61 protein-coding genes (2 of these 61 running past the window's edge) are annotated in these 55,353 nt (G+C 58.2%); 29 read left to right on the top strand and 32 right to left on the bottom strand.

The features are described 5' to 3' along the window. The 6 genes in view from H7848_RS02420 to purC are tightly spaced (at most 36 nt apart) and all read right to left on the bottom strand, a layout consistent with a single transcriptional unit that may run on beyond the window. Positions 1–812 carry the start of a sensor histidine kinase gene (locus H7848_RS02420; protein ID WP_208347663.1) on the bottom strand. Its footprint begins 946 nt before the window's first position, so 812 of the gene's 1,758 nt are visible here — the first part of the coding sequence; it begins with the start codon at positions 810–812; its stop codon lies off the left edge, out of view. A 36-nt stretch (positions 813–848) separates the two neighbouring features. After that, positions 849–1,517 (bottom strand): phosphoribosylformylglycinamidine synthase subunit PurQ, encoded by a 669-nt coding sequence (gene purQ, locus H7848_RS02415; RefSeq protein WP_208347661.1) that lies wholly within the window; start codon positions 1,515–1,517, stop codon positions 849–851. Between the two features lie 11 nt (positions 1,518–1,528). Next, on the bottom strand, positions 1,529–2,566 hold the full coding sequence (locus tag H7848_RS02410) for a zinc-dependent alcohol dehydrogenase family protein (RefSeq protein WP_208347850.1): 1,038 nt from the start codon (positions 2,564–2,566) through the stop codon (positions 1,529–1,531). Continuing rightward, positions 2,566–2,805, bottom strand: a complete 240-nt coding sequence (gene purS, locus H7848_RS02405; protein ID WP_208347659.1) for a phosphoribosylformylglycinamidine synthase subunit PurS — start codon at positions 2,803–2,805, stop codon at positions 2,566–2,568. The genes H7848_RS02410 and purS overlap by 1 nt, the downstream gene beginning before the upstream one ends. Then, complete coding sequence (locus H7848_RS02400; RefSeq protein WP_208347657.1) at positions 2,802–3,230, bottom strand: ribonuclease E inhibitor RraB; 429 nt, start codon at positions 3,228–3,230, stop codon at positions 2,802–2,804. Before H7848_RS02400 ends, purS begins: the two co-directional genes overlap by 4 nt. Continuing rightward, positions 3,230–3,991 carry a phosphoribosylaminoimidazolesuccinocarboxamide synthase gene (gene purC, locus H7848_RS02395; RefSeq protein ID WP_208347656.1) on the bottom strand — a complete coding sequence of 254 codons (762 nt, stop codon included), beginning with the start codon at positions 3,989–3,991 and terminating at the stop codon, positions 3,230–3,232. The genes H7848_RS02400 and purC overlap by 1 nt, the downstream gene beginning before the upstream one ends. Before the next feature lie 160 nt (positions 3,992–4,151). On the opposite strand from purC, the gene H7848_RS02390 reads away from it, so the two are divergent. From H7848_RS02390 to H7848_RS02380, 3 genes are all read left to right on the top strand, one after another. After that, the gene (locus H7848_RS02390; protein WP_208347655.1) at positions 4,152–4,469 is read left to right on the top strand and encodes a DUF1476 domain-containing protein; all 318 of its coding nucleotides are present in this window, start codon (positions 4,152–4,154) and stop codon (positions 4,467–4,469) included. Positions 4,470–4,487: 18 nt separating this feature from the next. Next, the gene (locus H7848_RS02385) at positions 4,488–4,844 is read left to right on the top strand and encodes a cupin domain-containing protein (RefSeq protein ID WP_208347654.1); all 357 of its coding nucleotides are present in this window, start codon (positions 4,488–4,490) and stop codon (positions 4,842–4,844) included. 133 nt (positions 4,845–4,977) lie between these two features. Then, the gene (locus H7848_RS02380; protein WP_208347653.1) at positions 4,978–5,295 is read left to right on the top strand and encodes a hypothetical protein; all 318 of its coding nucleotides are present in this window, start codon (positions 4,978–4,980) and stop codon (positions 5,293–5,295) included. Here H7848_RS02380 and H7848_RS02375 read toward each other — a convergent pair. Then, positions 5,277–5,741 (bottom strand): low molecular weight protein-tyrosine-phosphatase, encoded by a 465-nt coding sequence (locus H7848_RS02375; RefSeq protein ID WP_208347652.1) that lies wholly within the window; start codon positions 5,739–5,741, stop codon positions 5,277–5,279. The genes H7848_RS02380 and H7848_RS02375 overlap by 19 nt on opposite strands. Positions 5,742–5,786: 45 nt before the next feature. Here H7848_RS02375 and H7848_RS02370 point away from each other — a divergent pair, with 45 nt between their 5' ends. The 3 genes from H7848_RS02370 to H7848_RS02360 all read left to right on the top strand — a co-directional run bounded on the left by H7848_RS02370 (position 5,787) and on the right by H7848_RS02360 (position 8,698). Beyond that, the gene (locus tag H7848_RS02370; protein WP_208347651.1) at positions 5,787–6,473 is read left to right on the top strand and encodes an NAD-dependent deacylase; all 687 of its coding nucleotides are present in this window, start codon (positions 5,787–5,789) and stop codon (positions 6,471–6,473) included. Positions 6,474–6,522: 49 nt separating this feature from the next. Further along, positions 6,523–7,098, top strand: coding sequence for a YceI family protein (locus H7848_RS02365; protein ID WP_208347649.1), 576 nt, complete (start codon positions 6,523–6,525; stop codon positions 7,096–7,098). A gap of 559 nt (positions 7,099–7,657) precedes the next feature. Further along, positions 7,658–8,698, top strand: coding sequence for a TRAP transporter substrate-binding protein (locus H7848_RS02360; RefSeq protein ID WP_208347648.1), 1,041 nt, complete (start codon positions 7,658–7,660; stop codon positions 8,696–8,698). 4 nt (positions 8,699–8,702) lie between these two features. Here the strand turns inward: H7848_RS02360 and rsmD are convergent, their stop codons facing one another. Then, entirely contained in the window at positions 8,703–9,293 is a 591-nt protein-coding gene (gene rsmD, locus H7848_RS02355; RefSeq protein ID WP_208347646.1) for a 16S rRNA (guanine(966)-N(2))-methyltransferase RsmD, read from the bottom strand. Then, positions 9,290–10,495, bottom strand: coding sequence for an NAD(P)/FAD-dependent oxidoreductase (locus H7848_RS02350; protein WP_208347644.1), 1,206 nt, complete (start codon positions 10,493–10,495; stop codon positions 9,290–9,292). Before H7848_RS02350 ends, rsmD begins: the two co-directional genes overlap by 4 nt. 84 nt (positions 10,496–10,579) lie before the next feature. Here H7848_RS02350 and H7848_RS02345 point away from each other — a divergent pair, with 84 nt between their 5' ends. Further along, positions 10,580–11,068, top strand: coding sequence for a peroxiredoxin (locus H7848_RS02345; protein WP_208347642.1), 489 nt, complete (start codon positions 10,580–10,582; stop codon positions 11,066–11,068). 298 nt (positions 11,069–11,366) lie between these two features. Further along, a complete protein-coding gene (locus H7848_RS02340; protein ID WP_208347641.1) occupies positions 11,367–12,485 on the top strand; it encodes a Hint domain-containing protein in 1,119 nt (372 codons plus the stop codon). Positions 12,486–12,532: 47 nt separating this feature from the next. Here H7848_RS02340 and H7848_RS02335 read toward each other — a convergent pair whose 3' ends face one another. After that, positions 12,533–13,063 carry an Lrp/AsnC family transcriptional regulator gene (locus tag H7848_RS02335; protein WP_237072534.1) on the bottom strand — a complete coding sequence of 177 codons (531 nt, stop codon included), beginning with the start codon at positions 13,061–13,063 and terminating at the stop codon, positions 12,533–12,535. 73 nt (positions 13,064–13,136) lie between these two features. Between H7848_RS02335 and H7848_RS02330 the strand changes: the two genes are divergently transcribed. Further along, a complete protein-coding gene (locus tag H7848_RS02330; protein ID WP_208347640.1) occupies positions 13,137–14,279 on the top strand; it encodes an MFS transporter in 1,143 nt (380 codons plus the stop codon). On the opposite strand, the gene H7848_RS02325 is transcribed toward H7848_RS02330, so the two are convergent. From H7848_RS02325 to argS, 6 genes are all read right to left on the bottom strand, one after another. After that, positions 14,254–14,454 (bottom strand): hypothetical protein, encoded by a 201-nt coding sequence (locus H7848_RS02325; RefSeq protein ID WP_208347639.1) that lies wholly within the window; start codon positions 14,452–14,454, stop codon positions 14,254–14,256. The genes H7848_RS02330 and H7848_RS02325 overlap by 26 nt on opposite strands. Before the next feature lie 272 nt (positions 14,455–14,726). After that, positions 14,727–15,362, bottom strand: coding sequence for an SMC-Scp complex subunit ScpB (scpB, locus tag H7848_RS02320; RefSeq protein WP_208347638.1), 636 nt, complete (start codon positions 15,360–15,362; stop codon positions 14,727–14,729). After that, positions 15,355–16,134: a segregation and condensation protein A gene (locus H7848_RS02315; RefSeq protein WP_208347637.1), complete on the bottom strand. Its 780-nt coding sequence runs from the start codon at positions 16,132–16,134 to the stop codon at positions 15,355–15,357. Before H7848_RS02315 ends, scpB begins: the two co-directional genes overlap by 8 nt. Continuing rightward, positions 16,127–17,152, bottom strand: a complete 1,026-nt coding sequence (nagZ, locus tag H7848_RS02310; RefSeq protein WP_237072533.1) for a beta-N-acetylhexosaminidase — start codon at positions 17,150–17,152, stop codon at positions 16,127–16,129. Before nagZ ends, H7848_RS02315 begins: the two co-directional genes overlap by 8 nt. Continuing rightward, positions 17,125–18,036 (bottom strand): SPOR domain-containing protein, encoded by a 912-nt coding sequence (locus tag H7848_RS02305; RefSeq protein ID WP_208347636.1) that lies wholly within the window; start codon positions 18,034–18,036, stop codon positions 17,125–17,127. The genes nagZ and H7848_RS02305 overlap by 28 nt, the downstream gene beginning before the upstream one ends. Before the next feature lie 82 nt (positions 18,037–18,118). Beyond that, positions 18,119–19,861, bottom strand: coding sequence for an arginine--tRNA ligase (argS, locus tag H7848_RS02300; protein WP_208347634.1), 1,743 nt, complete (start codon positions 19,859–19,861; stop codon positions 18,119–18,121). Positions 19,862–19,995: 134 nt separating this feature from the next. On the opposite strand from argS, the gene H7848_RS02295 reads away from it, so the two are divergent. Beyond that, positions 19,996–21,198: a hypothetical protein gene (locus tag H7848_RS02295; RefSeq protein WP_208347632.1), complete on the top strand. Its 1,203-nt coding sequence runs from the start codon at positions 19,996–19,998 to the stop codon at positions 21,196–21,198. Positions 21,199–21,230: 32 nt separating this feature from the next. Here the strand turns inward: H7848_RS02295 and H7848_RS02290 are convergent, their stop codons facing one another. Beyond that, positions 21,231–22,400 carry a deoxyguanosinetriphosphate triphosphohydrolase gene (locus tag H7848_RS02290; protein WP_208347631.1) on the bottom strand — a complete coding sequence of 390 codons (1,170 nt, stop codon included), beginning with the start codon at positions 22,398–22,400 and terminating at the stop codon, positions 21,231–21,233. An 80-nt stretch (positions 22,401–22,480) separates the two neighbouring features. On the opposite strand from H7848_RS02290, the gene H7848_RS02285 reads away from it, so the two are divergent. The 3 genes from H7848_RS02285 (at position 22,481) to H7848_RS02275 (ending at position 25,686) form a co-directional block, all read left to right on the top strand. Beyond that, on the top strand, positions 22,481–22,804 hold the full coding sequence (locus tag H7848_RS02285; protein ID WP_208347847.1) for a HesB/IscA family protein: 324 nt from the start codon (positions 22,481–22,483) through the stop codon (positions 22,802–22,804). 226 nt (positions 22,805–23,030) lie between these two features. Further along, complete coding sequence (locus H7848_RS02280) at positions 23,031–24,590, top strand: phosphate ABC transporter substrate-binding/OmpA family protein (protein ID WP_237072532.1); 1,560 nt, start codon at positions 23,031–23,033, stop codon at positions 24,588–24,590. 1 nt (position 24,591) lies between these two features. After that, positions 24,592–25,686, top strand: coding sequence for a DctP family TRAP transporter solute-binding subunit (locus H7848_RS02275; RefSeq protein ID WP_237072531.1), 1,095 nt, complete (start codon positions 24,592–24,594; stop codon positions 25,684–25,686). Positions 25,687–25,754: 68 nt separating this feature from the next. On the opposite strand, the gene H7848_RS02270 is transcribed toward H7848_RS02275, so the two are convergent. The 4 genes from H7848_RS02270 to H7848_RS02255 form a co-directional block, all read right to left on the bottom strand. After that, positions 25,755–27,890 (bottom strand): xanthine dehydrogenase family protein molybdopterin-binding subunit, encoded by a 2,136-nt coding sequence (locus tag H7848_RS02270; RefSeq protein ID WP_208347630.1) that lies wholly within the window; start codon positions 27,888–27,890, stop codon positions 25,755–25,757. Between the two features lie 3 nt (positions 27,891–27,893). Continuing rightward, positions 27,894–28,355, bottom strand: coding sequence for a (2Fe-2S)-binding protein (locus H7848_RS02265; RefSeq protein ID WP_208347629.1), 462 nt, complete (start codon positions 28,353–28,355; stop codon positions 27,894–27,896). Positions 28,356–28,447: 92 nt separating this feature from the next. Beyond that, positions 28,448–28,858 (bottom strand): hypothetical protein, encoded by a 411-nt coding sequence (locus H7848_RS02260; protein ID WP_208347628.1) that lies wholly within the window; start codon positions 28,856–28,858, stop codon positions 28,448–28,450. A 50-nt stretch (positions 28,859–28,908) separates the two neighbouring features. Beyond that, positions 28,909–30,549 (bottom strand): thiamine pyrophosphate-binding protein, encoded by a 1,641-nt coding sequence (locus tag H7848_RS02255; protein ID WP_208347627.1) that lies wholly within the window; start codon positions 30,547–30,549, stop codon positions 28,909–28,911. Positions 30,550–30,634: 85 nt separating this feature from the next. Between H7848_RS02255 and H7848_RS02250 the strand changes: the two genes are divergently transcribed. After that, positions 30,635–31,162 (top strand): NADPH-dependent FMN reductase, encoded by a 528-nt coding sequence (locus H7848_RS02250; RefSeq protein ID WP_208347625.1) that lies wholly within the window; start codon positions 30,635–30,637, stop codon positions 31,160–31,162. Between the two features lie 364 nt (positions 31,163–31,526). Beyond that, a complete protein-coding gene (locus H7848_RS02245; RefSeq protein ID WP_237072530.1) occupies positions 31,527–32,636 on the top strand; it encodes an agmatine deiminase family protein in 1,110 nt (369 codons plus the stop codon). Positions 32,637–32,653: 17 nt separating this feature from the next. Here the strand turns inward: H7848_RS02245 and H7848_RS02240 are convergent, their stop codons facing one another. Further along, positions 32,654–33,688, bottom strand: coding sequence for an NAD(P)/FAD-dependent oxidoreductase (locus tag H7848_RS02240; RefSeq protein ID WP_208347624.1), 1,035 nt, complete (start codon positions 33,686–33,688; stop codon positions 32,654–32,656). Positions 33,689–33,746: 58 nt separating this feature from the next. Between H7848_RS02240 and mnmC2 the strand changes: the two genes are divergently transcribed. Then, positions 33,747–34,415 carry a tRNA (5-methylaminomethyl-2-thiouridine)(34)-methyltransferase MnmC2 gene (gene mnmC2, locus H7848_RS02235; RefSeq protein ID WP_208347622.1) on the top strand — a complete coding sequence of 223 codons (669 nt, stop codon included), beginning with the start codon at positions 33,747–33,749 and terminating at the stop codon, positions 34,413–34,415. Continuing rightward, positions 34,412–35,311, top strand: a complete 900-nt coding sequence (locus tag H7848_RS02230) for a DMT family transporter (RefSeq protein WP_208347620.1) — start codon at positions 34,412–34,414, stop codon at positions 35,309–35,311. The genes mnmC2 and H7848_RS02230 overlap by 4 nt, the downstream gene beginning before the upstream one ends. Here H7848_RS02230 and H7848_RS02225 read toward each other — a convergent pair. Further along, entirely contained in the window at positions 35,247–37,256 is a 2,010-nt protein-coding gene (locus H7848_RS02225) for a lytic transglycosylase domain-containing protein (protein ID WP_208347618.1), read from the bottom strand. The genes H7848_RS02230 and H7848_RS02225 overlap by 65 nt on opposite strands. 152 nt (positions 37,257–37,408) lie before the next feature. Here H7848_RS02225 and dapA point away from each other — a divergent pair, with 152 nt between their 5' ends. Beyond that, the gene (gene dapA, locus H7848_RS02220; protein ID WP_208347616.1) at positions 37,409–38,281 is read left to right on the top strand and encodes a 4-hydroxy-tetrahydrodipicolinate synthase; all 873 of its coding nucleotides are present in this window, start codon (positions 37,409–37,411) and stop codon (positions 38,279–38,281) included. A 296-nt stretch (positions 38,282–38,577) separates the two neighbouring features. On the opposite strand, the gene H7848_RS02215 is transcribed toward dapA, so the two are convergent. Next, entirely contained in the window at positions 38,578–38,736 is a 159-nt protein-coding gene (locus H7848_RS02215) for a hypothetical protein (RefSeq protein ID WP_208347615.1), read from the bottom strand. Between the two features lie 93 nt (positions 38,737–38,829). Between H7848_RS02215 and H7848_RS02210 the strand changes: the two genes are divergently transcribed. Both H7848_RS02210 and smpB read left to right on the top strand, forming a co-directional pair. Then, entirely contained in the window at positions 38,830–39,717 is an 888-nt protein-coding gene (locus H7848_RS02210; RefSeq protein ID WP_208347613.1) for a LysR family transcriptional regulator, read from the top strand. 43 nt (positions 39,718–39,760) lie between these two features. Beyond that, positions 39,761–40,237 carry an SsrA-binding protein SmpB gene (smpB, locus tag H7848_RS02205; protein ID WP_208347611.1) on the top strand — a complete coding sequence of 159 codons (477 nt, stop codon included), beginning with the start codon at positions 39,761–39,763 and terminating at the stop codon, positions 40,235–40,237. Positions 40,238–40,315: 78 nt separating this feature from the next. On the opposite strand, the gene H7848_RS02200 is transcribed toward smpB, so the two are convergent. Beyond that, positions 40,316–41,077: a pyridoxine 5'-phosphate synthase gene (locus tag H7848_RS02200; RefSeq protein ID WP_208347609.1), complete on the bottom strand. Its 762-nt coding sequence runs from the start codon at positions 41,075–41,077 to the stop codon at positions 40,316–40,318. 171 nt (positions 41,078–41,248) lie between these two features. Between H7848_RS02200 and H7848_RS02195 the strand changes: the two genes are divergently transcribed. From H7848_RS02195 to H7848_RS02170, 6 genes are all read left to right on the top strand, one after another. Continuing rightward, the gene (locus H7848_RS02195) at positions 41,249–42,289 is read left to right on the top strand and encodes a methyltransferase domain-containing protein (protein ID WP_208347608.1); all 1,041 of its coding nucleotides are present in this window, start codon (positions 41,249–41,251) and stop codon (positions 42,287–42,289) included. Positions 42,290–42,350: 61 nt separating this feature from the next. Beyond that, positions 42,351–43,439, top strand: coding sequence for an ABC transporter ATP-binding protein (locus H7848_RS02190; protein ID WP_208347607.1), 1,089 nt, complete (start codon positions 42,351–42,353; stop codon positions 43,437–43,439). A 213-nt stretch (positions 43,440–43,652) separates the two neighbouring features. Continuing rightward, positions 43,653–43,889, top strand: coding sequence for a twin-arginine translocase TatA/TatE family subunit (tatA, locus tag H7848_RS02185; protein WP_419555486.1), 237 nt, complete (start codon positions 43,653–43,655; stop codon positions 43,887–43,889). Between the two features lie 15 nt (positions 43,890–43,904). Next, entirely contained in the window at positions 43,905–44,360 is a 456-nt protein-coding gene (gene tatB / locus H7848_RS02180) for a Sec-independent protein translocase protein TatB (protein WP_208347606.1), read from the top strand. Beyond that, entirely contained in the window at positions 44,357–45,220 is an 864-nt protein-coding gene (gene tatC / locus H7848_RS02175; RefSeq protein ID WP_208347605.1) for a twin-arginine translocase subunit TatC, read from the top strand. Before tatB ends, tatC begins: the two co-directional genes overlap by 4 nt. Next, positions 45,217–46,056 carry an ATP-binding protein gene (locus H7848_RS02170; RefSeq protein WP_208347604.1) on the top strand — a complete coding sequence of 280 codons (840 nt, stop codon included), beginning with the start codon at positions 45,217–45,219 and terminating at the stop codon, positions 46,054–46,056. The genes tatC and H7848_RS02170 overlap by 4 nt, the downstream gene beginning before the upstream one ends. A 37-nt stretch (positions 46,057–46,093) precedes the next feature. On the opposite strand, the gene H7848_RS02165 is transcribed toward H7848_RS02170, so the two are convergent. The 5 genes from H7848_RS02165 to H7848_RS02145 are packed head-to-tail and all read right to left on the bottom strand — an operon-like array spanning position 46,094 to position 51,129. Further along, positions 46,094–46,669 carry a hypothetical protein gene (locus H7848_RS02165; protein WP_208347603.1) on the bottom strand — a complete coding sequence of 192 codons (576 nt, stop codon included), beginning with the start codon at positions 46,667–46,669 and terminating at the stop codon, positions 46,094–46,096. Positions 46,670–46,726: 57 nt separating this feature from the next. Continuing rightward, a complete protein-coding gene (locus H7848_RS02160) occupies positions 46,727–47,746 on the bottom strand; it encodes a polysaccharide pyruvyl transferase family protein (RefSeq protein WP_336512054.1) in 1,020 nt (339 codons plus the stop codon). After that, positions 47,632–49,131, bottom strand: a complete 1,500-nt coding sequence (locus H7848_RS02155; protein ID WP_208347601.1) for a lipopolysaccharide biosynthesis protein — start codon at positions 49,129–49,131, stop codon at positions 47,632–47,634. The genes H7848_RS02160 and H7848_RS02155 overlap by 115 nt, the downstream gene beginning before the upstream one ends. A gap of 43 nt (positions 49,132–49,174) precedes the next feature. Next, on the bottom strand, positions 49,175–50,395 hold the full coding sequence (locus tag H7848_RS02150) for a polysaccharide biosynthesis/export family protein (protein ID WP_208347600.1): 1,221 nt from the start codon (positions 50,393–50,395) through the stop codon (positions 49,175–49,177). 20 nt (positions 50,396–50,415) lie between these two features. Continuing rightward, the gene (locus tag H7848_RS02145; protein ID WP_272874371.1) at positions 50,416–51,129 is read right to left on the bottom strand and encodes a sugar transferase; all 714 of its coding nucleotides are present in this window, start codon (positions 51,127–51,129) and stop codon (positions 50,416–50,418) included. A 323-nt stretch (positions 51,130–51,452) separates the two neighbouring features. Between H7848_RS02145 and H7848_RS02140 the strand changes: the two genes are divergently transcribed. Then, a complete protein-coding gene (locus H7848_RS02140; RefSeq protein WP_208347599.1) occupies positions 51,453–52,235 on the top strand; it encodes a metallophosphoesterase family protein in 783 nt (260 codons plus the stop codon). On the opposite strand, the gene H7848_RS02135 is transcribed toward H7848_RS02140, so the two are convergent. Then, the gene (locus H7848_RS02135) at positions 52,227–53,108 is read right to left on the bottom strand and encodes a hypothetical protein (protein ID WP_208347598.1); all 882 of its coding nucleotides are present in this window, start codon (positions 53,106–53,108) and stop codon (positions 52,227–52,229) included. The genes H7848_RS02140 and H7848_RS02135 overlap by 9 nt on opposite strands. A gap of 106 nt (positions 53,109–53,214) precedes the next feature. After that, on the bottom strand, positions 53,215–53,637 hold the full coding sequence (irrA, locus tag H7848_RS02130) for an iron response transcriptional regulator IrrA (RefSeq protein ID WP_208347597.1): 423 nt from the start codon (positions 53,635–53,637) through the stop codon (positions 53,215–53,217). Positions 53,638–53,796: 159 nt separating this feature from the next. Between irrA and fabA the strand changes: the two genes are divergently transcribed. Continuing rightward, complete coding sequence (fabA, locus tag H7848_RS02125) at positions 53,797–54,306, top strand: bifunctional 3-hydroxydecanoyl-ACP dehydratase/trans-2-decenoyl-ACP isomerase (RefSeq protein WP_208347595.1); 510 nt, start codon at positions 53,797–53,799, stop codon at positions 54,304–54,306. Between the two features lie 18 nt (positions 54,307–54,324). Continuing rightward, a protein-coding gene (gene fabB, locus H7848_RS02120) for a beta-ketoacyl-ACP synthase I (RefSeq protein ID WP_208347593.1) crosses the window boundary here: on the top strand, positions 54,325–55,353 show its 5' portion. Its footprint extends 201 nt past the window's final position; the window shows 1,029 of its 1,230 coding nt (coding positions 1–1,029); its start codon is at positions 54,325–54,327; its stop codon lies off the right edge, out of view.

Genomic DNA, 55,353 nt, shown 5'->3' with positions numbered 1-55,353 from the left:
CATCCCTGAAACGGAATACGTTCCTGCGTGCGCATCATCGCTTCGCCCTGCAGATAGGCATCTGCCGAGGGCGCGGCCCAGGCCGTCCATTCCGACAGTTTTTGCCCGATAGCGGATGTGGATTCAGTCTGGCTAAGAACCTCTTCCACGGTTTGGCCCCGCCACCGGGATTCGGTGGCCAGAATGATGATACCCGAACTGTCGGTGACCATCACGGCGTCAGAGACCTGGGCCCAGTTTCGCGCAAACCGAGCAAGATCGGCCTCAACCACGATCACACCCAACACATTCCCCCCCTGCGACACCCGCAAGGAATGGGTAAACAGAAAGCTGCCCTGTTCGTTACGTTCGGCAGTGAAGATGGTGTCATTGGACCGCAGGGCGTTCAGAAAAAACGCCTCGGTCCGGAAAAAGGTCTGCAACTGGCTGCGATCTGTGGCGGCCACAACACGACCGTCGACATCCAAAAGCATGGCCGAGGCCGACCCGACATTATCAAGCCGTTCCAGCAGACGCTGCGATGTCGTGCGATAATCCCGCGTCCGAAGCGAGGTGATCAGTGCAGGATCGGTCGACAGAAAGCCCGGAATGATCGAGTTGCGGCTAAGTTCAGTCGTCAAGCTGCTGATATAATTGATCAAACGCACTTCCGATTGATTTCTGATATCTTCGACCGAACGCTGTGTCAGCAGCACATAAGACATCCAGATTGTGACCAGCACCATGATCAGCACCATCGTCAGCACAAGCCTGACACGCCAAGAAAAAGTCTGGCGTTCACCTGAGCTTAGGGGATCATCATCACTGATCATGTCGCGATACTAGAATGCCATTGTGATCCTGCCAAGTCAGGCGGCGACAACGGTCTGAAAAATTGTGCGAAACATTGCTTTGCCGTCGGTGCCGCCGTGACCGTCATCCGCGGCACGTTCAGGATGGGGCATCATGCCCAGCACGCGGCGATTTTCCGACAGGATGCCGGCGATATCACTGACCGACCCGTTGGGGTTGTCGGTATAGGTAAAGGCCACACGGTCCTGATCCTGCAGCGCTTTGACCTGATCGGTATCGGCGAAATAGTTGCCGTCGTGGTGGGCAATTGGAATGCTTAGGATATCGCCCGCGTTATAGCCTTCGGTGAAGATGCTTTGCGAGGTCACGACGCGCAGCCCGATATGCTTGCAAATATATTTCAACCCCGCGTTGCGCATCAGAACACCGGGCAGCAGGCCTGTTTCCGTCAGCACCTGAAATCCGTTGCAGACACCCAGAACATAGCCGCCGCGGTTTGCATGATCGACGACCGCCTTGCAGATGGGTGACTTTGCCGCAATCGCGCCGCAGCGCAGATAGTCGCCAAAGGAAAAGCCGCCGGGCACCGCCACGAAATCCGTGCCCGACGGCAGGTCGACGTCCTTGTGCCAGACCATCGATACATCGGCACCGGCCGCGCGTAAGGCCACGGCCATGTCGCGGTCACAGTTTGATCCGGGAAAGACGATAACGGCAGCTTTCATCGCGGGGCTCCTTAGCTCAGAAAATCGGTGATGACCGCGACGCCGGGGGGCGTCGGGCCGTTAAAGGCGCGCAATTCGTCGCTGGCGCCAGACAGGGGGATTTCACGCGCGATCAGCGGGGCCATGTCGACCTGTCCGCTTTCGATCAGCCCCAGCAGACTGGGATAACGCCACGACGGCATGCCGCGCGTGCCGTAAAGCGCCAGGTTGCCCTGATAGACGGCGCTGAGGTTCACCTCCATCCGCGCAGTGTGGCCGACAGGCATGCCGACCTGTACATGGCGCCCCATGGGCCGCAGGCATTCGAGCGAAGCATTGACCGTTTCGGGTATCCCCAGGGCCTCGACCGACACATGCGCGCCGCCGCCCGTGATATCCTTGATCGCCAGCGCCACATCACCGTCATGCGCGTTGACCACAGCCGTGGCCCCCAGTGACAGCGCATGATCCAGCTTGTCCTGAACGATATCCACAACAACAACATGCGCGCCCAAGGCACGGCCCAACAGCATCGCCGACAGCCCGACACCGCCCGTCCCATGCACCGCCAGCCATTCGCCGGCCTGAAGTGCCGCGCGCCCGGTCAGGGCATGCCAACTGGTCGTCACGCGGCACCCAAGGCCCGCGGCGACCGTAGGCGTAATACTGTCGGGCAAAAGCGCCAGATTATGATCCAGCGGCACGGCGATATATTCAGCAAAGGCACCGGGTTCGATAAACCCCGGCAGGCGCTGATTGGGGCATGTGGTCTGCTGGCCGGACTGACATGACGGGCAACTGCCACAAGCCAGGATAAAGGGCGCCACCACCCGATCACCCACCTTGTGCCGCGCCGCGGGGCCTGCCTGGACCACCGTTCCGCAGTATTCATGCCCCGGAATTTGCCCCGGCTTGACCCGCGGGTGTTCCCCAACCCAACCATGCCAGTCAGATCGGCAAACCCCGCAAGCCTCGACCTTTAGCACGACCCCATCCTTGGGGCAGTCGGGGTCCGGCACAGTCTCAAGCGACAGATCTTCGTTATACTGACGCAGGACGGCGGCGCGCATCAGATCATCTCGACCCGGTAGCTTTCGATCACCGTATTCGCCAACAGCCTTTCGCACATCTCGGTCACCTGCGCTTCGGCCTTGGACGCATCGGGTTCCGCCAGGTCCAGTTCGATCACCTTGCCCTGACGGACACCTTCGACACCATCGAAGCCCAAAGACCCAAGCGCATGGCGCACGGCCTCGCCCTGAGGATCAAGGACCCCGTTTTTCAGCATGATATGTACACGCGCCTTCATTCATCCATTCCCTTTGCAGATTCTACTGCACATTCCCAGCCATCATAGTCCCAATGCATCGCTTCCAGTTCTTTTTGTAGTTTGGTGGTCAGGCGATCAAAGTCATCCCCCGCAACCGTTCCTGTGGTATCAAGAACAAAACCTTCCTCGGTGGTTGCATCCGCAACTGAAAAACCAAGATTTTCCAGGTAAGCGCGGACCTCGGCCTTCTTCTCAGTTCCAAGGCGCCCCATTGCATAGGCGTAATGGATCGTATGCCGGGGCGCTTCACCATCATCGCCATGCGTCCTCAATACCTGCCGCACAGCATCATTCGCTGCAACACTTCCTGCAAAAGACGCCGTCAGAGGTTTGGGGCTCGATACATCAGAAATGACCTCGCCGTTGCGAAGTCGTTGAAACATTCTCTGAATGATTGACGTCATCAGTTGATCAGTGTTGGCTTGGTCATCTGGGTCGCATTTGCAGGCATGACGCCCAGACGGCGCGCGACCTCGGTATAGGCATCGGTCAGATTGCCCAGATCGCGGCGGAACACGTCCTTGTCCAGCTTCTGGCCCGTCTTGATATCCCAAAGGCGGCAGCTGTCGGGGCTGATTTCATCGGCCACGATCAGGCGCTGATAATCACCTTCCCAGACGCGACCGATTTCGATCTTGAAATCCACCAGCTTGATGCCCACGCCATACATCAGACCGGACATGAAATCATTCACCCGCAAGGCCAGCGCGATCATATCGTCCATATCCTGCTGACTGGCCCAGCCAAAGGCGATGATATGCTCTTCGCTGACCAGTGGGTCACCCAGGGCATCATCCTTATAGCAGAATTCGACAATCGGGCGGGGCAGCGCGGTGCCTTCCTCAAGCCCCAACCGCTTGGCCATGCTGCCCGCGGCGTAATTGCGTACGATCACCTCAAGCGGAATGATCTCGGCCGACCGGATCAGCTGTTCGCGCATGTTGATGCGCTTGATGAAATGCGTCGGCACGCCGATATGGTTCAGCCCCAGCATGAAAAATTCGCTAAGACGATTGTTCAGCACGCCCTTGCCTTCGATCACGTCGCGCTTTTCGGCGTTATAGGCTGTGGCATCATCCTTGAAATACTGCACGAATGTGCCCGGTTCGGGGCCTTCATACAGGATCTTTGCCTTGCCTTCGTATATCTTCTTGCGACGTGCCATTGGGTCTCCGATCTGGCCGCATGGGATGAATCCCCAATGCAGACTGGGCTGTCATACGGCAAGCGGCATTATCCCGCAAGCGCGCGTGAAGGGCTTGCAGGCGGCCCGCGTGACGGGCATATGGTTACCCAAACGGCAATCTCTTTGAAGGACCAACAGGATGACCACCTTTGACGATCGCGAAAGCGCCTTTGAAAACAAATTCGCCCATGACGCAGAAATGCAATTCAAAGCCGAAATGCGCCGGAACAAGCTTCTGGCGCTTTGGGCGGCCGACCTAATGGGCAAAACCGGGGATGACGCGCAGGCTTATGTGATGGAAATCGTCAAAGCCGACCTGGAAGAGGCCGGGGATGAAGATGTCTATCGCAAGGTGTCAGGCGATCTGGGCAGTCTGGCGGATGAGACCACGATCCGCACGAAAATGGCCAAACTGATGGCCGAGGCGAAGGGCCAGATTATGAATGAAACGGACTGAGGCGCGGCAATATCGGGTATGAAAACCATCAACCTCAACGACAAGCTTGCGCAGATCTCAACGCATTGGGACCCGCACGTTGTTGCGGATTACAATGACAACGACATTATGGTGGTGAAGTTCAAGGGCGAATTTCCGTTCCATAAACACGACACCACGGATGATTTTTTCTATGTGCTTGAGGGCGAGATGATCATGGATATCGACGGGCAGCCGTCGAAAACCGTGAAAGCGGGCGAGATGTTTATCGTTCCGAAAGGCGTTGTGCATCGGCCAAGGGCCGAACAGGAAGTCAAAGTGCTGCTGATCGAACCAAAGGGCGAACCCAATTCAGGCGATGCCGACCGGGAACCTGCGCCCAAACCTCGGATCTGAGATACCCAAAAACCGGGCAAATTCATCAAAGGAAATTGCCCTTCCGCCAAAAATCTGCCACAGAGTCATGTATGGTTAACCTTAGTGAGTGACACCGTAGAACACGGGCTTCACAAAGGATCGAGGCAGACAAATGAAAAAAGCTATTCTCATGGCCCTTTTCGTGGCCGTTGCTGCGCCCATTTCGGCGCCCCCCGTTCAGGCCGACGTGATCAAACGCGCCTGCCTGAAATCCGACCGCCAGGCGGCCAATCGCCAACTGTGCCGCTGCATTCAAGAGGCCGCTAATGCCACGCTGAACCGCAGTGATCAGCGCCTGGCGTCCAAGTTTTTCGCCGATCCCCACATGGCGCAGGAAATCCGCCAGTCGGATAGTGCCAGCCACGAAACATTCTGGCAAAAATACAAGAACTTTGGGCAAACGGCCGAGGCTTACTGCAGCTTCAGCTGATCTGCCTCGGCTTTCAAATGCGTCAATAATCCGCGCGCGGCGTTTTCGATGATATCCAGCGCCTGATCGAAATCGCGTGTGTAATAGGGGTCGGGGACATGATCGGCCCCAAGTGTCCCGAAGGTGGTCAGCTTTTGCGCCTTGGCGCGGCCACCGGAATTTAACCGCTCGATGTCCCGCATGTTCTGATCGTCCATGCCAAGGATCAGATCAAAACGCTCAAAGTCATCAGCCACGAACTGTCGTGCGCGCAGGTTGCTCAGATCATACCCCCGCACCCGCGCCGCGTCCTGCATCGGCCCATAGGGTGGATCGCCGATATGCCAGCCCGATGTGCCCGCACTGTCGACCTGATACGCGCCGCCGCTGATCTGGCGAAACACACCCTCGGCCGTGGGCGACCGGCAGATGTTTCCCAGACAGACAAAAAGAATGCGCGTTTTCATGGATTTATCAGTGACATTTTCTGCCAGCCTTGCCAAGTTGAAGATATGGACAAGATCGTCATTCTTACCGGCGCGGGGATTTCGGCGGAAAGCGGGCTGGGCACGTTTCGGGACGAAGGCGGGCTTTGGGCGCAGCACCGGATTGAGGATGTGGCCACGCCCGAGGGCTTCACGCGCAATCCTGATCTGGTGCACGACTTTTATAACAAACGCCGCGCGCAGGCGGCCGAGGCCTTGCCCAATGCCGCCCATGCGGCGCTGGCGCGGTTGCAGCGGGATCATAAAGGCGACGTTGTGATCGTGACCCAGAATGTCGATGATCTGCACGAACGGGCGGGCGCCGAGGTGATCCATATGCACGGCGCTTTGATGGGCGCCCTTTGCGCCGCCTGTGGGCATCGCTGGACCGCGCCCTTGACCATGGGGCCACGTGATCTTTGCCCGAAATGCGTGACGCCCGCGACGCGGCCCGACGTCGTCTGGTTTGGCGAAATCCCCTATCACATGGACCAGATCGGTGAACATCTGATGCAGGCTGATCTGTTCGTGTCCATCGGCACATCCGGCAATGTCTATCCGGCCGCCGGTTTTGTGCAAGAGGCCAGGCTGGCCGGGGCTGCGACACTGGAGCTGAACCTGGAACCCTCGGAAGGGGCGACGCTTTTTGACACTGCACGTCACGGTCCGGCCAGCGAAATTGTGCCCGCCTGGGTTGAAGAACTGCTGGCCTAACCGCCGAAAGCTGTTAGGCTTTGAGCGTCACCACATTGGGAGGGGTCCTATGAAATCGATCATCACATCCGCATTCGCATTCGCCGTCAGCACGACTGTTGCTTTTGGCTGGACATTGGACAGCGATGCGTCCGCAATCAGCTATGTCAGCATCAAAAACGCCGATACCGCCGAACCAAACCTGCTGCCAGGCCTGACCGGCACGGTCAGCGACGACGGCGCGGCTGAAATCGACATCGCTTTGTCCAGTGTCGAAACCTATATCGATATCCGCAACGAACGGATGCAGGAACATCTGTTCAAAACCGAAACCCATCCGGTCGCTAAGCTGCTGGCGCAGTTGGATATGGCGAATTTCACGGATATGGCGGCGGGCCAGACCAAGGATGTCGAGTTTCCCGTGACACTTCAGGCCAATGGGCAAGAGGCCACATATGATGTGCTGGCCGCTGTGACCCGCGTGGGCGAAGACCGCGTCGTCGTCGCCTCGCGCCAGCCGGTGATCGTTTACGCCGATGAGCTGGGGTATATGGACGGGCTTGCCACGCTGCAGGACATTGCGGGGCTGGAGTCGATCCAGATCACGGTGCCTGTCAGCTTTACGCTGGTTTTTGACAACAGCTGACAGTTTGAGGTCCCGGGTCAGGTTCGGGACCGCGCCCCGTGGTGCGTAAACGCCCTTTGCCCCGCATCACCTTTGGGTGGCAGAGTATTGGGCTGAATTGTTTAAGAAAGGTGGCGCCACCGTCTTGAAGGTTGGTCTTGCCAGAAAGGGGTCGCAACGCCCCCACCTTATGTCTCATGCATGATTTTTCAGGCGGCTTATGTCTTGGGTCGTGAAGCCAAAACACAAGTTCTGGAAAACCATTTCTCTACGATATCGTGGTATGGGGTTCTACGCGTCAGATGCTAACGCCCGCTTATAGCTGCGTACGGTGGGATTTGAGTATTTTTGCCAAGAAGAAGTCACTAAGAGCACTCCCACCTTCTTCTTGGTTTAAATACTCAAAAAAACGCAGCAATAAAGTGACTTGCGGCCCCCTGAAAACAGAATATGAGTGCATCAATTCGGGGATTCCATTGCGTCGCGAACTTGCGAATGATTTGCAACTGGCGGTGTGAAACCCTAGATAATGTCTGTCGCAATGCGGCTTTTGTGTAACTATCAGAAGGAGGCTGGTGTGATGAAACAACTCTTGAAGTCCGCAGCCCTCGCCGCCGGTCTCGGCATTCTTGCAACCACAACATATGCGCAGGACATCACCCTGCGCTTCCAACATTTTGTGTCCCCCAATTCGGCCAATCCGAAGTATTTCATGCAGCCCTGGGCCGAAAAGATCGAACGTGACAGCGGCGGCCGCATCAAGGTCGAACTCTATCCGTTCATGCAACTGGGCGGCAAAGCCCCTTCGCAATATGACCTGATCCGCGATGGTGTGGTCGACGGCGGGTGGATCATTCCGGGCTATCAGCCCGGCCGTTTCCCCGAAGCCGAAGCGCTGGAAATGCCGTTCATGGTGACGAAATCCGCCGAAGAGGCCTCAAAAGCCGCGTGGATTTTCACGCAGAAGCACCTGATGGATGATTTCCGCGATATCCACGTGATCGCCGCCCACATGCACGGACCCGGTATCCTGCATAAGAAAGGCGACGTAATTGAAACGATTGACGATTTTGACGGATTGCAGCTGCGCGGTCCGTCCCGTCCCGCCACGCTTTTGCTGCGCAAACTGGGGGCGAACCCCATCGGCATGGCCGTGCCCGCCTTTCCCGAAGCGCTAAGCAAGGGTATTCTGGACGGCGGTGTCATCACCTGGGAAATGTCGCCATCGCTGAAACTGGACGAGCTGACCGACAGTCACACCGATGTGGCGGGCGATAAGTCACTGTATAATCTGTACTTTGTCTGGGCGATGAACAAAGCCAAGTATGACAGCCTGCCCGATGATCTAAAGGCGGTGATCGATGCGAACTCGGGCTTTGCAGCGTCTGCCTGGGCGGGGCGCGCCCATGACACGGGCGATGTTGAGGGTCGCGATACCATGGCCGCCGCCGGGAATGACATCGCCGAAATCAGCGCCGAAGAAACCGCGAAAATTCAAGACCTGGGCGAGGCCGTGATCGCCGACTGGATCCAAGAGGTGACCCGAAAGGGCCTTGACGGCGCCGCCCTGATCGCCGATGCCCGCGCCGCGGTTCAGGTGACGCGTGGAACAGCAAACTGACTGCTTATGTAGGCCGGGTGTCAGCCCGGCTTATGCCTGTATACCGCAAAATCGTCACATGCGTATCGCCATAGCGGCGCTGGTCGCATGGCTCAAAGCCCTCGGGTGCGGATTGGGGGCTGTTTTCTTCCCACACCACCAGCGCGCCGTTGGCCAGCCAGCCGCCCTGGGTCGCGGCGGACAGGGCCTTGTGCCCCAGTGATTTCCCATAGGGCGGGTCGAGGAAGGTCAGGTCGAAAGGTGCACCACCGACCTCACCCAACCGTGTCGCATCGCGGCGAAAAACGCGGGTGGCGCCCTGGGCCCGGCACAGGTCGATGTTCTGCCGGATCAGCCCGCGCGCCTTGACCCCGTCGTCGACAAAGGTGACATGAGCCGCCCCGCGCGACAGGGCCTCTAGGCCCAAAGCGCCCGTGCCCGCGAACAGGTCCAGCACCCGCGCGTCTGTCACGGGGTCGCCATAGGCCCCGCCCATCAGCACGTTGAACAGGCTTTCGCGCACCCGGTCCGAGGTCGGGCGCAAATGGGCCGCCGCATCGCCCTTGCCGACCGAAGCGAGCGCCAGACCGCGGTGTTTCCCGGCGATGATCCTCATGCCCGCAGCAGGGCTTTCAGGTCAATGTCGGGGGCCGCAATCGCGTCTGCATCGGGGGATTTTCCGCCCTCGATCAGCCGCTTGCCGACCATATAGGCCCGCGGGTCATTCACCGCATCAACCGACAACAGCTGATCGCCCGCGTAATACCAGAAGCTTACCGCATCGCCCTGCCCCCGTGTCACCACGCGGTCATAGCCCGTGTTCAGCCCCGCAATCTGCAGCTTTGCGTCGTATTGATCCGACCAGAACCACGGGTGCGGGTCATAGGCGACATCCGCCCCCAGCATGTTACGCGCCACGATCTCGGCCTGATCAATCGCGTTCTGGACGCTTTCCAACCTGATCCTCTGGCCGCGATAAGGAAAACTGGCGCAATCCCCGGCAGCCCAGATCTGCGGGTCAGAGGTGCGGCCAAAGGCATCAACCCTGATCCCGTTTTCGCACACGACACCGGCCTGCTGCGCCAGGCCCGTGCAAGGCTCGATCCCGATCCCGACGATCACCAGATCAACCGACAGTTCGGTCCCATCGCCTAGAACAGCCGCCGTGACCGCATGATCCCCAACCAGCCGCTGCAACACGGTGCCTTCCATAATCCGAACCCCGTGGGCCTGATGCAGCGCGCGGAAATGATCCGATGTCTGCGGCGAGGCGACACGCTGCAGGATGCGCGGCGCCATCTCGATCAGCGTGACCTGCATACCGGTTTTCGACGCAACCGCTGCGGCCTCTAGCCCGATATAGCCGCCACCCACAACCAGCACCCGCGCACCGGCACGAAACGCATCCGCCATTTGGTCCACATCGGCCAGCGTACGCACCACATGCACCCCATCCAGCGCGCCACCCATACTGTCCGGCAACCGCCGCGGCCGCGACCCCGTGGTGAACGCCAGCTGATCATACCCCAGCACATCGCCCCCAACCGTCACCGTCTGCGCCACCGCATCCACCGCCGTCACAGGGTGCCCCAACCGCAGCGTAATCCGCTGATCACCATAAAACTCGGCGGGCCGCAGATACAGACGCTCCTCCGCCATCTCACCCAACAGATACCCCTTCGACAAAGGTGGGCGCTGATAGGGCGGCACCGGCTCTTCCCCGATCAGGGTGATATCGCCCTCAAACCCCTCGGCCCGCAGCTTGGCCACCAGCGACGCCCCCGCCTGCCCCGCACCGATCACAACAAAATGGGTCATTTTCCAATTCCTTAACTGGTCGCCTGCCTGCGCCGACCCTATATGCAGGACAACGGAATGTTCAACGTAGAAGAGGGATAAACCATGGCACTTTCCAAAGGCGACACACTGCCCGACGCAACCCTGACCCGCATCGGTGCAGACGGCCCCGAAACGGTGCAGATCAGCGACCTGACCAAGGGCCGCAAGGTCGTCATTTTCGCTGTCCCCGGTGCCTTTACCCCCACCTGCCATTCGGCCCATGTGCCCAGCTTCATGCGCACCAAGGATCAGTTCATGGCCAAAGGCGTGGATGAGATCATCTGCATTTCCGTCAACGATCCCTTCGTGATGAAAGCCTGGGGCGAAGCAACGGGCGCCGCGGCCGAGGGCATCACGATGCTGGGCGACGCCGACAGCGCCTTTACCAAAGCCATCGGCATGGATTTCGACGCCCCGCCTGTGGGCCTGATCGCCCGGTCCAAACGCTATGCCATGATCGTCGACGATGGCGTGGTGCAAGTCCTGAACGCAGAATCCAATCCCGGCGAATGCGAAGTCTCAGCCGGTGAGGCCCTTCTGGAAGCGGTCTAACCGCCCTTAAGCGAAGTCCCGGACCCGGTCCGGGACCTCTTGCTGGTTAATCATGTCGATGCCGGTCAGGATAGATGTGCGACTACGCAAAGCTTTATAGCCAATACTTACTATATTCATAAGGGACACAGCCGCCTTTACCTAAGACCGCTTTGGTTATGCCGGTTTGTGGCCTGCATGAATATCAAGCACATCCAAGCATCCTTGATCACGGATCACCTGAAACTTTGGCGATGGCTGGTAACGCAATCTTAGCGAACCAACCCTACTATCGGGGCTTCAGGTTACGGGGTTTCCGATGGCGGTTCTTTACTTCACTGGCGATCAGGTCGCTTTTTTCGGCGGTATCAACGACAAAGGCACTGCGACGGAATTCACAGGTGTCAATGCCCCCTTCCTATCGACCGACATTGTCGAGATCAATGTGCCGGACAAATATATCCTGCCCGATGGATCGTTTGACCCGAATGAGGTCCAATTCACCAGCGTCACTGTCGAGCGGGACGGGACGCGTTACGAATTCGACGTAGATACAGGATCGAAAATCAAGGAAACCGGCGGTAGCGAGATACCCGAAGCCGGGGATACTTTCTTCATCACCAACGACAGCGTCGGCGCGCCTGCAAGCGGTCCGTTCGCCGGTCTGCCGACAGAGAAAATGGTCTTCTCTACAGACAGTACGTTTTCAAGCGGCCAAACGACCACCATAGATCGAACGACTTCCACGGACTTGAACAACGACGGGGACACCAATGATGCAGGTGAGGCCGCAGATGCGCAATTCAATGCAAACCAGGCCAACATGCCCCCCTGCTATGCGCCTGGAACCCTGATCGCCACAACCAAAGGCCCGCGGCCGGTCGAAACAATCCAGCCGGGCGATCTGGTTCTGACACGAGATCATGGGGTGCAATCGGTGCTATGGTGCCGTAACGGCGCGCAGGCACTGGACGGGATCCAGCAGGAGTCACGGCCCGTGCTTGTCCAGAAAGGATCACTTGGGCCAAACCGACCTAGCCGCGATCTGATTGTTTCACCGCAGCACAGAATATTGGTCGGTGGAGAGCAACAGCTTCATACAGTTTTCAACCGCGAGGTTTTTGTCCCGGCAAAGGCGCTGACGTCGCTTCCAGGTATCCGTCACATGATGGGCCGAAAAGAAATAAACTGGGTTCACTTTGTATGTGAAAAGCACGAAGTCATTCGCGCAAACGGCTGTTGGTCGGAATCTTTGCTGCTTGGGCCAATGGCTCAGCGCAGCCTCACCTTGTCCGATCGTCGACTCTTGGCCGCTGCGTTGCCGCCATCTGCCAATCCGGATTACATGAATGGTCCACCCGCCCTTCCCTGTCTGCCTGCAGGTGTGGTCCGCCGCATTCTGATACCTGCCAAGATGCGACTTCGCGCGGTTGCCTGACCAGCTTTCCCATGCGCGGCGAAGGCAAACAACGGATTTTTCGCATATTACCGGATGTGCGGCGCGTCCTCCAGTATTGCCGAAACCTCGGCCTGTGGGGATCGTTCAAGGTGGGTGGATAGCGCGACATAGGTTCGGGTGCCGCGCACGCCTTCTGTGTCGTAAAGTCGTGCCAGCAGCCCTTCGAGCGCGACCGAGGATGTCACCCGCACCTTCATGATCAGACAGGTGTCCCCCGTGGCTGAATGAATTTCCTCAACTTCAGGAAAATCTGTCAATGCCATCAAGGCCTTGGTCTTGCCCCAACCGGTTGTGTCCACATGCACAAAAGCCAGCAACGGTTTGCTGATGGCCGCCCCGTCAAGGATCGCAACCGTGCGCTTTATGACCCCGTCCGCCTTCAGCCGCTTGACCCGCTCATGCACCGCAGGCGCCGAAAGCCCCACCCGCGTCCCAAGATCAGCGAAGCTGAGCGTCGCATCCTGCGCCAGCACGCCTAATATTTTTCGGTCGATCCGGTCCAGTGGCCGTGTGTCATCGGCTTTTTTCCGAACCATATCTTGATCTTTGACAGCCATGCGCATCCTGCCTTGCTTCGAATAATTTCTCCTTGAATAACATAAATACCAAATTTCATTCAATGGAAACCAAATGTCATCATATCAAGTTATCCTCCTGACCGCCGCTGTCGGAGTGCTGGGGGCGAACTCTCTTGTAGTATCGCCCATTGCTGCGGCCGTGGCGTCCGGTTTTCCCGGCACTGAACCGGCGGACATCATGGTTGCGTCGGCAGGACTGGGCCTTGGGACGGCAGGCGCGGCGTTGATGCTGGCCCCGCTGGCCGATCGGTTCGGTGCGGACAGATCGCTGATCGCTGCGATGATCCTGTTGACATTGGCATCGGCCATCGCAGCACTGGCCCCGGTTCTGACAGTGCTGGTTGTGGCGCATACTGTTTCGGGCGTGGCCGCCGGTATCGCCTTACCCGCCATCTACAGCCTGGCGGCCGAAATCGCGCCAAAGGGACAGGAAGGCCGGACCATGGGCACCGTGCTGACAGGCTGGACAATATCGATGGTGTTTGGCGTCACACTCAGCACCCTGCTGGCCGATATACTGCATTGGAGAAGCGTCTTTATCACAATCGGAGTGCTTGCCGGACTTATCACTATAATCCTGCTTCCAACGCGCTTTCCCCGCCGGGTGGCCGATATCATAACCTCGCCCCTGACCGGTTTGCGCGTGCCCGGAATTTTCAGGGCACTTTTTGTGCAGGTCTGTCTGATGCTGGCATTTTATGGCACTTACAGTTTTCTGGGCACGCATCTGGATGAAAATCTGGGACTTTCAACTGCATCGGCCGCAGCCCCCGTTCTAGCTTATGGTATCGGGTTTGGGACAGCTGCGATTTTTGACGGAATGATCGATCGACGAGGTTATAAGGGACTGGCGCATATTGTGTTTTCATTCACGGCAACAGCGTTGATACTGATTGCGGTGACAGCCGATATACTGACCGGTTTAACGGTTGCGTTTCTGTTTTGGGGGCTTGTGAACCATTTTGCCCTGAACCTGACGGTTAGTCGCCTGGTGGCACTTGACCCCAAACAACGCGGCGCGATCATGGGCCTGAATTCAACAGTGACATATCTTTGTGTCTTTGCTGGGGCAATCGGGTTTCGCCCGGTTTATGAATGGGGCGGCTTGACGGCCTGTGCCATGATTGGGGCGGCCCTGGCAGCTCTGATTGTCGCCGAGGCATTCAGCCTCAGAAGCGTCCGAAACGCCGCATAGCGCGCATCATCTGTTTGTTGCGCTGTGTGCTTTTTGCAATGGCCTGTTTGTGGGTTTCGTCTGCCCCGGATTTGACCCGACTGCTGCGCGACATCGACCTGGCACCGGTATCAACACCTTTATTGATCAGCTTGCGCATCACGATGCGCATGACCATGTTGACGATCTGGTTCATTTAGGGCCTCTTTACACTATTAAATACGCACTGGTTTCAGACCAAAATTGTTCATCTCTCAGCATTTGAGCGCAGGAATAGCAGGCTATTTCAAGCTCAAATAACGACGAAATGGGCAATTTTGGCGAAATCCCTGCGGGACGCGGCCCATTTTGCCTCTGACCGCGCCGCTTTGCCCTGACGATGAACCACATCGCTGCGGTCAAATCGGCTTGTCAGCGGCAAAATGGGTCTCGCGCCAGAGCGTATTTAATAGTGTAAACAGGCCCTAATTATTCCTCGAACAGTTCGCTTTGGCCTTCGTCGTCGCCATCCCCGTCGTCTGTCTGTAATACTTGGCCCGGTGGGGGTCTGTTTTCAAGAAGACCCGCCGCGCGCAGTTCTTTCAGACCGGGCAGATCGCGGGCAGTTTCCAGGCCAAAATGATCCAGGAAGTCTTGCGTGACCACAAAGGTCACGGGTCGGCCGGGCGTCATGCGGCGGCGGCCAAAGCGGATCCACTCCAGTTCGATCAGCTGATCAATCGTGCCACGGCTGACGGCCACACCGCGGATTTCCTCGATCTCGGCCCGTGTGACCGGCTGGTGATAGGCGATAATGGCCAGCGTTTCGACGGCCGCGCGGGACAGTTTGCGCGTCTCGACGGTTTCTTTCTGCATCAGAAATCCAAGATCCCCCGCCGTGCGCATCGCCCAGGCGTCGCCCACGCGCACCACATGCACGCCGCGCCCTTCGTAGCGTTTGCGCAGATGCACCAGCGCCTCGGCCGCATCGCAGCCATGGGGCATCCGGCCCTGCAGTTCCTTGACCGTGACAGGTTCAGCCGTGGCGAATAAAATCGCCTCGACCATACGTTCCTGTTCGCCCATGGGCGGCGCTTCAAAGAGGCTTTCTTCGACCTCATCCATTGTCTTTTTTCCGTAGTTGAATGGGCGAAAATACCTCGCCCTGTCTGATTTCGACCAGCCCTGCTTTGGCCAGTTCCAGAGATGCGGCAAAGGTGGCGGCGGTGGCGGACCTGCGTTTCTGGGGGTCAAGTTCCCACCCGTCGGGCAGATAGCTGGTCAGATCGGTCCATTCGCCCGCAAATCCGATCAGCCCGCGCATCCGGTCCAGCGCCTGTTCCATTGTCAGAACGGCGTCGCGGTCCATGACAAAGGGGCGGAATTCGTCCTTGGTGCGGATGCGGGCATAGCCCTGCATCAGGTCCAGCAGCGTGGCGGTATAGGTCACGCGGCGCACCCGTTCGACACCCTCAGGGATGCCGCGGGCAAAGAAATCACGCCCCAGCTGGTTGCGCCCCATCAGCCTGGCCGCTGCGTCGCGCATGGCCTGCAGACGTTCCAGCTGAAAGGCCAGGTGGGCGGCCAGTTCTTCGCCTGACGGGCCTTCCTCGGTCGGATCGGGGGGCAGCAGCAGGCGGGATTTCAGAAAGGCCAGCCAGGCCGCCATCACCAGATAATCGGCGGCCAGTTCGATGCGCAGCGTTTTGGCTTTTTCGACAAAGGCCAGATATTGCTCGGCCAGGTGCAAGATGCTGATCTTGCGCAGGTCGACTTTTTGCGTGCGCGACAAGGTCAACAGCAGGTCGAGAGGCCCCTCGAACCCGTCAACATCGACGATCAGCGCCTCGGCGGCCAATCGTTCGACGACTGCATCTTCACTTTCAACTTCAACCATCGGCACGCCCGTTTAGCAGCGTCTCAAACTCTGCTTCAAGGGCGGCAATGTCAATCTTTTCTGGTGTTTTTCGATGCGATAGCGCGCGGTTTGCGCGATCTGATGCCAAATCGTCCATTTCACCTGCAGCCTGGGCGACCTGTTCCATCTCGGTCATATCGCCATTGCAATGCAGAATGATATCGCATCCGGCCGCGATGGACGCGGCAGAGCGATCAGCGATGGACCCCGACAGAGCCTGCATCGAGATATCATCGCTCATGATCAGGCCATCAAAACCGATCTGGTCCCGGATCAGCGACATCATGATGGACGAGGTCGTGGCGGGTAAGTCAGGATCAAAGGCGCTGTAGACAATATGAGCTGTCATCGCGATGGGTAGGTCGCTGAGGACTTTGAAGGCCGCAAAATCGGTCTGGTGCAGGGTTTCGGCATCGGTTTCAACGCGCGGCAATTCCAGGTGGCTGTCCAGTGTCGCGCGGCCGTGGCCGGGGATGTGTTTCAGCACCGGCAGGACACCCCCTGCCAACAGACCATCCGCCACGGCGCGGGCAGCGGACACGACTGTTTTGACCTCCCCGCCATAACAACGGTTTTTCAGAAACTCATGGGTTTGGGGAAAGGCGATATCGGCCATGGGGGCGCAATTCGTGTCGATGCCAATGTCGCGCAACTCATGGGCGATCAGACGATAGCGCAGTTCCATCGCCTTTGGTCCGGCGCGCACAATCTGATCCAGTGGCGGCAGCCATTCGCGCCATTCGGGTGCACGCAGACGCTGCACCCGACCGCCTTCCTGATCAATCAGAACAGGCGCGTCCCGCCCGACTGCATCACGCAGCTCAGACGTCAAACGCCGGACCTGATCCGGCGTCTCAACGTTCCGCGCAAAAAGGATAAACCCCCAGGGGTCAGTGTCCTGGAAAAAGGCGCGTTCGGCGTCGGTCAATGTCAGACCGGCGCACCCAAAGATGAAGGCCCCCTGCCCCATTAGTGACGCGTGGTTACGGGGATACATTTTTCCCCTTCGGCAATAATAGCCGAGCAAAAACGTCGTGCATCCGACAAATCGTCGAAACCCATGGCGCGTAGCCTGTAAAAAGTGCGCCCTGCACGTTCTGCTTTCTGGATCACACGGCCTTTATCATCAAAAAAACCAGTAAGGCGGCGCGAAAGTCTGTCCCATTCAGCCTCTGCGTCTTGTGGTGTCTCCAAAGCTGCTAGCTGCACCAGAGTTGTGCCAAAGGGGATCTGATATGCGTCGACCTCTTGCGGTGCACCAATCGGGGCAACAGGTCGTGGCGAGACATTCAAAGATGCAGGTCTTAACTGTGGTCGCAAAGATCGGCCCAACCCGCCAACAATCTGCTCTGGCGGCTCCAACGGTTCGGTTTGGCTGGCGACTTGTTCGACCAGAGCCCGCAGTTCCTCTTCACTTGGCCCATCTGTGCTTGAGGCGTCCCGATCCTGCGCCGGAGGTGCTGCGGGCTGCAGCGGTTCGGTCAAAACGGCGTGGGTCGTGGTTTCAGCAACCACAAGATCGGCATCATCCGCCTCGGCCATCGACTGGCGGGGCACAACAGGATCAATACCGCTTATATCAACGGGGGCGGGTGCCAAAACCACACGATCCGCCAGATCGTCCGAGCCATCTTCGGCCGCGATCGCATTCACCGCCAGCCCCTGATGTTCCGCAGGTCGTCCGCCCGGATCATCGGGTTGCACCCGCATCGGTCCTTCCAGGGCGCGCACGACCGGCACACCGGACATGTCGCGCTGGATCAGGTTATAACCCCAGATACTGACACCTGCGATCAATGCAAGTGACATCATGGCGCCCGCCCAGTTCACAAGGGTCTGCACGCCGGGAGTGTCCCCGTTCGGGGATGTCATCTCTGCCATTTCGCCTCACCGCCCGCGGGTGTTTCACACACCTCATCGGTTCTTCTGTTACTGCCTCAACCCCCGCCCCGCGCGCCTTGTGTCAGCGCATTTCTTCGACAGGTGTTACACCCAAGATACCAAGACCGGCGGAAATGACAACGGCAACTGCGTGGGCAAGCGCGATTTTTGCCTGAGTTGTGGCCGCATCGCCCTCTTGCACGAAGCGCAACTGCGGAAGATCGTTGCCGCGGTTCCACAATGTGTGGAAGTCAGACGCCAGTTCGTAAAGATAGAACGCGACCCGGTGCGGTTCGTGATTGCGCGCTGCGATTTCGATCAGACGTGGCCACTCGGCCAGTTTACGTGCGACGTTCAGTTCGGCCTCATCCGTCAACTTCGATAGATCCGCAGCAGGCAGAACGGCGTCGCCCACATCGATGCCGGCCTCGGTCGCCTTTCGGATCACGGAACGCACCCGGGCATGGGCATATTGTACATAAAAGACCGGATTGTCCTTGGATTGTTCCAGCACCTTGTCAAAGTCGAAATCCAGCGGGGCGTCGTTTTTGCGGGTCAGCATGACAAAACGCGTCACGTCGGGCCCCACCTGATCGACCACATCGCGAAGCGTCACAAAGGTGCCCGCCCGCTTTGACATCTTGAAGGGCTGGCCGTTTTTATAAAGCTTCACCAGTTGCGTCAGCTTGATATCCAGCGGTACCTTCCCATCAGACAGGGCAGAGACCGCCGCCTTCATCCGCTTCACATAACCACCATGATCAGCGCCGAAGACGTCGATCAGTTCGTCAAAACCCCGTTCGATCTTATCGTAGTGATAGGCGATATCGGGCGCGAAATAGGTCCAGCTGCCGTCGGATTTCTTAACCGGCCGGTCGACGTCGTCGCCATGCTCTGTGGATCTGAACAGCGTCTGTTCACGCGGCTCCCAATCCTCGGGCGTTTTGCCTTTGGGGGGCTCAAGGATGCCTTCGTAGATCAGGCCCTTGTCTTCGAGTGCCTGCAGCGCTTCTTCAATCCGACCGGTGCCATAAAGTGATTTCTCGCTGAAATAGACGTCCATTTCGACGCCAAGATAGGCCAGATCACTGCGGATCAGGTCCATCATCTTATCAGTGGCGAATTCACGGATTTCAGCCAGCCAGTATTGTTCGCCCTTATCAACGAACTGGTCCCCGACTTTCTGTTTAAGGGCTTCTGCAACATCGATCAGATAGTCACCGGGATAGGTGCCATCTTCAAATGACACCTCATGGCCGTGCGCCTCAAGATACCGCAAGTAGACCGACCGCGCCAGAACATCGACCTGCGCGCCGCCGTCATTTATGTAGTATTCTCGCGTGACGTCATAACCTGCGTAATTCAGCAGACTTGACAGTGCATCGCCGAAGACGGCCCCACGTGTGTGGCCCACGTGCACTGGACCGGTGGGGTTGGTGCTGACATATTCGACGTTGACGCGCTTGCCCTGTCCCATCGTGGACTGGCCGTAGGTCGGGTTGTCCAACACCTGCTGCACGACACCCTGCCAGACGACGGGCGCCAGCCGCAGGTTCAGAAAGCCCGGCCCGGCAACTTCAGCCACATCAATGCGGGGGTCGTTGGTTAGCTTAGGGGCCAGCGCATCGGCAATATCGCGCGGCTTCATCCCCGCCGGTTTCGCCAGCACCATCGCCGCATTCGTCGCCATGTCACCGTGCGCCGCATCGCGCGGGGGTTCGACCGCGACATTGGTGAAGTCCAGCCCATCGGGCAGGCTGCCCTCGGACTGCATTGCGGCCAGTGCATCGATCACAAGCGTGCGAATATTGGCAAAAAGGTTCATGGGTTCCGATCCTAAGGTTCGCGCGGGGTTTATCATGCGGCGGGGCTGCGTCAATGCCATGGGCGGCAGAATTCGGGTTGCATAGGGGCTTGCGCGAGGCAAGAGTGACCGAAATCGGATTATGAGACGTATTTATGACTTTAGACAGTGTTGATCCCGAACCGCAAACCAAACGCATTCTGGCTTATGTCGAAAAAGGCTGTGCCGTTCTGCTGACCCTTGTCATCGCTGTTCTGGTCATCGATGCCGTGCGGTTGCACCTGGCTTTGCCACATATACCACATTTGCTAAAATCGGATTTCACCGACATCCGCCAATCCCAGCTGGCAATCGCCGAACGGCACATGCTGCTGTCGCTTCTGCTGCCGTTTGCGGTTGGAATATACGCATTTATCGCCGCAGGTCGGCATAGTGTGATGGTGATTACCTTTCTGGGGATCAGTATGTTGGCAGGAATTTGGCTGGGCGACATGCCGACGCTTGGCAATCTGCTGGACACACAGTTTTATGCGATCCCTGTGCCATCACCATCTGATGGGGCAGACCCGACACTGGCGCAGATCACTCTGGTTCCTGGGCTGATGTATATGTTTCTGGGCCTGCTGACGCTGGTCGGCAGTATCGCACGGCGGTGGTGGGTTTTTGTGATCATGCTGGCATTGCTTACGCTTTTGCCTGCGATTGCGTTTTATGTTGTGTCTATAGACGTTGGGGCCCTTGACGGCATGATCGTTGCGGCGGGCGTTTTTGTGATCGCCGCCTTGCTGACTGCGGTCATATCGCTGTTCGACGGTGGACTGCGTCTTTACTACATTCCCCTGATGGTCATCGGAATGATGATGCTGCCCGTCCTGTTTCTGACATTTTATGCCGTGCACATATGGGTCGTTGCATCGCTGATCGAGCCGGACAGCTTTCTGATGCTGCAACGCCCCGACCTGTTGCAGGATCAAAGCCCAGAGGTGCTGCTGAACTATACTTCGACATCGCCCATCCCCTGGGCCTTTGCCTATCAGTTGTCAGGACTGGCGGCAGCGATTGGGTTCGGGTTCGCGATCATCGCCAGCCAAAGACCCGGGCATTGGGGCTGGTTTGTTTGGGGGCTGACCATGCTTGGAGGCATCGCTTTGGGCGGTGTCGCCGCATTGAACGGGCTGCAGTTGCTGTTTTATGTCTTTGAAGACCAGATCATGTTCGAACTGCGGCAGGACCCGAATTTCACCCTGACGGACCTGCCGCCCATCCCATCCAGCCTGCAGCCATTGATCTTTTTAGGTGTGTTGATCGCGGCCTGCCTGATCCGTGGGCTGTGGCCTTATCGCGACACGCAGGCGTAAGGCGAAGATCAAGAGACCCCGGATCGTATCCGTCACTGCCAGATTTCATCGGCAGCATCCTCTGGATCACCGCGAAATTGCCTGTGCCGTTGAAGGGCAAAACGGTCTGTCATACCGGCAATATAGTCCGACACGATCCGGGCTAGCGCTGTTTGATCGGTCGCTTGCTCTATGTCTTGTTGCCAGGCTTTCGGCAGAAACTCTGGCTTTGACATATAGAACGGAAACAGGTCATCCACCACCTGCGTGACCTCAGCCCGCTTATCCATAACCGAAGGGGCGCGATACATGCGTGCAAAAAGGAACGTGCGGATTTTTTGCAAATCGGTCCAAAGGGCATCTGAAAACCGAATGACGGGGCGCCCAAGCAGCCGGATATCATCGACGGTTTCAGGCGCGGCCCGGACCAGCAGATCGCGCGACGTGTCGATCACATCGGCCACCATGACCCCGAAAACCCGGCGCAGTGCTTCGTGCCGGCGTCGGTTGGGGTTCAGTCCGGGATATCTGGCATCGACGCCTTGATAGGCTTGCCCAACAATCGGCAGATCGCAGATATCATCATCCGTAAATAGCCGTGCCCGAAGGCCATCGTGCAGGTCGTGGTTGTTATAGGCGATATCGTCGGCAAGGGCGGCGACCTGCGCTTCGGCGCTGGCATGGGTGTGCAGTTCAAGATCATGGCGCGCGGTATAGTCCGCCAGGGCGTAGGGCAGATCACCCACCACGGGGCCGTTGTGCTTGGCGATGCCTTCCAGCGTTTCCCAGGTCAGGTTCAGCCCGTCGAAATCGGCATAATGCCGTTCCAGCGACGTCACAATCTTGACCGCCTGTGCGTTATGATCGAACCCGCCATAGGGTTGCATCAATGCATTCAGCGCGTCTTCGCCCGTATGACCAAAGGGTGTATGTCCCAGATCATGGGCCAGCGCGACGGCCTCGGTCAGTTCGCCGTTCAGGCCCAGGGCGCCGGCAACTGTGCGCGCAACCTGTGCAACCTCAATCGAATGGGTCAGCCGCGTGCGATAATAATCGCCTTCATGTTCAACAAAGACTTGCGTCTTGTGCTTCAGTCGGCGGAAGGCGCTGGAATGAATGATCCGGTCCCGGTCACGCTGAAAACATGACCGAAAACTGCTTTCCTCTTCCGCAATCAGCCGCCCCCTGGCCTTTGCCGGATCCGAGGCATAGGACGCTTGCATGTCGCTTCACCTTGTCGCCTGCCCTAAGGCTTTCTATATTTGGAATATCCAGAATGATAAACAGCCGAGTCGCACCCATGTTGACCTTGCCACCCAAAGTAACTGACCGTGCATTTGAACGCCTTGCTGAAATCGGCGCTGCTGATCAGGGCAAAGCGCTTCGCATCGCTGTCGAAGGGGGCGGTTGTTCCGGCTTTCAGTATGAAATCGATCTGGATGAGGCCAAGGAAGACGATCTGATCCTTGAAGGTCAAGGCGAGAAGGTTGTGATCGACAGCGTGTCGCTGCCTTTTCTGACCGATGCCGTGATCGACTTTAGCGAAGAACTGATCGGAGCACGGTTTGTGATCAACAATCCGAATGCCAGCAGCAGCTGCGGCTGTGGGACAAGCTTCTCGATGTGATGTAAATACCACGAGAAGCCGATTGATCTTAGAATATTTATCAGTTTTCGCACTTATTCCATGACGAGCCATACTTTCGGCGCATAGCAGCGTTAACCTGTCGTTATAGCATCAACAATACCATGAATTTGCCGTTTTTAGGGCACAGATTTGAACAGAATGACCAATAGCGAAATCGTCAGCAATAAAAGTCGAACGATCGTAACAACGATAAGGACCTGAAAAAATGAGAAAGACTTCTCTGGCAGCATTGCTTGCTGGTACATTCATGACCGGCCTGGCTGCGACAGCTGCGTTGGCAGATAGGCTGACACTTAGGGCAACAGACGAATCGCTTAGTGTAACGGGCGAACTGATTTCATTCGATGGACAGACCTATACGCTTCAAACAACACTTGGCGTTGTCAGTGTGCCCGCTGGCCTGGTGATCTGTTCCGGCCCCGCTTGTCCAAATGTCAATCAGGCGACTGAATTTACGATTGTTGGATCGCAATCCCTGGGCCAAGGCCTGATCCCCGCTCTTTTCGAAGCCTATAGCGAAAATGTTGGCGCAGATTTCCGATTCAATAGCGGCAACAGCACATCGACCATCGAAATGTCCGGCAGCGCCGTTGCTGACGTTACGGTTGAAAAGACGAACTCAACCAGCGGTCTGCGTGCCCTGCTGGACGAAGACGCAACATTTGCCCTGTCCACGCGCCCTGCCCGAAATCGTGAGCTTAGAAACTTCGAAGCCGCCGGTCTGGGGACGCTGAACAGCGGCGCGCAGGAACACATCGTGGCCCTTGACGGGCTGGTGCTGATCACCGCACCGGGCAACCCTGTTCGTGCTATTTCAGAAGCCAACGCAGCGCTGGCCTTTGGTGGTGTTGTTACAAACTGGGCGGACCTGGGCGGCCGGAACGCCCCCATCAATGTTCACGTCCGCGAACCCGATTCGGGCGCGCGTGAGGTTTTCGATGCGCTGGTCATGCGCCCCAATGGCTATGCGGTTGATGGCCGTGTGACAGTGCATACATCGGATGAAGATCTGGTTCAGGCTGTTCTGAATGACCCTAACGGCATCGGGTTCACAAGCTTTGCCAACGTCGGCAATGCTGGCGCGCTGGCGATTGAGGGCGTTTGCGGGCTGCAAACTCCGCCAAGTGCCTTTGCGATCAAAACGGAAGAATACCCGCTGACGCGTCTGCTTTACATGTACCAGACCAACAAGCCACTGCCTGAACATGCCCGTGGACTGCGTGATTTTGCCCTGTCTGATGCGGCGCAAAGCATTGTTGCGAATGCAGGCTTCATCGATCAGGCGGTGACGTCCGAATCGATCAATGCACAAGGCCTGCGGATCGCGTCAGCGCTTGTGGCCCCCGATGGTGCGCAAAGCTATGAACAGTTGCGCGAAATGGTCGATTTGCTGATCTCAGCCGACCGTTTGTCCACCACATACCGCTTCAGAACAGGTTCTGCTGATCTGAACGCCCGTGCACAAGCTGACGTCGAACGTCTGATCGAATTGATGCAAGGTCAGGATTTCACCAATAAGGAACTGTTGTTTGTCGGCTTCACCGACTCGGTTGGTCAGGCGGACCTGAACCGCGAACTGTCGCAACAACGTGCTGAACAAGTGATGCAGGCGATCAGAAATGCCGCGCCGAATCTTTCATCACGTGTTAGAATGCGTGCGATCGGTTTTGGCGAAATTTCGCCTTTGGGTTGCAATGAAACAAACACCGGACGACTGATCAACAGACGTGTGGAAGTATGGGTTCAGGATATTGTGGCAAACTAAGATGAAACTGCAGATGTCTTACACCAATCCCGCCCCGAATGCTGCGCACCAAGCGCCAATGCGCCTTGGCCGCATCTTCAGAAGGAAAGATAGAATGTCGTTTGTAACACGTACCCTAGCCGCCGCTTTTCTGGCCCTTCCGCTTGCGACACAAGCCAATGCGAACTGTGATGCAGGTGAGACCAAAGTCGTTATGAGTATTGTGACGGCGCTCCAGGGTCACCCCAAAGGTGAAACAGCCCTTGCATTGGCCGACCGCGTCAATTCCCAGATGAATGGTCGCATGTGTATGGAGGTTTACGGAAACTCAGAGCTCTATAACGATATTGACGTATTCCAGGCCATGCTGGACGGCAAAGTCCAAATGGCGGCCCCGTCATTGTCAAGATTCTCGGCATACACACAAAAGCTGCAGATGTTCGACTTGCCGTTTCTGTTCGATGATCCAATCCACGCAATGGATTTTCTGGCCACAGATGCAGCCAAGTCTTTGAAAAACGAAGTGCGGCCAGCAGGGTTTGTCGGAATGGGCTTCTGGACCAACGGTATGCGTCAGATTTCAGCGACACGACCGTTGCGCAAACCTGCTGATGTGGCAGGTCTGACGTTTAGGGTTCAGCCTTCGGATATTCTAGAAGCACAGTTTAGGCTTTTAGGTGCTGATCCGAAAAGACTTGCCTTTTCAAAGGTATACGATGCGCTGGCTAGTGGCGAGGTTCAGGGGCAACAGAATACCTGGTCGAATATCTATACGAAGGACTTCCATACTGTTCAAAGTGGTGTAACTGAATCCAACCACAGCTATCTGGGATATCTCGTGGTTATGCCACAAGCGTTTCTGGACAGCCTGAACCCGACTGATCGGGAAGAGTTCATCGGATTGTTTGAGCTGACAACGCATGAATACAATCGATTTGCGTTCGAAACAAACCAACTGCGTCGTCAGGATATTCTTGATGAAGAAGTGATGGTTGTTCGCTTGACGGACGAAGAAAAACAAGCCTGGCGCGATGCCTTCGCTCCGCTTTATGACCAGTTTTCAGGTGTTATCGGTCAAGATCTGATCGATGCTGCAAGAAATGCAAAGCAAAAATAGTATTGCTTAAGAAGTGAAAAAGGGGCCTGCCGCAAATCAATGCGGCAGGCCTTTTTGTTTGCGATAGGTCAGACCGCCACAAACGGCAGACGTTTTGGTGTTTCCCCGGTCAGCGCACGCCAGGCGTTCCCAACTGCGGGCGCGATGGGTGGGGTGCCGGGTTCACCAATACCGGTCGGGTCCATTGTGCTTTCGATGATCGAAACTTCGACCTGGGGCATCTCGGAATGGCGAAGAATGCGGTAAAGATCATAATTCGATTGATCAACCTCACCACCGTCCAGCAGGGTCACTTCCTCAAACATCGCAGCAGACAACCCATATCCCAAAGCGCCGGCGACCTGGGTCTCGATGATCCGCGGGTTAATGGCGATCCCGCAATCGACTGCAACCCAGACCCGATGCACCCGTGGCTGACCGCCATCGTCTGACACATCCGCAATCATCGCCACATAAGTGTTGAAGCTTTCGTGTAGCGCGACACCGCGGGCAATCCCGTTGCCCGCATCCACACCCTGCCAGTTCGCCATCTCGGCCACACGTTCCAGCACCGCACGGTCACGACCCGCATCGGACCTGATCAGATCAAGCCGCCCCTGAACGCGGTCTTTTCCACCCCGTTCAAGCAGTTCATCCAGGAAGGTCTCGGTCGCATAGGCCGTATGCGTGTGACCCACAGATCGCCACCACAGCACAGGCACACCGCTGGACATATTTGCCATGGCAACACGTGCATTCGGCAGATCATAGGGCATACGCGTCGACCCCTCGATCGAGGTCGCGTCAATCCCGTTCTGGATCATGCCCTCAAACGGTGATCCGGCCAGAATGGATTGCGTTGCAACATTGTTGCGCCATCCAACTATGTTACCGTCGCTATCCAGCCCGCCCTGCATGTAATGCACCGTCAGCGGACGGTAATAGCCACCGCGCATGTCGTCTTCGCGGCTCCATTGCAGCTTATAGGCGCCAGGACCGGCGGCCCGGGCAGCCTGTGCCAGTTCGGCGACAAAGTGATTATCCGGCGTCGCGCGGCGGCCGAAAGACCCGCCCGTCAGCATCGTGTTGATGGTGACCGATGGCGGCTGCAGACCCAGAACCGAGGCGATAGCGGCCTGATCGGTCGTCGGTATCTGCGATCCGGTCCAGACCTGGGCCTGACCATCGCCGAATTCCAGAACGCCATCCAGCGGCTCCATCGAGGCATGGGCCAGAAACGGAAATCTGTATTCAGCTTCAATAACTTCAGCCGCATCAGACAGGGCAGCGTCAAGATCGCCGCTTTCCTCGGCCACCAAATCGGCGGTCCGGGCGGCCTCGGCCCAAGCGGTCATCATCTGATCAGAGGAACGGGTTTCGGCATTGGCCTCATCCCAGGTGATGTCCAGCGCATCACGCCCCTGGAAGGCGGCCCACGTGTCCTGGGCATAAACCGCGATACCACTGGGGATCTGTTCGACACGCTCAACACCCGGAACGTCCAAGGCGCCTGAGGCATCAAAGGATGCAACGGTTGCGCCAAACTTAGGGGGATGCGCCACTGCGACACTCAGCATACCGTCGCGGAACACATCGATTGTGAACTGCGCTGTGCCATTACTTTTTTGCGCGGCTTCAATGCGACTGACGTCTTTACCAATCAGTGTGAACTGATCGGGTGTTTTCAATGTGGGTTCTGCAGGGGCAGATACATTCGCGGCGGCCTCTGCCATGTCGCCAAAGGTTGCGGTTTGACCACTGGCCTGATGGCTGATCACGCCCGTGCTGACGGTGATTTCAGCCGCCGGGACACCCCATTCGTTCGCAGCCGCTTCCACCAGCATCGCACGTGCAGCAGCCCCAGCCTGACGCATCGGCATCCAGCTTGAGGGGGTCGCGGTCGATCCACCCGTGCCCTGAATGCCAAACAATGCGTTCACATAAAGTTCGACATTGGCCGGCGCATGTTCAGCACGCATTTGCGACCAGTCTGCGTCCAGTTCCTCGGCGACCATTGTGGTCAAACCTGTCCATGTGCCCTGCCCGAATTCGATATGTTTGACCAGAACGGTGACTGTGTTGTCCGGCGCGATGCGGACAAAGGCATTGGGTACAAAGGGCTGGGTGCCGTCACTTGCGCGGGCACCGCGGGGCAGAGTTGCAGCGATGACAAGACCGGCTGTTCCAGCCAGAAAGGCGCGGCGGGTTGGCGTTAACTTTCCCATCGATCAAGCCTCCAACGTGTCAGCTGCACGACGCACAGCTTCACGGATGCGCGCGTAAGTGGCGCAGCGGCATAGGTTATTGTCCATAGCAAAAGTAATATCTTCATCCGTCGGGTTTGGCGTTTCCTGCAGAAATGCCGTGGCGGTCATAATCTGACCCGACTGGCAATAGCCGCATTGTGCGACCTCTAATTCCGTCCAGGCGGCTTTGACGGCCTCGGCCTCGGGGCCCTCGATCCCTTCGATTGTGGTGATGTCGGCACCGGCGACCGCGTCAATCGGGGTCACGCAAGCACGCTGTGCAACGCCGTCAATCATCACGGTGCACGACCCACACTGCGCTACGCCACACCCGTATTTTGTACCGGTCAGGCGCAGTTCATCGCGGATGACCCAAAGCAGTGGTTTTGCGGGATCGGCATCGGTGGTCCGCTCGGCCCCATTGACTGTAAAGCTGATCGACATCTGGCATCTCCTGTTGCTGGATATGCCAAAAGTAGGGTCATCTGTGACCAGCGCCAGTCACAAAGTCATTTTTGACGGCATTTTAGCGCCGGTCAAACATCACAGTCGGCGGTTCCCCGCACTTGCTCAAGCCCTTGGTTTTCATAGATTTCACCGATGTTACAGTCCAGATGCTTAGGAAGCTGGACCTGAACCGGCTGAGGTTGACCATCGCAGGCCAGACGGGCGTTGATGATCACCTGATCGCCATTCAGCGAGTTGCGGGCGATACGACAGCCACTGACCTGCTCAATCGCATAAGCTGCCTTGGGGTACATCATATCAGGGCGCGGCGCGAATTCACGACTGATCCGGATCGCCTGCGCCTGTCGGTCCTTTATGCGGACATCAAATGTGCTGCCTTCGACCGTGATCCGCGTGGCAGCCACACCGTAGTAAGCGGGCGGTGGCGTTGTGCAGGCCGCAAGAGCAGCCAGTGAAACAGATAAAACGATCAGGCGCATTGGGTCTTCCTTTTTTGGAAGAGTTACAAAGCCCTGGTTAATAAAGTCTTTCAGTCGCTCTGGGCCGCATCGCGCACCTGATCCAATGTCGCCGCTGTGGACAGCGCTTGTGGATCCACCTTCAATTCCAGAACGGCCAAACGACCAAAATCCGCCGCGCGCCGAAAGGCTTTGGGGAATTCATCCGTATTTTCAACCACTTCCCCATGTCCGCCATAGGCCTTGGCCAGCGCAACGAAATCGGGATTGAACAGATCGGTGCCGGATACGCGGGCCGGATAGGTCTTTTCCTGATGCATCCGGATTGTGCCATAGCGACCGTTGTTTACCACGATCACAATGACCGCAGCACCGTGTTGCGCGGCTGTTGAAAGCTCATTCAAAGTCATCTGAAAACAGCCATCCCCGGCGAAACAAACCACCGTCCGATCCGGATGCTGAAGCTTTGCGGCAATTGCAGCGGGCAGACCATAGCCCATGCTGCCGCTTGTGGGGGCCAGTTGCGTGCCATAGCGTTTGAACTGGAAATAACGGTGAACCCAGGCGGCATAATTGCCCGCGCCATTGGTGATGACGGCGTCGTCGGGCAGATGGTCGGACAGCCAATGCACCACCTGTTCCAGCTTCAGGTCGCCGGGCGTTTCCTGGGGGGTGCGCCAGTTTTGATAATCATCATGTGCCGGCGTGGTTTTTGGAGTGTCCAAAGGGATTTGGGCAAGTGCCTCAACCATATGATCCGCGCGGGAATTGACTGCGATATCGGGGGTATAGATGTGCCCCAGCTCATCCGGATCGGCATGGATGTGGATCAGTTTTTGCCCCCTGTCCGCAGGATCGACCAACGCAAAACCCGCCGTCGCGACATCCCCCAAACGCGCGCCAAGGACCAGCAGGCAGTCGGCCTGTCGGACGTGATTTGCCAGCGCCGGGTTCATACCGAAACTCAGATCACCGGCATAACACGGGTGGCGGTTGTCGATGTAATCCTGCCGCCTGAAAGAGGACGCCACCGAGATGCCATGGTTTTCCGCGAATTTGGCAAGGGCGTCGGCGGCGGGCTGGCCCCAGTGCGGACCGCCCACGATAATCAGCGGATCGTGGGCCTTACCCAATTCTGACACAATATCTTGTGCCACTTGATCTAAATTCGGTCGTTTCGCAAGTGGGTGAGCGGGCCGTAGCGGCACGTTGGACTGGGCACTTAGAATGTCTTCGGGCAAGGCCAAGACCACTGGTCCGGGGCGCCCTGATTGAGCGACATGAAGCGCCCGCGCGGTGTATTCGGGCAGACGATCCGTTTGATCGACCTGCGCCACCCATTTTGCCAGCGGGGCGAACATGGCGCGATAGTTAACCTCTTGAAAAGCCTCACGATCTTGGTCACCGAGCGCGATCTGACCGACAAACAGGATCATGGGTGTTGAGTCCTGCCGGGCCACATGAATACCGCTGGCGGCGTTGGTTGCGCCGGGGCCGCGGGTGACAAAGGCGATGCCGGGGGTGCCGGTCAGTTTGCCGTGCGCCTCGGCCATCATCGCAGCACCGCCTTCGTGGCGGCAGACGATGTTCTGGATACCGCTGTCATAAAGTCCGTCCAACACCGCCAGATAACTTTCGCCTGGCACCGAAAAGACACGCGACACACCATATTCAACAAGTTGATCCACAAGGATTTTTCCGCCGTGCCGCATGTCTGATCCCCCGCTTTATGAAACTTATCTTGCCGCTGTGGGTTTGCACTCTAGTCTTTGCTGCGACAAACAAAAGGATGATTTTATGCACCTGCTTGGGATTTCGGGATCGCTTCGGAAAGAGGCCACGAATACAAAACTGATTCATGAGGCCGCGCGGCTGTTCGAGGCATCAGAATTCACCGCAGCGGACATTCGGTTTCCCCTTTATGATGGTGATCTGGAAGAGGCCGAGGGCATCCCTGCGGCCGTTAAGGCATTGACAGATCAGATAAATTCAGCGGATGCGGTTGTTATTTCGACGCCGGAATACAACAAGGCACCATCGGGGGCATTGAAGAATGCGCTGGACTGGATCAGCCGGTCAGACATGAAATCGCTGCAGGACAAGCCCATGGCGATCATGTCCGCCACAGCGGGCCGCGCGGGCGGTGAACGGGCGCAGTTTGCGCTCCGGCTGATGCTGATGCCCTTTGCCCCTAAGCTATTGCAATCGCCCGAAGTTTTGGTGGCCCAAAGCAGCAAGCAGTTCGATGACAACGGCCGTCTGACCGATGATGCCTATATCGATTTTCTGGGCAAGCTGATGGGCAATCTGAAGGCCCTGGTCTGATGCCGCAACGTTACAAAGGTTAACGCACCGTTTGGATGGCTTCTGCGGCAAAATAAATGTGCAATTTGCACATTTTCGGGCTTTTCGGACCCGGCCCCGTTGGCGTTTGTGACAATTTGTACGTTTCGTACGCAGGTTTTGTACGATTCCCGAACGTACAAAACAGCCTGTCAACGCGCGCGGTGCGGATGAAATTCGGTAACTCCTTGACCTTGTTAACCATTTCGGGGCTGTCGTTAAGTTATTCTTAACGACAGCCCTTGCCGTCAGCAGTATTTCGACACTTATCGAAAACGCGGTTGCACGGCATATCCAGATCAATAGATAGAACCCTGAATGGCCCGCAAACGGAGAACGCCGCCGCATGAAACACGGACGAAACGGAATGATGCGACGGAATGTTCTGACTGGGCTGGCAGGCGCTGCGGCGACCATGGCGTCGGGGTCGGATCTTTGGGGGCGAACAATGAAGGAATGGTATGTCCCCGCAGAAGATGATCCGCATGAACGGACATTTCTGCAGTGGCCTGTGGATGATCAGATTTATCGCGAGGCCTGGTTTTTGGAAGAGGTGCAGCAGGCCATCGTGACGCTCGCGAATGCAATTGCATCCTTTGAACCCGTCGTCGTGCTGGCCGCTGCCGAGCATCATGAAAAAATCCGGCAGCAGGTTGGGGAAAATGTAGCCCTTTGGGATATTCCGACCGATGATCTTTGGGCGCGTGACAGTGGCCCGCTGTTTGTCGTGCATGACGGCGGCGGGTTGGCGGTGCGACATGTCAACTTTAATGGCTGGGGTGGCAAGCAACGCCACCCGAACGACGGGCTGGTCGCACGCCGCGTAGCGGAGCGGATGGGTTTGCCTCTTTTGGATAATGGCTTGGTCGGTGAACCGGGCGGCGTTGAGCAAGATGGCCATGGCACACTGATGGCGCATGAAAGTTCCTGGGTGAATCCGAACCGTAATCCGGGCATCCGCGCTGCAGTCGAAGCCCAACTGCTTGAGGCCTATGGCGCCCAAAAGATGATATGGGCACCGGGATTGGCGGGGCAGGATATCACTGATTTTCACATCGATGCGCTTGCCCGCTTTGTTGCACCCGGCCGGGTGATTATTCAGATGCCGGGCAATACGGATATGTCAGATGACTGGGTGCGGACGGCGCACCAAACACGGTCCATTCTGGCGGAAGCGACCGACGCGAAGGGCCGCCGCCTGCAGATCACCGAAATCTATGACCCCGAGCGGCCGCGGGTTCGGGACCCTGATTTTCTTGCGTCTTACGTGAATTACTACGTCTGCAATGGCGCGGTGATCATGGCCCAGTTTGGCGATGATGATGCGGATTCCGAGGCCATTCGCACCATTGGTCAACTGTATCCGGACCGCGAGGTTGTGACGCTGAACACAGACGCTTTGGGATGGATCGGGGGCGGCATTCACTGCGCCACGCAACAGCAACCGGCGGTCTGATCTGCTGATCCGGCGGCTTAAAAATTATCCTCAACCCGAAAGCCTTCGGGGATCGTATCGCGGGCGTCCAGGATCAGGTCGGCCATGACCTCGCCCACCTTTGGGGCCATGCCGAAGCCGATTTTGAAGCCCCCGTTCGCGATGAACTGATCGGGCTTGCCAGGATAGCCGCCCAGCATCGGAGCGCGACTTTTGGCGCGGGGGCGGATGCCGGCCCAGCGTTCGATCACCGGGGCGTCGGCCAGCATCGGAAAGCTGTCCATGGCGCGGGCGATGACGTCGTCAAGCTGGGTATCGATGCTGGTGGGATCGTCAAAATCCCGTTCCGAAGTCGATCCGATGGCAACCGTGCCGTCGTGGTGAGGCACGATGTGCAGCGCGTCGGCGAAAAGCTGGGGCTGTTTACGGGCCTCGAACCCCAGTAAGGCCGCCTGCCCTTTTACCCCGTTGCCGACGGGTGTGCCGAGGTCGCGCGACAGCTCCAGCAGGCCGTCATAGCCCGTGGCCCAGACGATCTGACCGGCCAGCGTCGCGCGGTGGGTGATATGGCCGCCCAGTGCAGCAATGGCCTGCGCCAGGGCGGTGGTTGCCTGACGCGGGTGGATGCGGGCGGACAGGGTGTCGTGGATCAGCCAACCCGTGGGGCTTTGCGGCGCCCAGCCCGCGTGATCACTGGCGGGCACGACACGCCAGTCTGCCTGCCCCTGCCACAGACGTTTGGCGCTGGTGGCCCGGTCGCGGGCCAGGGTTAGAGTGTGATCATCGGCGATGGGTTGCAGGCGGCCCAGCCGGGCATAGCCGGTGGGCAGCGCAGACAGGCGTTCGACGCCCGCCCAGTAGTCTTCGGCCATGATCAGGCTGTCGAACTGAAAGTCTTTCTTGGGGTTCCAGTTTTCGGGCGTATGGGGGGCCAATGCCCCCACGATGCCGCCGCTGGCGCCCGCGCCCACACCGTTCGGATCGACGATCTGCACCTGCGCGCCCCGCCTGAGGCAGGCATAGGCGACTGACAGCCCGAAAATCCCCGCACCACATACCGTTACATCGACCATTGCCAAGCCCCCACGCCCGCATCATTGTTCCTGCAGCGACATAAAGGATCAGATCACAATGGGCCAGACGGCGAATTTGGAATGGCGCGATGGTAAGACACCGGTGTCGCAACGTTTTGATGATCCTTACTTTTCAATCCACGACGGGCTGGCCGAGACCCGGCATGTGTTTCTGGCAGGCAATGATCTGCCGGGGCGGTTTCGGGATGGGTTCGCGATTGCGGAACTGGGGTTCGGGACGGGGCTGAATTTTCTGGTGACGCTGGATGCCTGGGCAGGTAGCGGGGCGCAAGGCCGGTTTCATTTCACATCGTTTGAGGCTTTTCCGATGGGTCTGGACGATATGCGCAAAGCGCTGGCGGCCTTTCCGGCGGTGTCAGGTTGGGTTGATCCGTTGATCACTGCGCTTGGCACTAGCGTCGGACCGCATGACATCGGACCGGCGGTTTTGACAATTGTCGAAGGCGACGCACGGAAGACGTTGCCCGAATGGGGTGGCGCAGCGGATGCCTGGTATCTGGATGGGTTTTCGCCCGCGAAGAACCCCGAGCTATGGGGGCCGGACCTGATGGCGCAGGTCGCGGGGCACACCCACCCCGGCGGGACGGCGGCGACGTATACAGCGGCAGGCGCGGTACGACGGGGATTGGAAGATGCGGGATTTGAAGTGACGCGCGTACCGGGATACGGGCGCAAGCGGCATATGACGCGGGCGCGGCTGGCATGACGGCGCAGAACCCGCGCCTGGGCATCTGGCTGATGGTGGCAACGACCTTTGTTTTTGCCATGCAGGACGGCATATCGCGCCATCTGGCCGCCGAATACAATGTGCTGATGATCGTGATGATCCGCTATTGGTTCTTTGCGGCCTTTGTCATCGCGTTATCGCAGCGGCAGTCGGGCGGGATACGGGCCGCGGCACGCACAGAACAACCGCTGTTGCAGATCGGGCGGGGCCTGCTGCTGGCCACGGAAATCTGCGTGATGGTGCTGGCGTTTGTGCTGTTGGGGCTGGTGGAAAGCCACGCGATTTTCACCTGTTATCCGCTGCTGATCGCGGCGCTTTCAGGGCCGATCCTGGGCGAAAAGGTCGGCTGGCGGCGGTGGGTGGCGATTGGCATCGGCTTTGTTGGCGTACTGATCATTCTGCAGCCGGGGGTCAAGGTATTTTCGCCCGCCGCACTTGTACCGCTGGCCTCGGCCCTGATGTTTGCGCTTTATGGGTTGCTGACGCGTTATGCGGCCCGAAAAGACAGCGCCGCGACCAGCTTTTTCTGGACGGGCACGTCGGGGGCGGTGGCGATGACGCTGGTCGGCCCGTGGTTTTGGGAACCCATGATCGCGCGTGATTGGCTGTGGATGGGCGCGCTGTGCCTGACCGGGGCGCTTGGGCATTGGCTGCTGATCAAATGCTATGAGGTGTCCGAGGCCAGTGCGGTGCAGCCCTTTGCCTATCTGCAGCTGGTCTTTGCGGCGGGGCTGGGGCTGACGTTTTTCGAAGAAACGCTGGAATGGAATGTGATCGTCGGGGCGGTGATTGTGGTGGGCGCGGGGCTGTTCACTCTGTCGCGGGCACGACAAGTTCGGTCCGATCCCCATCCGGGCGCATCCGGGGACGAATGACGGGATAGGTTCCGATCAGTTCTTCGGTCAGGCGCAGGGGCTGGGGGTGCCCGGTGAGTTGTGCGCGGTAAACGGGCAGAGATTCCATGACGCGCATGACATAGTTCCGGGTTTCGCGGAATTCGATGTGTTCGATCCAGTCGATGGGGTCGATGTCGCCGGTGCGCGGATCGCCATGTTCGGTCATCCAGCGGCGGGGGCGACTGGGGCCAGCGTTATAGGCAGCAGCGACCAGCACGTAGGACGGGCCGAACATCTGGGTCAGATCCTCCAGATAGGCCACGCCAAGAGTGGCGTTGAAATCGGGGTCGGACAGTTTGGCGGTGGTATAGTCAAGATCAAGATCTGATGCCACGGCGCGGGCGGTGGCGGGCATCAGCTGCATCAGCCCCCGCGCGCCTACGCGGCTGCGGACGGTGGGGTCAAATTCGCTTTCGCGCCGGGCGATGGCCAGGGCCAATTCGGGCGGCACGGTCAGATTTTCGTCAGCCAGCGGATGCACAGGGAACATGGCGGCGGGCACGGTCACACCATGGCCCGTTGCGCGTTTGCCGATCATGACCGCCAGATGGGGTTCGCCCTGATCCATGGCAAATTTTGCCAGTTGCGCGACCCCTTTTGCATTCAGACTTTCGGCCAAGTGGGTCAGAAACATCTCGGCCAGATCGCGATGACCGGATTGCAGCAGCAGTTGCGCCGCCTGAAAGACCGAGCTATCGACAAAATCTGCGCCCCGCCAGTCCTGCGCGTCCAGCCCGTGCACCAGTGACGGCATCATGGGCAGTTGCAGGCGCTCGGCGGCCAGAAGACCATAAAAGCTGGTCTGATATTGCGCGCCCTCGGCATAGGCGCGGCCGGCGGCGGTGGGATTGCCGGCGACCTCATACGCGCGGCCCAGCCAATAGCCTGCGCGACCTTTGGAAATGGGGCTGCCGACGGCATCCGAGAAGCGTTCGAAATGTGCGATGGCCACATCGGGCTTGTTCAGCTTGCGCAGCGCGATATAGCCCGCCAGCCATTCCAGATCCGCAAAGTGGCTGCCCGCCGTCAGGTGGTGATTGGCGGCCAGCGCATAGGCGCGCCCGGCGTTGCCGTTTCGCATATCCTGACGCGCCAGCAGGCGCCGCCTGTTGGCCCATTCTTCGGGGCGGCCCAGCATGTCGGCGCTGACCGAATGCTGCTGCAAAATCTCAAGCGCGCCGTCGCGAAACCCGCGTTTCACACGCCATTCAAACCGATCAAAGGCCAGACCGGGCGCGTTGCGCAGATCATCGGGCACGGCTTTGATCAGATCATCGACACCGCTGATGTTGCGTTGCAGACCCATGCGGGCGGCGGCCAGTTTCTTTTGGTCGTCGTTGATCAGGGGCATCAGGCGTTCCGCCTCGACCAACCGGCCGCGCCACAGCAGCATATCGATCCGCGCCTCGTGGTGCGATGTCAGCAGTTTGGTGTGCTGGGTCAGATAGGTGGCAAATTCGGCTTTGGTCAGTGTCTGTTCGCGCCAGGCCTGCACGATCAGCGCATCAGCCTGCTGCGCCTGACCGGTCTGACGCAAGGCGATGGATTTTCGCAGCATCCCGTGGCCTGTTTGCGGCGGTTGATCCTTAAAATAGGCCAGCACCTGATCGGCGGGCACATTGGGGGTCAAATTCTGTTCGCCCACGCGACGCAGACGCTGCAGACCGGGCCAGTCGCCGTTTTTCTGCAGAAAGCGATTCGTCTCATCCAGCGTACCGCCCGCTTCGCGCAGACGGCGCCATTCGATGATATCAGCCAGCAGCGCACTGCGCCTTTCGGCGGCCTCGCGCGCCTGATCCCATTCCCCTTGGTTTATTGCCCGAAACGCCGCAAGCAACGCCAAGCCGTCACGTCTGTCCTGGGCCGCAGACGGGCTGATCGGCAGAGCAAGAAACATCATTGTAATGGCGGGAAAAAAGCGCATTCAAATCCCGGTGAGACATCAGCGTTGACATTAAAGGTAACCTGCAACGGCTGGACATCAAACCCTATTCTTGGCAAGTGCGTCAACGGCGGCTAGTGTTCGCCACATTTATGACGGGCTGTGTTGTGCCCACAACAAAAAGGATGCGTGCCATGATCAAAGGGTCCCTACCCGCCCTCGTCACGCCGTTCGCGGACGGCCAGCTGGATCTGGATACGCTGAAAAAGCTGGTCGAATGGCATATCAACCAGGGCAGCCATGGTATTGTGCCCGTGGGTACGACCGGCGAAAGCCCAACGCTAAGCCACGCGGAACATGACACAGTGGTCGAAACCGTTGTGAAGGCTGCGGATGGCCGTATTCCCGTCGTTGCTGGTGCGGGGTCGAATAATACGATTGAAACCGTTCGGCTGGTCAACCAGGCCAAAGCCGTGGGCGCCGATGCCGCCCTGGTGGTGACGCCCTATTATAACAAGCCAACCCAACGCGGGCTGATCGAACATTATCTGGCGGCGGCCGATTGTGGGTTGCCGATCATCATTTATAACATCCCCGGCCGGTCGGTTGTGGATATGTCGCCTGAAACGATGGGCAAGCTGGCGGAACACCCGATGATCGTGGGTGTTAAGGACGCCACGGGCGATATCACGCGGGTCAGCTATCAGCGCCAGACCTGCGGTAAGGATTTTGTTCAGGTGTCGGGCGAGGATGCCTCGGCCCTTGGGTTCAATGCCCATGGGGGCGTTGGGTGCATTTCGGTCACGGCCAACGTGGCCCCGCGGTTGTGCGCCGAGTTTCAAGAGGCGACGCTGGACGGCGATTATGCGAAAGCGCTGGACTATCAGGACCGTCTGATGCCGTTGCACCATGCGATTTTCCTGGAACCGGGTCTGGTGGGTGCGAAATACGGGCTGTCTTTGCTGGGCCTTTGCCGCGAAGACGTCCGCAGCCCGCTGACGCGTCTGACCGATGGCACGAAGCTGGTGATCAAGGATGCGATGATCCATGCAGGGTTGATCAACTGATTAAGGTCGAGTTGGAATGGACAAGGAAGGTATCGAAATCACAAGTCGTAAAACACTTGGCTCGGCATGAAGCAACTCAGTAACATATCCATGAAGACGCTTAAACATCATGCGTTATTGAGAAACAAATGGGTTCGTTTCGTACTCAAGTTGCTCCTAGTAATTCCACTAATATACCTAGTGAATATCGCTCTTGACCCTATACTTGCATACTTGATGGACCTAAGCGGTGTTCGCATTAGACAACGATAACTCTGTTCTATGCAAATGGGCCGCCCTCAACGGGCGGCCCGGTTTCACCACATCCCCGTGAACCTGTTCCAACGGCGCAGAAATTCGGCGTCGGCTTGACGGTCGGCTTCCCTCCGGCGGCGGCGTTCGTCGTAGTCCAGTGTCAGGTCAGGGCGTTTGCTGCGTGTGGCGGTCATCAGGGCGTCTGCGATAACGGTTAACATCATGCTCTCCTTTTTCATATCCGATGATCTGAAAGTAGCAGGCGCTGCTGTGATAACCGAGTCACGAATAATATTGATCTGTAAGTTGAACTAATGTTTAATCAATCCATGAGCATCGATTGGCGCATTGTACCATCACTTTCCGCCCTGCGTGCCTTTGAAGCCGCTGCGCGACTTGAAAGTTTAACTGACGCTGCAAAGGTGCTGAATGTCACCCATGCTGCAATTTCCCAGCACATCCGCACGCTTGAGGCTGATCTGGAAACCAGCCTGATGAACCGGCAGGGTCGCAAAATGGAACTGACCGATGACGGGCGACGTCTGGCGGCGGCCCTGGCCACTGGTTTCGGCCATATCGGGGATGAGATCGCGACGATGAAAGCCGATCGCGCTGCGGCCCCGCTGCGGGTGTCGGTCACGGCCTCTTTCACAGAATACTGGTTGATGCCGCGTCTGGGCAGCTTCTGGGCAAAACACCCGCAGATCGAATTGTCACTGACGCCCTCGGCCGAGATGGTTGATCTGCGCCGCGATGGCTTTGACCTTGCGCTGCGGTTCGGGCGGGGGCACTGGCCCGAGTGTGACGTGGAAAAACTGGTGCCCGCCAATTTCGTCATGGTCGGCACGCCCAAGGTCGTGGCGACCCGCAACCCAGACGGCAGCTGGCCCGAAAAGACGCAGTGGTTCATCGACAATCTGGGCAAGGAATACAAAAGCTGGGAAAAGGCGCGGCGGCTGATGTTTGAGCAACATCAGGTGACGCTGTACGACACGAACCAGATGGTGCTGTCGGCGGTCCGGGCGGGCTATGGCCTGTCAATTCAGCCCCGCGCCATTCTGGAACCCGATCTGGCAGCGGGCAAACTGATCGCGGTTGAAGAACAGGATGATCCTGAGCTGAACTACTACATCGTCACCCGAAAGGGCCCCAAGTCGAAAAATCTGCAGACCTTTATCAGGTGGCTGCGGGAATGCGTGTAATGGCCCTTGGATTGCGGGGCGATTGGGCCTATATCGCGGCGTCATGGCCAAGGTGAAGACAGACCCAAACTATAAGGTGATCGCCGAAAACCGCCGCGCGCGGTACGATTACGCGATCGAGGATGATATCGAAGTCGGCATCATTCTGATGGGGTCCGAGGTGAAATCCCTGCGCGGGGGTCAGGCGAATATTGCCGAAAGCTATGTGGCGGTTGAGGATGGAGAGCTGTGGCTGACCAACAGCTACATCCCGCTTTATGCGCAGGCCAAGACATTCGGGCATGAGGAACGGCGCAAGCGCAAGTTGCTGGCCTCACGGCGTGAGGTCGCACGGCTTTGGCAGGCGACATCCCGGCAGGGCATGACCATCGTGCCGCTGGTGATGTATTTCAATCACAAAGGCCTGGTGAAGCTAAAGATCGGCGTGGCGAAGGGTAAGAAAAACGTCGACAAACGCGCGACCGAGGCCAAACGGGATTGGGGCCGCCAGAAGCAGCGGCTATTAAGACACGGCGAATAACTCGCCTTTATTGTTCCCCAAATACTCTCGCCGAAGGCTGCATTGCGCCAGCAATGCATCATGGCGGGATAGAACCTTTCACGCCACCTGATCAGCCCGCGCGTCGTCCACCAACGCGCGCATTTTGCGGATGGCGGGGTCGAGGCCCAGAAAGATCGCCTCACCAATTAGGAAATGGCCGATGTTCAGCTCCATCACCTGGGGTATCGCAGCAACTGGCTTGACCGTTTCATAGTTCAGACCATGGCCCGCGTGCACCTCAAGCCCCAGATCATCGGCAAAACCGGCCATGTCCACCAGCGCGGCCAGTTCGCGGTCGCGGTCGTCAAACCGCCCCTCGGCATGGGCATCGCAATAGGACCCGGTGTGCAGTTCGATCACCTGCGCGCCGATCCGGTGCGCGGCTTCGATCTGACGCCGGTCGGCGGCGATAAAGATCGACACGCGGCACCCGGCATCGCGCAGGGGTGCAATGAAATGCGCCAGTTTGTTTTCCTCACGCGCGACTTCCAGCCCGCCTTCGGTCGTGCGTTCTTCGCGCCGTTCGGGCACGATGCAAACCGCGTGGGGTTTGTGACGCAGGGCAATCTGCTGCATCTCATCCGTCGCGGCCATCTCGAAATTCAGCGGCACCGACAGCACGTCCATCAGCCCTTCGATATCCGCGTCCGAGATATGGCGGCGGTCTTCGCGCAGATGCGCCGTGATCCCATCTGCGCCCGCCTGTTCGGCCAGCTTTGCCGCGCGCAACGGGTCCGGATAATCGCCGCCCCGTGCATTCCGCACGGTCGCGACATGGTCGATGTTCACACCCAGTCTCAGCTTGCCACGCTCTGCCATATCCGGCCCTCCTGTCCTGCCGCAGACCCTACCTTTCGCGGCCCTTACGTCAACCACTTCCTGCCCCCATAGATGACAGAATGTCACGTCGGTGTGAGTATGCGATTTGCTGATTGTCAGGGCAGGCTGACATGTTTAGCCAAAACGAAATGGTAATCACGAGGCCCGACGATGAAGCACGAAAATGTTCAGGACTATTACGGCAAGGTCCTGCAATCCAGCGATGATCTGCAGACCAACGCCTGCTGCACCCCGGCCGAGATGCCGCGTTACCTGAAAGACGTGCTGTCAAAGGTTCATGATGAGGTTCTGACGCGCTATTACGGCTGCGGGCTGATCGCGCCCACGGGTCTGAAGGGCGCGCGCATTCTGGATCTGGGCTGTGGCGCGGGGCGTGATGTCTATGCGCTGGCCGCCCTGGTGGGCGAAGAGGGCCACGTCGTGGGTGTCGATATGACCGACGAACAACTGGCCGTCGCCCGGGCGCATCAGGATTATCATGCGGATCGCTTCGGATACGCCAAGCCCAACACCGAATTCCACAAGGGCTATATCGAAACGCTGGATCAGCTGCCGCTGGAACCCGGGTCGTTCGATATCATCGTGTCGAACTGCGTCGTCAATCTGGCCACCGATAAACTGGCCGTGCTGCGCGGGGCCTATAACCTGCTGAAACCGGGGGGCGAGATGTATTTTTCCGATGTCTACGCCGACCGCCGCGTGCCGCAAGCCCTTCGCGAGGATGAGATCCTGTATGGCGAATGCCTGTCCGGTGCGCTTTATTGGGGCGATTTTCAGACGATTGCGCGCAAGGCCGGTTTTCTGGACCCGCGTCTGGTGGAACACCGCCCACTGACCATCGAAAACCCCGTGCTTGAGGAACGCGTGGCCCCGATCCGCTTTACCTCGGCCACGTACCGGCTGTTCAAGCTGCCCACGCTGGAACCTGAATGCGAAGACTACGGTCAGGCCGTGATCTATAAAGGCACCATCGAAAACGCGCCCCACGCCTTTGTGCTGGATGATCACCATGTGATGGAAACCGGCAAGGTCTTCCCCGTCTGCGGGAACACATGGATGATGCTGGCGGACACCCGTTTTGCGGATCATTTCCAGTTTATCGGCGATTTCGATACCCATTATGGCGTCTTCGAAGGCTGTGGGGCCAACGCGCCATTTGACGACGAAGGGTCCGAGGCCCCTTGCTGCTAAACGGCGGGCTTGCTATCTGACGCCGAATTCCGATTAGTTTGATCGGGAATTGGGCAGGACGATGACAGACCGAACGCCGCCGCGGCTGGAAATAAGAAACATAAAACGCGCGTTTGGCGGCAGAAATGTTGTCGATGACGTGTCGCTGGCGATCGAGCCGGGGCAAGTCACCTGTCTGCTGGGGCCGTCGGGCTGCGGCAAATCGACCACCCTGCGCATCATCGCAGGCGTCGAGGTGCAGGATAGCGGCACGATCCACGCGGATGGGGACCTGATCTGCGACACGATTTTCCGCGTGCCGCCCGAAAAGCGCTCTATCGGTCTGATGTTTCAGGATTTTTCCCTGTTCCCGCATCTAAGCGTCGCCGATAATGTGGCCTTTGGCCTGAAGGGCTCGCGCGAAGACAAACGCGCCCGTGTCGCCCAATTGCTGCGCCGGGTCGATCTGGAACGCTATATCGACAGCTATCCGCATCAGCTGTCGGGGGGCGAACAACAACGGGTCGCCTTGGTGCGTGCGCTGGCGCCACGGCCGAAGATCATGCTGATGGATGAACCGTTTTCGGGCCTTGATAACCGCCTGCGGGACGAAATTCGCGACGACACGCTGGCCGTGTTGAAAGAGGAAGGCACCGCCGTTCTGCTGGTCACGCATGAACCCGATGAGGCGATGCGCATGGCCGACGAAATCGCCCTGATGCGCGACGGCAAGATCGTACAACAGGGGGCGCCCTATAACCTTTACAACGCGCCCGTTGATCGTCAGGCCGCCGCTTTTTTCAGCGATATCAATGTGATACGCGGTCAGGTTCGAGGGGCGCTGACGGAAACGGCCTTTGGTCAGTTTCTGGCCCCCGGCGTGCCCGATGGGGCATGGGTTGATATCGTGATCCGGCCCCAGCACATCAAGATCGACTTCGACCGGCAGGGGCGCGGACCCAATCCCACCCCGCAGGACGGCACCCCGGCGCGGGGCCTGGTGGAACGGGCACGGTTCATGGGCAACGAAAGCCTGGTTGAATTCAGGATGGACTTCGACAATTCGCTGCTGCGCACCACTGTGCCGTCGGTCTTTCTGCCCAAACCCGGCACACCACTTTGGCTGATGATCCGGCGTGACAGATGCTTCGTCTTCCCGTCCCGCGCATGAAGTCTGATTGCGTCCTGCGTCGGGAATGCTATCTTGTAAGCCGGGCCTGGTTGACCAAAGGAAATCTGTGGATTGCCCCTGATCACATGCGATCAATCCGCATCAAAAAAGCATCAAACCTGATTTAGCTGCTTTCATCCGGGGCATTCTGGCCTTAAATGAAAGCAAGTTACAAAGTGCGGTGCGCCGCACTGAACACTTCGGAGGATTAATATGGGTATGACCCCGCTGTTTCTGACCAACATCCCGCCGGTGGGCTGGTTGCTGATCGCAGTTGTCGTTCTGGTGCTTTTCGGCCGTGGCAAAATCTCATCCCTGATGGGTGAGGTCGGCAAAGGCATCACGTCGTTCCGCAAGGGCGTCAAGGAAGGCACGCAAGAACTTGAGCAAGCCGATGCAGAGGCTGCCAAAGATGTGACACCGTCGGAAGCCGACAAAGAAAAATCCTGATGCCGGACGTGATGCGTGGGGTGGAGTGAGCTTATCCTGATCGGGATCGTTGCCCTGATCGTTGTCGGTCCCAAGGACCTGCCTGTGATGTTTCATGCCATGGGCAAAATGATGGCCAAGGTCCGGCGTATGGCGCGTGAATTTCAGACCGCGATGTCCGAGGCCGCAGAACAATCCGGTGCCAATGATCTGAAAAAGGAAATGGGCGATCTGACCTCGCCCAGGAACATGGGCATGGACGCCCTGTCCGACGCCGCAGATCGCTTCGATAAGTGGGATCCGACAAAACCAAGCCCGTCTAAGAAACCTGGGGCTGCGAAAAAAACCGGGCCGGCCACTCAGAAACTGGCAGAAGATCGCGCCGCCGCTGCAGCTGCCGCAAAACAGAAGGCTGCCGACATCGCCGAACAGCGCACGACTGCGACAACCGACGCAGCCGCCCCCGCCAAGACCGAGGCTAAATCGGAATGAGCACCGCAGAAGAGGACATCGACGACACCAGCGCGCCGCTGATCGAACATCTGGCCGAACTGCGCACGCGCCTGATCCGGGCGGCCATCGCCTTTGTTATCTGCGTTTTCATCTGTTTTTACGTCTGGAACCCGATCTTTAATTTCCTGACATCCCCCATCTGTAACGCGCTGAACGAACGCGGGCAGGATTGTTCGCTGATCCTGGTCAAGCTGCAGGAAGGCTTCTTTGTCGCCATCCGCATCTCTCTGCTTGGTGGCTTTGCGCTGGCCTTTCCGTTCATCAGTTATCAGCTGTGGCGTTTTGTGGCGCCGGGGCTTTACCGGTCTGAAAAGAATGCGTTTTTGCCGTTTCTCGTAGCCTCGCCTTTCATGTTTTTTCTGGGCGCGTCCTTTGCGTTTTTCATCGTCATTCCGCTGGCGTTTGATTTCTTCCTGAACTTCCAGCAGATCAATGCAACGGGCGATGTTATTGAAAATGCAACTGAAACACCCGCAGACGTGGGCATCACCTTTATGGGGTCGATGGCCGAATACCTGTCGCTGACGATCACCTTTATCATGGCGTTCGGTCTGTGTTTTCAACTGCCCGTGCTGCTGACGCTTTTGGGTAAGGCCGGGTTGGTCAGCGCCAAGGGGCTCGGCTCAGTCCGTAAATATGCCGTTGTGGCGATCCTGATTTTGGCCGGTGTCGTCACGCCCCCCGACATCATCACGCAGGTCATTTTGTTCGTGGCGGTCTATGGGCTTTATGAGATTTCGATCTGGCTGGTCTCGGGCATCGAAAAGCGCCGCAATGAACGGTTGCGCGCCGAGGGGTTGCTGGATGACGAAGAAGACCTGGCCGAGGATCAGATTTGAGCGACCCAGCTGACCGCATTGCAGCGGCCCTGGAACGGATCAGCCCCGCGCCTGCCCCTGCCCCGGATTTTGCCCAGGCTGACGCCTTTGTCTGGCACGTCGACCCCGACCGGTTGGACCCTGTCGCACAGGTCAATCGCGTGGCGCTTGAGCTGCTGGTGGGGATTGATCGGTCGCGGGATACGTTGCTGGAAAACACCCTGCAGTTTGCCCGTGGGCTGCCCGCGAACAACGCCCTGCTTTGGGGCGCGCGGGGCATGGGTAAATCATCGCTGGTCAAGGCCATTCATGCCGAGGTGATCAGGCAGGGCCATCCCCTGAAAATTGTTGAGATTCAACGCGAAGACCTGCCGTCGATCGGGCGGCTACTGAAACTGCTGAGCGGGGCCGATGCGCGGTTTTTGCTGTTCTGCGATGATCTTAGCTTCAGCCACGACGACCAGCATTACAAATCGCTGAAAGCGGTTCTGGACGGCGGGATTGAGGGGCGGCCAGATAATGTCGTTCTTTACGCCACATCAAACCGCCGCCACCTGATGCCCCGCGACATGATCGAAAACGAACGCGGATCGGCCATCAACCCCAGCGAGGCGGTCGAGGAAAAAGTGTCACTGTCAGACCGGTTCGGACTATGGCTGGGTTTTCATGCCTGCGATCAGGACCAGTTCCTGTCGATGATCCGCGGATACTGCGACGCCTATGGCTTGCAGATCGATGACACCACCCTGCGCACCGAGGCCATTGAATGGCAAGCCACCCGAGGCAGCCGGTCGGGCCGCGTGGCGTGGCAGTATTTCACCGATCTGGCTGGGCGCCAGGGGGTGAAACTGGGATAGAGGCCAGTGTATTATCCCTCAGATCATCGCACCTGACCTATTCCATTATCCAGATGCGATCCGACGACCTGGGCAGCGAAAGCTTACGGTTTTGGGAATGCCAATAATGTTTGACTTCGACGCGTCGATAGTAGCCGTCCTCGGTCAGGCTGGCCTGCACAGGCAAAATTCGCAGAAATGGTTTGGAGGTGTCAAGCCAGGCAAAATGTTGGGAATGGCCTTTTACACAAAGCAGCCACGAATTTTCCCACGGGATAAGATCACCGCTGTAAAATGCATTCCCGCCAATGTCTCGATACAGATGCCTGCTGTCTTGAAAGGTGATCGTAAAAAGTGGTGAAGCTTTTGCTCTTTGGCCCAATAGATCGCTCTGCACTGCATAAAAATCGCCATGAAGGTTACCACTGGGGCGTGACATCTGAATATCGTCAGTGCCAGTTTCCGGTCCGACATCAGCGCAGATATTCGATGGTATCTGATCACCATCAGTATGGTATATCATGTCATTAACTTGCTGACCGAAACCACTGCGCGGAAATACTGCGACGCAGGCTACAGCGACCGATACAACGCATGCTTTTGCTATCTGGCAGTTTGGAAAGGGGTTAAACATGTTGCTTTATGCCCAACCCAAAATGCTGCGGCAACCGTCGATAAAATATTTCTGCAGCTACTCCGCCGCGCTGACACCGCCCTGGGTGCGGGATTTCACGAATTGGTCCAGCGCGGCGACGGCGCGGGCGGTGGCGGTTTCGATGACCGCGTCGGCGCTGAGTTGGGGGTCCATCGTCGCCAGCACCTGCAGGCGACGGGCGGCCATGTGCTCAAAGGCCCAGGTGACGGGGCGGGTCGGGGCCGCGTCCAGCACCCGCTTTGACCGCGCGCCCATGCCGTGGTGACCGGTGAAGAATGTCACGGCCTCTCGCATACTCGACGGCCAAAGCATCTTGGGCTGATAGTCGATCTGCAGCGACCGCGCCCAGTCCAGCCATTTGAACCGGTGCGCCTTGTGGATGGGCAGCACACTGACCCAGGGCGTGCGCATGGCGTCGGCGACGATGGCGCCGTGCATCGCCTCGGTCACCACCAGATCGGCACCGCGGATCTGGGCGATGACCTTATGATGCGGTTCGCGGGGGTCCAGAAAGGTCATGCCCGCCAGTTCACACACCTTGGCCCAGTCGCCACGCTGCAGGCTGTCGAAATGCGGCATGAAGGCCACGCCGATATCGGGTTCGGGATCGGGCAAAGGTGTCGCCCGCAACAGGATCGCGGAATCTGAGATGGCCAAAGATGGATCGATGCCCAGAACCTCGGCCGTTTGAGGGCCGCGGACGAACAGGATGTCCCACGTGCCGTCGTGCACATCCGGCGCGTCCTCATACCCGCCATAGCCCGACCCGGCGACGATCTTGCGCGCGTTTGCGGGGTATTTGTCATGAATGATCGACCCGATGCCGATGAACAGCTCGGACGTATCTTCATCCAGAAAGCCTTTGGGCAAAAAATGATCCCAGATGTCGCGGTTCAATTCGTCACCGAAGTTTGGGATGTCATTGTCGAAAAACTGCAGTTTCATGCGGCCCCCCGGGCGTTTTTCAGGATGCGGATCATGTGGCGCAACTTGCCCACGGACAAAGCCGTAATCAAAATAGCGTAAAGCACAATCCCGCCCGCGACCTGCGCGCAAAGACTTGCCCATCCGGGGGTCAGATCAAGCCAACCGGGCAGCAGGTACACGACGACGCCCATGGCCAGGGTGGCCAGAACGGGCGGCAGATAGCTGATCAAATAGCGCAGCGCGCCCGTCTGCAACAGGCGGCAGGTCAGATAGACGGATACAGGCCAGATCAGGACCGTTTTCGCGGCAATACCGATCAGGATGGCATCCAGCCCATAGGTGAATGTCGCCAGGATCACCGCGACATTGCCCAGCTTTTGCACCAGTTGATAGAAAAACCACCACTGCGCCTTGTTCTGGCTTTTGATCAGTGCGGCTTGCGGGATGCTGATGCTGGCCATGATGCCGATCACACAGAAGGCCTGCACGGCAAGAACAGCGGGTGTCCATTGTGCTCCGAACAGCAAAGGCACGGCCTGCGGGGCCACGACCGCCAATCCGGCGAACAGAGGAAAGGCCACGACAGATGACGCATAGCTGGACATCAGGAAGGTCTGGCGCATCTTTTCCGGCTCGGCCTGCATGGATGACAAAACACTGTGCGACACAGAAGACAGCGCGCCCGCAATCAGGTTGTTCAGCAACGCAAATAGCCGTTGTGCAAAATTGAACAGCCCCAGAATGGCAGGACTGACCAGCAGGCCGATCAATAGTTGGTCGATGTTGAACAGGTTCAAAAACCGATCGCCTGTGGTGAAGGTGCCGTATTTCAACAGGTCGCGCAGGGCCGATAGGTGCAGCGTACGCCCCGGCCGCCAGCCCGAGGTCCAGAAGGCCACGACCATCGTGACGAACGACGTCGTGATCTGCGACGCGGCCAGCGCCCACAGGCCAAACCCCGTCAGCAATAGCGCGATGCACACCCCTGCCCCGCACAGGCTGGCAATCGCGGTGCGCATGGCGACCTGGCGGAATTTCATCACGCGCACCAGCAGCATCGTGGGCACGGCGGCCCCCAGATCGAACAGTATTTTCAGGCCCAGAAAGGGCAACAGCGCCTGCAATAGCGGTTCATCGGCCCAACCGGCCAGCCAGCCCGCGAAGATCAGATAAGGGAAAAACAGCAGAACCGCCGCGCCCATGCACAGCCAGAAGACGCTGTCGGTATGACGCGCCTCGATCTGGCTGCGCTGGACCAAAGCCTCGGCAAAGGCGGCGGGGGCCAGCGCCACGGCAAACGACACCATGCTGGTCGCCAGCGCGACGACACCGAAGTCAAAGGGGGTCAGCAGGCGCGAGCTGAGCAAAAACACCAGCGCCGTCACCAGCGTGGGCACGACCGTGTTGATGGCCGACCAGAACACGCCTTTTAACGCCGCAATCGACCGCCCCTTGCGCAGGTGTCCGAAATGACCGTCGTCCGAGGCCGTGGAATTTGGCACAGTGTCCGTCATGCTGCCTGATCTTTCGGGCCGCCCAACGGACGGCATGCGGGGCCTATTGCATCGGCAACAGGGATTTTCTGACCTCTAGCACGTCACCGGGTTTGACCGGCGTCCACCCATCGACGGTCATGCTGGTTTGTTCACCATTTTCAACGCGCGCGATACGGTATTCGATATCGAACATCTCGGCACCGGGCGGGCCGATTTCGGCGATGTTGCCAGCGGCCTGGGCGATAATCGACTGATCGGTGACGATCCGGCGTTCGATCTCTTCAAGGTCGGCATCGATCTTCTGGCTTTCCAGATTGATCTCGGCGTCGCGTTCGACCCGCAGGGCGGCGGCATCCGCCTCGACCTCGGCGATGCCCTGACGGGCGCGCAGCAACTGAGTGCTCAGGTCCAGAATGCGCGAATCCAGTTCGACCATATAGCGTTCGTCGTCGTTCAGACGGCTGCTGGCGGCCAGACCACGTTCGATCAGCTGGCGCGACTGGTCCAGTTCCTGTTGGCCAATCTGACGCTGACGTTCCAGGTTCTGTTCTTTTTCCTCAAGCGCTTCGACCTCGGCCTGCAACAACGTCTTCTGACGCTCCAGCCCCTCAAGATCGCTGTTCAACTGCTTGGTGCGGGTGCGCAGGATCGCCTCTTCCTCGGCCATGATCAGCGCCAGACGATCCGCCGACGACACACCCAGGGGTTCGGGGATCACGTCAGATCCGGTGCGTTCGGCTTCCAGACGGGCGCGCTTGACCAGAAGCCGGTCGCGTTCGGCCTGCAACAGACGCAGACTGCCGGTGGCATTCAAAAGCACACGACTTTCACCAAGGGAATTGCGCGATATATCCTGCGTGCCCCCTGCCAGACTGACCGCCTGTTGCACCGTGAGTGAAGGGATGAAGTCATACTGACCGGGGTTCGACACATCGCCGGTGATGAAAAACGGGCGATATTTCGCGATTTCGACCGACACACTTGGCACATCGGTCAGGGCGTATTTCTGGCGCAACTCGTCAGACAAAAGCTGCGATAGCTCGGCGGTGGTTTTCCCCGCCACAGCCACCTGCCCCAACAGGGGCACCGAAATCGCACCGTCGGGCCCGACCCAGAATTCGCCGGTGGCGGCGGGCCATTCTTCGACCGTGCTTTCCGCGCTGATCCACTGATAGACGCGAATGTTCAACCGGTCATTGACGTCCAGCCGGTAACCGTCTGCCCCCGCCAAACCCGGGGCCAGAACCAGTGCGACCAGATAAATAAGCTTTCTTAGCTGCATTGCCCCACCTGTCTGGCAGATCAATACGACCCGCGTGATCCAAGAACGGCTGGCACAGTCTTCAGGATAATCAGCAGATCGCTGAAAAACGACCAGTTGACCACGTAAAACCGATCCAGCAGAACGCGCCGTTCATAGCTGACGTCATTGCGGCCGCTGATCTGCCACAACCCCGTCAGTCCGGGGCGGCTTTTCAGATAAAACACAGCTGAACGACCATAGCGGTCCAATTCATCCTGCACGACGGGGCGCGGGCCGACGATGCTCATCTCGCCCTTCAGAATGTTGATCAACTGCGGCAGTTCGTCAATCGACAGATCGCGCAGTGTCTTGCCCAGTTTCGTCACCCGTGGATCATTTTTAAGTTTGCGATCGCGTTCCCATTCAACGCGGGCTTCGGGATTTTCGGCCAGATGGCGTTCAAGCGCCTGCTGGCTGTCGCTGACCATGGTGCGAAACTTCCAGCAGCGGAATTCGCGGCCATTGTGACCAACACGGCGATGGCCATAAAGCGCATCGCCTTTACTGGTCAGCTTGACCGCCAAGGCAACGCCCAGCAACAAGGGCGAAAGCAGGATCAGCGCAGACAGCGCCACACATATATCCAGCGCACGTTTAGCGACCCCACCGGTCGGCACGCTGTCGGACAACAGCTTGCGCTGCTGTGCTGCAGTATAGTCTGAGGCGGCCCCGACAGGGCCCATGGCAGGCTCAATATGCTTTAGATGCGACATGCACTCGTCCTCGTTCAACTGACTACTATCGCTTTAACTGTTTCTTGTAACGAAACAAATTCAGGCAGCAAAACACTGCCGGATTTGATGCGTTAATGGATTTTGTAGGCGGTTTTTTGATAATCAAATACATTATAGCACAACTTTTAATCGTCAGATGTCTGACACCACTGGTCCGGAAAAGACGTAAACTGAAAATTAATCCCCTTAAATGCACAACATGCGAATCATTAACGTTGCGTTAACGTATACCGTCTGCATCGTTGACGCAAAAGATTGATTTTGCTTGGAAGCCGAATAGTTTTGCGCAAAAAGGCACAATGATGCGGGCAGCTAAGATCATTCAGAATCTTTTTCCAAAGCGGACCGGCGCCGGGCGGCCCTTTCCGCTCAAGCCCGTCTATATCATCGGTGATGTGCACGGGCGCTACGATCTGTTGCTTGAGCTCTTTGAACAGATCGACCAGGACGTCGCGCGCAATCGTCTGGACAAGATCAGCATTGTCCTGGTGGGCGATTACATCGACCGGGGGCATTTTTCGCGTCAGGTGCTGCGGTTGCTGGAAAAGGCGAACGCCGAGGCACCAGGATCTTTCATCTGCCTGCGGGGCAACCATGAACAGATGCTGCTGGATTTTCTGTCCGATCCGCGCCCCGAAACGGCGCTGTGGTTGCGCTACGGCGGGGATCAGACGCTGGTCAGTTTTGGCATCGGTGTCCCGCCCGACCTTTATGACACCGACAAGTTAAAGGAGGTGGCTCACCAGCTGATCCGGGCCCTGGGCAAACAGATGTGCATCTGGCTGCACAATCTGCCCAGCACCTGGTCCAGCGGTAATCTGGTCTGCGTCCACGCCGCCGCCGATCCCAACATACCGATCGCAGATCAAGAGGACGACGTTTTCCTGTGGGGCCACAACGCCTTTCTGAAAACTCCGCGGCAGGACGACATCTGGGTCGCCCATGGCCACACGGTCTATCAAACGGCCCATATCACGGGCGGTCGTATCGCCGTGGATACCGGCGCCTACAAGACCGGCAAACTCAGCGCAGCAAAGGTTATGCCCGACGGCAAGGTCAGCTTTCTGACGGCGACCTCAGACTAGTTCTGTCGTTTTACCAAGCAGGCTGATGTCATAGCCCATCTGGCTTTCCGTTTCGCGGCACAGCTGCGACACCATGAAATCCAGATCATCGTCGGCCACGTCCGCCGGGGGGCCAACCTTGTTTTCCGTGTTCTCGGATCCGGCGCGGTTCATCTGGCCCACTTTTCGATCGATACCCTGCAAATCACCCGAAACAGCAATGCCAAAGACATCTGACAAAGCCTGCGCGATCTTGTCGGGGTCGGACCGATAAAGTTCATGGGACACGAACAGATAATTGCACGCCCTGTGCCGCAGCCCCAGATACCCCTGCGCCTTTGCCGTGCGCAGCTTGAAGATATTTTCGAACTGTTCACCGGTGATCGGGTGGCGGTCATATTGCAGCGGCACGCCTGCCGCAATGGCCTGGGTCTGTGATGTGGGGTCTGACCGCGCAATCTGGCGGCGCAGTTTCCAGCCGATGCGGGGGCTGTAGTGGTTCCACACGACCGACCGCAGTGCGCGTGGCAGGCGTTCCAGCCGAAACAGGTTCATCGGATCATCGGTCAGCAGGGCGTTATCAATAACCGATTCCCACTCGGCCCGGATGAAATCACTAAAAGACAGACCCTGAAGGCGGGGCGCGGCATGCCACGGCTTGCGGTGCATACTGCGCACCCAGTCCAGCGGGTGCCGGAACGACACCACAGTCAGCAGGTTTCGCGGATAGAACTGTGCCTGTGGAAACCCATGTTTCCACCCCAGATGGGTCGATGGCGCCAGCCTCGTGTTGCGATTGATAAAGGCCGACAAAACATTCGTGCCAGATGATCTTTCCCCCAGAACCTGAAACTGCGTTATCTGATCGGGAAATTCCTTGTGTGTTTCAAACAAAGTCCAACGACCCCATAAACAAAGACGATATTCCGAATGCGCGCAAGAATATGCCCACGACTATGGGTAAAACCGAATTATATTTCAAGGAATAAAGAAAGTTGCTTTAGTCAGACAGCTTCCTAAGCCGGATCACCACATCGACCTTCGCGACCTCGGCGCCTGCAGGGGCTTCGGGCAGACGGCAGATCTCAAGCTGATCTGCGGGGGCGTCGGTCAGGGTGCTGCTGTCTTCCCAGAAGAAATGCGGGTGGTCATCGACGTTGGTGTCGAAATAGCTTTTCGTACCATCGACCATGATTTCCTGCATCAGGCCCGCATCGCAAAATGCACGCAGAGTATTGTAAACAGTGGCCAGCGACACTTTCTCACCGGATTTCGAAGCGGCCTCAAACAGGCTTTCGGCGGTCACATGGCGATCGTTGCCGTCGCCCACCAGCAGTGATGCCAGCGCCACGCGTTGCCGGGTCGGGCGCAGCCCTGCCCCGTTCAGCCAGTCGGTTCCACGTTCAATTGCTTCGGTGTGCATTTCTGCCTCTTACCTCTGTCCTGTCCTTTATATAGGGGCAGCGCCCCCTTGGTTTCAATTGAAAATCGGTCGCAACTGCAATTTGCCGCGCTTGCACCGGTGGATATGACGGTGTTACATCACCTTGAAAAGTAAACAGAACCGAAGGGCACGGGGTACATGGGCGATTTTCCGACAAGTTTTGACAAAGAGGCGTTGCTGAAATGCGCAAAGGGCGAATTGTTCGGCCCCGGCAATGCCCAGTTGCCGGAACCGCCGATGCTGATGATGGACCGGATCACCGATATCAGCGCCGATGGCGGTGCCCATGGAAAAGGCCACGTTGTGGCTGAATTCGACATCACGCCCGATCTTTGGTTCTTTAAATGCCACTTCCCCGGCAATCCGATCATGCCGGGCTGTCTGGGTCTGGATGGCCTTTGGCAGCTGACGGGCTTTAACCTGGGCTGGCGCGGCTGGCAGGGGTTGGGCATGGCCCTGGGCGTGGGCGAGGTCAAGCTGACCGGCATGGTTACGCCCGAACGCAAGGTGATCCGCTATTTCGTCGACTTCACCCGTGTAATCGACCGCAGGCTGAAAATGGGCGTTGCTGACGGCCGGGTTGAGGCGGACGGCGAACCCATCTATGAGGTCAAGGGCATGAAAGTCGGCCTGTCCACCGCCGGCTAAGTATCAGGGGGTTTGCATATGCGCCGTGTCGTCGTCACAGGTCTGGGAGTCGTGTCGCCTATCGGGAACAACGCGACCGAAGTGACCAGCGCCTTGCGTCAGGGTAAATCGGGCGTCGTCTTTTCCGATGAAATGGCCGAACACGGCTTTCGCAGCCAGATTGCCGGTACGCTAAAAATCACGCCCGAAGATCACATCGACAAGCGCAAGCTGCGGTTTATGGGGCCCGGCGCGGCTTATGCCCATATCGCGATGGAGCAGGCGATTGCCGATGCGGGGCTTGAGGAAAGCGATGTGGTCAACCCGCGCACCGGGCTTGTGGCCGGGTCCGGCGGCCCGTCGACCAGCGCGATGCTGGTGGCCCATCAGACCGTTCTTGAAAAGGGTGCACCCAAGCGGATTGGCCCCTTTGCGGTGCCGAAATGCATGTCCTCGACCATTTCGGCGAACCTGTCGACGGCCTTTCAGATCAAGGGCATCAACTATTCCATCACCTCGGCCTGTTCGACATCGCTGCACTGCATCGGCAATGCGGCCGAGCAGATCCAGTATGGCAAGCAAGATGTGATGTTCGCAGGCGGGGGCGAGGAACTGGACTGGACCCTGTCCTGCCTTTTCGATGCCATGGGCGCGATGAGCAGCAAGTATAACGACACCCCCGAAAAGGCCTCCCGCGCCTTTGACGCCGACCGCGATGGTTTCGTGATCGCAGGCGGCGGCGGGATTGTCGTGCTTGAGGAACTGGAACGCGCCAAGGCTCGCGGCGCCAAGATCTATGCCGAGGTCACGGGCTTTGCCGCCACATCCGACGGGCACGACATGGTCGCGCCCTCGGGCGAAGGCGGCGAACGCGCGATGCGTCTGGCGTTGGAGACGATCCCCGACGGGCGCCGCGTCAGCTATATCAACGCCCACGGCACCTCGACCCCTGTCGGCGATGTGGGCGAGGTTGAGGCCGTGCGCCGCGTCTTTGGCCAGGGTAACACGCCGCCCATCAGTTCAACCAAATCGATGACCGGCCACAGCCAGGGGGCCACCGGCGCGCAA

Origin of the sequence: Pseudaestuariivita rosea (assembly GCF_017592335.1) — a bacterium.
GTDB classification, from domain to species: domain Bacteria; phylum Pseudomonadota; class Alphaproteobacteria; order Rhodobacterales; family Rhodobacteraceae; genus Parasulfitobacter; species Parasulfitobacter rosea.
The sequence above is the reverse complement of the archived record's forward strand: the minus strand, read 5'-3'. Positions and strand labels throughout refer to the sequence as shown.

Bases quoted from the DNA above. Each gene is read 5' to 3' on its own strand.
- H7848_RS02305 (WP_208347636.1), bottom strand. From the start codon at position 18,036: ATGGCAGAGATGACATCCCCGAACGGGGACACTCCCGGCGTGCAGACC.
- H7848_RS02375 (WP_208347652.1), bottom strand. From the start codon at position 5,741: ATGAAAACGCGCATTCTTTTTGTCTGTCTGGGAAACATCTGCCGGTCG.
- H7848_RS02240 (WP_208347624.1), bottom strand. From the start codon at position 33,688: ATGGTCGATGTAACGGTATGTGGTGCGGGGATTTTCGGGCTGTCAGTC.
- H7848_RS02330 (WP_208347640.1), top strand. From the start codon at position 13,137: ATGTCATCATATCAAGTTATCCTCCTGACCGCCGCTGTCGGAGTGCTG.
- H7848_RS02280 (WP_237072532.1), top strand. From the start codon at position 23,031: ATGAGAAAGACTTCTCTGGCAGCATTGCTTGCTGGTACATTCATGACC.
- H7848_RS02200 (WP_208347609.1), bottom strand. From the start codon at position 41,077: ATGGCAGAGCGTGGCAAGCTGAGACTGGGTGTGAACATCGACCATGTC.
- H7848_RS02195 (WP_208347608.1), top strand. From the start codon at position 41,249: ATGAAGCACGAAAATGTTCAGGACTATTACGGCAAGGTCCTGCAATCC.
- smpB (WP_208347611.1), top strand. From the start codon at position 39,761: ATGGCCAAGGTGAAGACAGACCCAAACTATAAGGTGATCGCCGAAAAC.
- H7848_RS02190 (WP_208347607.1), top strand. From the start codon at position 42,351: ATGACAGACCGAACGCCGCCGCGGCTGGAAATAAGAAACATAAAACGC.
- H7848_RS02400 (WP_208347657.1), bottom strand. From the start codon at position 3,230: ATGACGTCAATCATTCAGAGAATGTTTCAACGACTTCGCAACGGCGAG.
- H7848_RS02250 (WP_208347625.1), top strand. From the start codon at position 30,635: ATGCACCTGCTTGGGATTTCGGGATCGCTTCGGAAAGAGGCCACGAAT.
- H7848_RS02245 (WP_237072530.1), top strand. From the start codon at position 31,527: ATGAAACACGGACGAAACGGAATGATGCGACGGAATGTTCTGACTGGG.
- dapA (WP_208347616.1), top strand. From the start codon at position 37,409: ATGATCAAAGGGTCCCTACCCGCCCTCGTCACGCCGTTCGCGGACGGC.
- H7848_RS02260 (WP_208347628.1), bottom strand. From the start codon at position 28,858: ATGCGCCTGATCGTTTTATCTGTTTCACTGGCTGCTCTTGCGGCCTGC.
- H7848_RS02225 (WP_208347618.1), bottom strand. From the start codon at position 37,256: ATGCGCTTTTTTCCCGCCATTACAATGATGTTTCTTGCTCTGCCGATC.
- H7848_RS02270 (WP_208347630.1), bottom strand. From the start codon at position 27,890: ATGGGAAAGTTAACGCCAACCCGCCGCGCCTTTCTGGCTGGAACAGCC.
- mnmC2 (WP_208347622.1), top strand. From the start codon at position 33,747: ATGGGCCAGACGGCGAATTTGGAATGGCGCGATGGTAAGACACCGGTG.
- scpB (WP_208347638.1), bottom strand. From the start codon at position 15,362: ATGGATGAGGTCGAAGAAAGCCTCTTTGAAGCGCCGCCCATGGGCGAA.
- H7848_RS02255 (WP_208347627.1), bottom strand. From the start codon at position 30,549: ATGCGGCACGGCGGAAAAATCCTTGTGGATCAACTTGTTGAATATGGT.
- irrA (WP_208347597.1), bottom strand. From the start codon at position 53,637: ATGCACACCGAAGCAATTGAACGTGGAACCGACTGGCTGAACGGGGCA.
- H7848_RS02325 (WP_208347639.1), bottom strand. From the start codon at position 14,454: ATGAACCAGATCGTCAACATGGTCATGCGCATCGTGATGCGCAAGCTG.
- H7848_RS02335 (WP_237072534.1), bottom strand. From the start codon at position 13,063: ATGGCTGTCAAAGATCAAGATATGGTTCGGAAAAAAGCCGATGACACA.
- H7848_RS02265 (WP_208347629.1), bottom strand. From the start codon at position 28,355: ATGTCGATCAGCTTTACAGTCAATGGGGCCGAGCGGACCACCGATGCC.
- H7848_RS02350 (WP_208347644.1), bottom strand. From the start codon at position 10,495: ATGACCCATTTTGTTGTGATCGGTGCGGGGCAGGCGGGGGCGTCGCTG.
- H7848_RS02385 (WP_208347654.1), top strand. From the start codon at position 4,488: ATGAAAACCATCAACCTCAACGACAAGCTTGCGCAGATCTCAACGCAT.
- H7848_RS02410 (WP_208347850.1), bottom strand. From the start codon at position 2,566: ATGCGCGCCGCCGTCCTGCGTCAGTATAACGAAGATCTGTCGCTTGAG.
- H7848_RS02155 (WP_208347601.1), bottom strand. From the start codon at position 49,131: ATGACGGACACTGTGCCAAATTCCACGGCCTCGGACGACGGTCATTTC.
- H7848_RS02210 (WP_208347613.1), top strand. From the start codon at position 38,830: ATGTTTAATCAATCCATGAGCATCGATTGGCGCATTGTACCATCACTT.
- rsmD (WP_208347646.1), bottom strand. From the start codon at position 9,293: ATGAGGATCATCGCCGGGAAACACCGCGGTCTGGCGCTCGCTTCGGTC.
- H7848_RS02230 (WP_208347620.1), top strand. From the start codon at position 34,412: ATGACGGCGCAGAACCCGCGCCTGGGCATCTGGCTGATGGTGGCAACG.
- H7848_RS02380 (WP_208347653.1), top strand. From the start codon at position 4,978: ATGAAAAAAGCTATTCTCATGGCCCTTTTCGTGGCCGTTGCTGCGCCC.
- H7848_RS02275 (WP_237072531.1), top strand. From the start codon at position 24,592: ATGAAACTGCAGATGTCTTACACCAATCCCGCCCCGAATGCTGCGCAC.
- H7848_RS02150 (WP_208347600.1), bottom strand. From the start codon at position 50,395: ATGCAGCTAAGAAAGCTTATTTATCTGGTCGCACTGGTTCTGGCCCCG.
- H7848_RS02340 (WP_208347641.1), top strand. From the start codon at position 11,367: ATGGCGGTTCTTTACTTCACTGGCGATCAGGTCGCTTTTTTCGGCGGT.
- H7848_RS02370 (WP_208347651.1), top strand. From the start codon at position 5,787: ATGGACAAGATCGTCATTCTTACCGGCGCGGGGATTTCGGCGGAAAGC.
- argS (WP_208347634.1), bottom strand. From the start codon at position 19,861: ATGAACCTTTTTGCCAATATTCGCACGCTTGTGATCGATGCACTGGCC.
- fabA (WP_208347595.1), top strand. From the start codon at position 53,797: ATGGGCGATTTTCCGACAAGTTTTGACAAAGAGGCGTTGCTGAAATGC.
- purC (WP_208347656.1), bottom strand. From the start codon at position 3,991: ATGGCACGTCGCAAGAAGATATACGAAGGCAAGGCAAAGATCCTGTAT.
- H7848_RS02290 (WP_208347631.1), bottom strand. From the start codon at position 22,400: ATGCAAGCGTCCTATGCCTCGGATCCGGCAAAGGCCAGGGGGCGGCTG.
- H7848_RS02390 (WP_208347655.1), top strand. From the start codon at position 4,152: ATGACCACCTTTGACGATCGCGAAAGCGCCTTTGAAAACAAATTCGCC.
- H7848_RS02360 (WP_208347648.1), top strand. From the start codon at position 7,658: ATGAAACAACTCTTGAAGTCCGCAGCCCTCGCCGCCGGTCTCGGCATT.
- H7848_RS02365 (WP_208347649.1), top strand. From the start codon at position 6,523: ATGAAATCGATCATCACATCCGCATTCGCATTCGCCGTCAGCACGACT.
- H7848_RS02295 (WP_208347632.1), top strand. From the start codon at position 19,996: ATGACTTTAGACAGTGTTGATCCCGAACCGCAAACCAAACGCATTCTG.
- nagZ (WP_237072533.1), bottom strand. From the start codon at position 17,152: ATGTATCCCCGTAACCACGCGTCACTAATGGGGCAGGGGGCCTTCATC.
- H7848_RS02140 (WP_208347599.1), top strand. From the start codon at position 51,453: ATGCGGGCAGCTAAGATCATTCAGAATCTTTTTCCAAAGCGGACCGGC.
- purS (WP_208347659.1), bottom strand. From the start codon at position 2,805: ATGAAGGCGCGTGTACATATCATGCTGAAAAACGGGGTCCTTGATCCT.
- H7848_RS02315 (WP_208347637.1), bottom strand. From the start codon at position 16,134: ATGGTTGAAGTTGAAAGTGAAGATGCAGTCGTCGAACGATTGGCCGCC.
- tatA (WP_419555486.1), top strand. From the start codon at position 43,653: ATGGGTATGACCCCGCTGTTTCTGACCAACATCCCGCCGGTGGGCTGG.
- H7848_RS02215 (WP_208347615.1), bottom strand. From the start codon at position 38,736: ATGTTAACCGTTATCGCAGACGCCCTGATGACCGCCACACGCAGCAAA.
- purQ (WP_208347661.1), bottom strand. From the start codon at position 1,517: ATGAAAGCTGCCGTTATCGTCTTTCCCGGATCAAACTGTGACCGCGAC.
- H7848_RS02145 (WP_272874371.1), bottom strand. From the start codon at position 51,129: ATGTCGCATCTAAAGCATATTGAGCCTGCCATGGGCCCTGTCGGGGCC.
- H7848_RS02165 (WP_208347603.1), bottom strand. From the start codon at position 46,669: ATGTTTAACCCCTTTCCAAACTGCCAGATAGCAAAAGCATGCGTTGTA.
- H7848_RS02345 (WP_208347642.1), top strand. From the start codon at position 10,580: ATGGCACTTTCCAAAGGCGACACACTGCCCGACGCAACCCTGACCCGC.
- tatC (WP_208347605.1), top strand. From the start codon at position 44,357: ATGAGCACCGCAGAAGAGGACATCGACGACACCAGCGCGCCGCTGATC.